Genomic DNA, 57671 nt, shown 5'->3' on the forward strand with positions numbered 1-57671 from the left:
CCAAATGAAATGACTTGGAAAGAGTTATTACATATCGCTGCACAATTTACAGGGGAACCATTTGGAATAGAAAGTTTGTCTTTAAGTCCGGAGGAGCTGCTATTAAATATGGCGTCCCTTCTATTCGATTCTGCTGGAACGGCTGTCGAATTGCCAGAGCAACAGTGGATGGAAGCACTAGAACAAGTGGTTATGGCTCATCAATTAGGTGCTGTCACTGCTGGAATGGGCGAATTATTTATAGAGGAAAAGGCTGCAATGTACAGAGGTATGTTAGTGAATGCGAATCGTTTTGCAACAGAAGCTTCGTTTAACTATGGTTTTGTTCCAGAACCAGTAGACCCAGCAAACAGAGATGTTAGTCAAAGTTTGTACTTTGATCTAGTGTTAGCGATACCGAAGGAATCTACGCAGCAGGAATTAGCTTGGGAAATAATAAAAACGTTAATGAGTGAAGACGTAGCAGAACAATATAATATACAAGCTCGAAATATTAATTCTGGAGCTCACATATCGACTTTGAAAAGTAAAATGTACGATTATGCCGATTTATCACTAGTCCCTTTTTGGGAAAAGCAAATTGTATTATCTGAAGCGAGATATCCTGCGTCTATTAGTGATTCATTTATTGGAGAATTATATACGATTTTGCAAGAGCAATTACAACTAGCGATAGAAGGACAGTTAACGACAGAGCAATGTTACATGGCAATAAAAGAAAAAGTAACGGTCGCTTTTGACAAGGAAAAACTGCGGGAATTTAACTAGTGAACAGAGTATTCGATAAGTGTTTTATTAATTGTTAGTTTGGTGATGTTAGAAACGACTTAACTGAGCTTTGTGTTCGAGTTCATATTTTATGTTTGTTCTTTTTTTGGTTGGCGGCTTTTACTTACTATCCATTAGACCGGTTTCGTACGAAGGATGCATTCCGATTGTCTGTCGAAGCCCTTTTATACGAATTCTCGTACAAAGTCTATATTTTGGCCGACTTCTTGTGTGCTTTATACGTTTTTTCACACAAAGCTACCTCCTCCACGGGTCTTCTCGTGTGCTTTTATACGTTTTATCGTATAAAACTTGCCATTCACCGACTTTCCATGCGCTTTTATATGTTTTATCGTATAAAGCTTGCCCTCCACCAGTCCAGTCTCTTCTCGAAGGCGTAAAATTGTCTGTGTAACAAAATTTATAATCTTGCCAAGCACAAAAAAAGTAGGGTATCCTCGAGGTTACTAATCTACCAGAGAAGGAACCCTACTAGTGCCTACTATACGTTTATCGTACAAATTCTACTCCCCGCCGATCTTCCATGGTCAAGTCCCTTTATACAATTCTTCGTACAAATACTATCTCCAGTAATGTTGTCTACATTATCTTTTGTGTATTTGTTCACCAAGCGTCGTACCTATGTAACCTTCTTGGGCGATGTGACTGCTGTTCAGTAGTCAGTTTTTACTGAGTTGTTGAGCTCGATCCTTTGTTGGAACAAATAAGCACGGTGACCACAAATATTGCACGCTATATTTAGATTGCAGGAGAAAAGTCCAGTAATTACAAGGGTTTGGCGTTAAGTGATGCTCGATATTAATTAAATACAACAATAAAAGCACTCTCAAGACAGCATTGCTTGTCGACGTAAATTGCTATAAACGATTATGATCAAATCATGAAAGCGATAACAGCGTCTCAAAGAAATCCACAAGAAGAACTGAGAACAACTCAGAACAACTGAGAACAACTCAGAACAACTCAGAACAACTCAGAACAACTTTGAGAAAATCTGCAGAACAGTTCTAGAGAATCTACAGAACAGCTCCAGAAAAGCAGTTTAGGTAACAAGTGTAAGAAACAACTAAAAGGAACAACTAGAAGGGAGGAGTTAGTTTGCTAAAGAGAGTGGCGCGTCATTGGGAATTATATTTACTACTCGTGCCTGTACTTGCGTTCTTTATTATTTTTCATTATTGGCCGATGTATGGGGTGCAGATTGCCTTTAAGAATTTTTCTCCATTGAAAGGCATTATGGGAAGCGACTGGGTGGGATTGTATCATTTTGAGCGATTTTTTGATTCTTTTTTCTTTTCTCGCTTATTTTGGAACACGATTGGCATTAGCGTGTATGAATTATTAGTTGGCTTTCCGATTCCAATTATATTGGCACTAATGATTAACGAAGTACGAAGTAGTCGTTTTAAAAAGGTTGTGCAAACAGTAACATATGCGCCGCATTTTTTATCAACAGTCGTTTTAGTTGGTATGTTAGTAACGTTTCTTTCACCTACTAGTGGTGTTATTAATCATATACTGGCGTTGTTCGGCATCGAACCAGTATCTTTTATGACGGAAGCCAGTTGGTTTAAGACGTTGTTTGTCAGTTCGAGTATATGGCAAAATGCCGGTTGGAGTTCGATCATCTACATTGCAGCATTAACGAATATTGATCCACAGATGCATGAGGCAGCAATGATTGATGGAGCTGGGCGGATGAAACGAATTTGGCACATTAACATACCGGGTATTATGCCAACGATGATTATATTATTCGTGCTTAACATCGGATCATTGATGAATGTCGGATTTGAAAAAATATTTTTAATGCAAAATGATTTGAATATGGAAGCGTCCGATGTATTTGCAACGTATGTTTATCGGAGTGGTGTACTTGGGGCACAATATAGCTTTGCATCAGCAGTCGGCTTGTTCAACTCGCTAGTTAACGTCGTATTATTATTTACGGTTAATCGAGCAGCGAAACGAATAAGCGGTAGCGGTTTGTTCTAGGGGGTGGAGAAAATGACAATTAAAAGTAAAGAAGATCGGCTATTTGAAATTGCTAATGCAACCGTATTAACTTGTGTACTCATTATTATTTTGTATCCACTCATCTTTGTACTTAGCGCTTCAATTAGTAATCCGTTACTTGTTATTCGTGGCGACATTCTACTGTTTCCGAAAGAAATAACGTTTCAAGCGTATAAACAAGTGTTTCAACATACGGAAGTTTGGCAAGGATTTACTAATACATTGGTATATACGATTGCGGGAACTATTCTTAATTTAGTATTAACGATTATGGGCGCATATCCACTTTCTCGAAGAACGTTGCCTGGTCGTAAATATATTATGGTTATTATTTTATTAACGATGTTCTTTAGCGGTGGGCTTATTCCAACGTATCTTGTCATTAAACAATTAGGCTTAATTAATTCCTATTGGGTAATGGTATTACCGGGAGCAATATCTGTTTATAATTTAATCGTAATGCGTACTTTTTTTGAAAATATTCCAGAGGAATTACATGAAGCAGCTACGATTGACGGTGCATCGACGATGAAGACGCTAACGCGAATTGTTTTGCCATTATCGATTCCGATAATAGCAGTAATGGTTCTGTTCTATGGCGTAACGCACTGGAATGCATTTTTTAACGGACTAATTTATTTAAGCGATCGAACAAAGTATCCATTGCAACTAATTATTCGGGAAATACTTATTCAAAGCCAAATGCAACAAATGCTTGATCAAGCAGATGATTCGGCAGCAGCGCAGCTGTTGTCAGCAGAAGGCATCAAATATGCTTTAATTGTTGTCACTAGTTTACCGGTACTTGTCTTGTACCCGATGTTACAGCGTTATTTTGTTAAAGGAGTTATGATTGGCGCGATTAAAGGTTAACGTAGTCTATCTAGATTACGCCTTATACAATTACATTTTAGGGGGATTAAAATGAAGAAGAAAATGACTAGAAAGACGGTACTGTCTATCGTAACTTATGTTGTGTTAATGACGTTACTCGTAGCTTGTGGCTCAAGCGGTAATAGTGGTGGTACTCCATCAACTACTCCGGGCACAACGGAACAAGCAGGTGAAACGAATAAGCCGGGTAATGGGGGCGAAGCAGCAGGAAATGAACCAATTACGTTAAAAATGTTAGCGTCACGAACACCAGTCCATGCTGATTATAAAGATATGATGGTTTGGAAAGATTATGAGCAAATGTCTGGTGTTACAGTAGAATGGGACTTAGTTCCAGATGCTAACTTTGTAGAAAAACGTAATATATTGTTAGCCGGTGGCGATTATCCCGATGCGATTTATCGAGCGTTATTAAGTAACTCTGATGTAATGGCTCGTGGTGGTGAAGGTGTATTTATTAAGCTAAATGATTTGATTGAGCAACATGCACCTAATCTCATGAAATTATTCGAGAAGTACCCGGAAGTACGTAGTGGAATTACACAAGCAGACGGTAATATTTATTCGTTACCATTCGTTAGTGATTTCGAATCAGCGAACTATGGCGGAAAAATGTTTATTAATAAAAAATGGCTAGACCAGATTGGGATGGCAGAACCAGAAACGACTGACGATTTTTATAAAATGTTAAAAGCATTTAAAGAAAAAGATGGTAACGGAAATGCACAAGCAGATGAGATTCCACTAACGTCAACGGATATAGAATCTATTATTAATGCGTTAAAAGGATTTTGGGGATTAGGTAATCGTGGCGGTGCTCATCCATTAGTAGATATGAATGAAGAAACGAATGAACTGCGCTTTATACCAGGCGATGATCGTTATAAAGAAGTGTTGGAATTTTTGAATAAGTTGTACAAAGAAGATTTAATTGATAAAGAAATTTTTACGATGAACAGTTCTAAACTAACGGCTAAAGGGGAAGACGATCTTGTAGGCTCATTTATATTCCCTAACCCAGTACCAATCGGTCAAAAAACAAAAGATAATTATATTGGGATGCATGCGTTAAAAGGTCCTTATGGTGATCAAATTATTACTTCTGTAAACCCAGTGTTACGTAATGCCGGTGCATTCGTAATCACGAACAAAAACCAACATCCAGAGCGGACGATGCAGTGGGTTGACTACTGGTATTCGGAAGAAGGAATGGAATTATTCTTTATGGGTAAAGAAGGCGAAACGTTTACGAAAACAGCAGATGGACAATATCAATATGTCGAAGATATTACGAACAATCCGAATGGTTTAACATTGGATGAAGCGGTAGGACAACATATGCCATGGCCAGGTTCAGGTCAACCGACCGTTCAAACAGAGAAGTTTTCTAAAGGTGGCGCAAGTTACCCATCCGCTATGGAGGCAACTGCAAAAGTAAGTGAACATTTCCCGAAAGAAGTATGGACGCCGTTTACACATACGCAAGCGGAATCTGATTTCTTAGCATCAGTAGGTAATGATATTACAACGTATGTTAATGAGATGAAAGTGAAATTTATTTCTGGATCGGTACCATTCTCGGAGTGGGAAAAGTATATGGATACATTGAACAAAATGGGATTAAATGATTATATGGACGTTTATAAAGAAGCTTACAATCGTTATACAGAATCTTAAAATTGTTATTGATGAAAGATGGGAGGAAGGACATTACGATGACAAAGACTAAAAAGCCTAATTTTATCGTCTTTATGACGGATGATCAAGGGTACGGAGATCTCTCTTGTATGGGGTCTCCTGATATGCAAACACCGCATATTGATGCGTTAGCTGCAAGCGGCGCTCGTTTTACGGATTGGTATGCTGCTAGTTCTGTTTGTTCCCCATCCCGTGCGGCATTGTTAACTGGACGTTACCCGGGAAATAGTGGCGTTCGTTCGATCTTAGGTGGTAAGCGCCACACAAGTGGATTATTACCAGAAGTACCAACGCTTGCTTCCGAGCTTAAGTCGTTAGGATATCATACAGCATTATATGGCAAATGGCATTTGGGGTTAAAGGAAGAATGCCGTCCACATAGTCATGGTTTTGAAGAATGGACAGGCTTTATGGCTGGTTGTATCGATTATTATTCCCATATTTATTATTGGGGTGGGCAAGATAATCCGACGCATGATATGTGGCATAATGGTGAGGAAATTAATCGTGATGGTGAATATTTTACAGAAGTGATTACCGAATCTACCGTCGATTATATTAAACGCCATGCAGAGTCCGATGAACCGTTTTTCATCTATGTCGCTTATAATGCACCGCATTATCCGATGCATGCACCGAAAAAATATACCGATCGTTTTGCTCATTTACCATGGGATAAACAAATAATGGCGGCGATGTTAGCGGCGGTAGATGATGGTGTAGGTGAAATTGTGGCGGAATTAACGAAACAAGGTATTTTGGACAATACAGCTATCTTCTATCAAAGTGACAATGGTCCATCGCGTGAATCACGCAATTGGCTTGATGGAACGGAAGATTTGTATTACGGTGGTTCTGCTGGAAAATTAAAAGGGCATAAGTTCAGCCTTTATGAAGGTGGTATCCGTGTTCCGGGCATTTGGAGTTGGCCTAACAAAATACCTGCCAATCAAGTAATTACAGAACCCTGTTGTGCGATTGATGTATTCCCAACGATTATAGAAGCGGCAGGTGGTTCGCTCGATAAGTACGAGTTAGACGGTTCGAATATTATTGATGTACTAGCTAATGGAGCAGCAGCTCCGGAACGATATTTATTTTGGGAAATGGGACCGCAAACGGCTGTTCGTCATGGGAAGTGGAAACTTGTGTTAGACGGGCAATTGGAAGAGTATACCCCACCAGTAGAAGATGATGTCCATTTGGCTGATTTATCGGTAGATATGGGTGAGACAAATAATATTCAAACAGCACATCCGGAAATTACTAAAGATTTATCAGCACGAGCACTGCAGTGGCGTGAGCAAATTGAAGCGCGCTGGACAAACGAATGGGAACCAAAAAGTAATATGCATTAAACTATAAAAAAATAAGGAACATCCCTAGCTACGTGTCGCGTAATTAGGGATGTTTATTTTACTAAAAAATGAGAAGATAGACATAGATAAGAAAAGAATTAGGATGGTAGTTTTGACAAAATAGGAGGAGATGGCATAGTGATCAATGAGAAAATGATGGGGAAAACATTAAGTAAATTAAGGCATTTAACGGAGGTTTATGCCGCCTATATTTTTGACGAAGTAGATGAAGTGGCGATGCAACACTTTGAAACGGACGAGCATATGTATGCGGTACCAGGCGAGGAAGTAGGTTGGCAAGCGACAACAACCGGAGAAGTGTGGGGGAAAGCTTGGTCTACCGCTTGGTTTAAAGGAAACTATCAAGTACCTGCTTCGCTAGCAAATCAAAAACTATATGTAGCTGCAACGACTGGTGGTCATGAAACGATGTTTTGGGTCGATGGTCAGCCACGTGGCTTATATAATGAAGGCGTTTTATCTGGAAATTTAGGGAATCATAAATTTGAGCGACTGACCGATGGTGCATCTGCTGGTGCGACGTTTGAGTTAGCATTCGAAGCCTATGCGGGTCATCCATTAGTCGGTACGCAGCCGTACCAAACTTACGATAATAATGGCACATATGATAGTAACTTCAAACGTACATTCCAAGCAGTGCGAATTGCAACTTGTCGGGAAGATGTGAAAGCTTTTGTATTTGATTTGCGGACGCTTAATCAAATGGTGCAATCGGAACATATCGATGAATTTCGTCGTGGGAAAATAGTTCATGTGTTGCTCGATGTATTTCAAGTGCTAGTGCAATTTCCGGAACATGTTAGCGAGCAACAATGGCGTGCTCCACTTTCTGTTGCTCGTGAGCTGATGCGTCCACTGTTGGCGCAAAAAAATAGTTCATCTGCTCCAAGTGCCGGCATTATTGGTCATTCCCATATGGATACGGCATGGCTCTGGACGATGAAGGAGACGATTCGGAAATGTGCCCGTACGTATGCGAATGCATTGGAGTTGATGGAGCAATATCCAGAATATATCTTTATGCAAAGTTCGGTCTTTCACTTGGAATTAATGCGTAGACATTATCCAGCACTATTTGCCCGAATTAAAGAGCGGATTGCAGAAGGACGTTGGGAACCAAACGGTGGCGTATGGATCGAACCAGATTGCAACTTAACGAGTGGCGAATCATTAGTCCGGCAGTTTATGAAAGGACAGCATTATACAAGGGAGCATTTTGACTATACAGCAGATGTGTTTTGGCTACCGGATACGTTCGGTTATAGTGCTGCTATTCCGCAAATTTTACATGGTGTAGGGATCAACTACTTTTTGACGACAAAGTTAACATGGAACGATACGAATACGTTTCCTTATGATACATTCTACTGGCAAGGGCTAGATGGATCGACAGTGTTAACCCATTTTAACGATATTCATTGTTGGCCAGATGCAGAGACGCTGCTGACGAAATTGTATGGTAAAGGGCAAGATTTCCGTTCGGTCAGAAATGAAATTCAACATAAGCATGTCAACGATCGGAGACTTATTTCTTATGGATTCGGAGATGGGGGCGGCGGTCCACAATATGAAATGCTGGAAGCAGCAAGACGTGTGGAAGATTTGGAAGGTGTTCCAAAAGCGAAGCATATGAAAGTCAGTTCATTTATGGAGCAATTAGAAGCAACTTCTCAGCGGATACCTGTGTATACAGGCGAACTGTATTTCGAAGGACATCGTGGTACTTTAACACAGCAGCATGCGATTAAGTGGAACAATCGGAAAGCAGAATTTGCGATGCGTAGTTTGGAATTTATGCAATCGTGGCGCTTGGCGCAACATCTGCCAATAACAGCTCAAAGTGATGATCTGTATGAAACGGTGCTTAACAATCAATTTCATGATATTTTGCCGGGAACGTCATTGCCAGAAGTACATGATGAAGCCGTTCGTCAGTTAGAAGCAGTTATTACTACGGCACAAGAGCGGATCGATGAGGGAATGGCAAGTGCTGTCGCTGGAAATAAGGACGAAAATAGCAAGGCGATAACGGTATGGAATACATTAAGTTTTGCGCGAACGAGTCCATTTGTCATCACAGCTATTGCTGATAATGTAGTCGTAGCTGAGCCAGCTATTTGTCAACGAGTCGTCAGTTTAACTGGAGAAAAGCAGCTCATTGTCAGTGGTGTGACATTAGCGCCGCTCCATGCACAAACTTTGTCGCTTGTTACTGATGAGGCATCGACGTTTGAGCAAGGGCAGCGATCTGCATTTCAATATGACGGAACAAGGCTGATTACACCACAAGCTCGGATTACATTTGATGAGTATGGTTATATCGCTTCGTTTGAGGATGTACAGACAGGTAGGCAACTGCGAGGGAACGGACATCCGTTGAATGGTTTTTTAATGGGAGAAGATGTACCGGCATCATGGGATAATTGGGATATTGATCACGATCAAGCGCTAAAAATGCAGCTGCAAACGAAGTTAACGAAGCGAGAAGTAGTAGCGGATGGTCCTTTGCAGTTTAGAATTCGTAGTACGTACGAAATTGGCAATCACTCTTCAATAGAGCAAGATATGATATTCCATGCACATACGCTGCAAATTGATTTTGAAACGATTGTAGATTGGCAAGATAAACATCAGTTGTTGAAAGTAGCTTTTGATGTGAATATTCACCGCAATAAAGCTCGTCATGAAGTACAGTTTGGTCATGTGGAACGTCCAACGCATCGCAATACGTCGTATGATCAGGCGATGTTTGAAGTGAGCAACTATAAATGGACAGATTTATCCGAACATCGCTATGGAGTAGCTATATTAAATGATAGTAGCTATGGCATTGCTGTAGAGCAATCGGATATAAGATTAACACTGCTCAAAGGTGGTTGTCATCCTGATCCACGTGGCGATGCTGGTAGACATCAACTGACATATTCCTTTTTACCACATCGTAGTGGTTTTAGTACGGAAGCTGTTATTCAGCCGGCTTATGAATTGAATGTACCGCTACTTATGATTAATGGGCAATTGGAGCAATCTTTTGACTCATTGGTGCAAGTGGACGTTAGCAACGTTCTGATCGAAACGATCAAACCAGCGGAAGCAGATCAAGCATACGTTATTCGCTTATACGAAGCGGAATGTTCGGCAACGAGTGTCAGACTTACCTTCGGTAATCAACCACAACGAGTAGAGATAACGAATATGCTAGAAGATACAATTGAACAGTTGCATCTAGATGGTAAAAAGGCAACGATTTGGATGAATGCTTTTGAAATTAAAACAATAAAAGTGTATGTATAATAGATAAATAGCTGCTTCATTTTAGTGAAAACTAAAGTGAGACAGCTATTTTTAACTAGGACATGTCTGAAAACTAAATAATTGTATGCTATGATTTGAGAAAATTCAAGCAAGCTCTTTCACACTATACTATTAATCAATTAATGGTTATTTCATATCATCACTAGGTCATGTTCAAGATCAATGAATGGAACGGTAAGCTTGTACGTAATTTCGTACAAAGTGACATTCCGATCAGCGAAAATGCGAATGTTTGTTTGTTTTTTCGTATAAAACCTTTATGCTTAACCTATTGTCGGGGGCAGTTTATACGATTTTTCGTATAAACTTGATCTCCTCCAGTACTTATTTGAATGTTTGTACGTTTTATCGTATAAAACTCTTACGCTCGTATAAACTCCTACTATACTTCCCGATTACTATTTCCACAGTAAATTGTAAAACCTCATGCGATACAAGCCACGTCTAAACGACCGAAGGTCAATTACTACAACATTTATACATGCAAAAAACCGACTCTAAGATCTAATTTTCACATTTATATATAGATTGCATTTAGAACGGGATAAGTGATGAGTTTACAGGCATGTTCTAATCAAATGTAACTTTAAGTACGATTCAATTGCAACATTATTCCAGTCGACAACGTTATATGTAAGTAAAAGTAAAGCATTATTTTTTAGTCAAATAAAATCAAATTTGAAATAATGAGTGAAGCGAACAGAGGATGAATGGGGTGGGTACTAATAAAGAGTATTCTTGCTAGAAAAGGAATTCGGTTTATCTTTGCAGGTATCGTAATTTCTATCACTCTTATATTGTTGTATTGGTATCAAACAAATGATAATAAGGATAAGGAAGTATTGAGCAGATTAAACGACCATATAAAAATAAACGATGTTAAGTTATATCTTCTGGAGAAGCAATTGATTGAGTTACTTGGTGAAGGTGAATATATCGAAGGGTTTGGCGGGCATGTAAGAAACTACATTGCAAAAAAAATTAAAATTGGAATTTCTGAGGATTCAGATAATGATTATTTTGGCAGAGTAAGCTCCATTACATTTTCGAATCCCTTATATTCAATTTATGGAATTAAAGTTGGCGATTCAAAACAAGAAGCGATAAATGTATTGAAAGAAAAAGGGTATGAACAATTAGAAGAAGATCATTTTGTGAATGGTGAATATGTGATTGCTATATACGGAGAAATACAAGTTCAAGAGTTGAAAATTTCTTTTAGTGATAAAGATGTAAGTGATAGGAATTATTGATTGAGCGCAATGATTTTTATTAAACGTCCGAGGGGGAAGCATTAGATGAAAGGAAAAGGAGTGTATTTGCGTGAAAAAAGTGTTTTTCCTACTTATGCTTGTTGTACTAGTAGGTTGTACAGTTTCAGAAGATGCTACGGAAGAATACTCTGAAGATTTTAATTTTGTATTTGCTTATGGCGTAATGAAAAAGAACGTATTGAATACATTTGATAATGAATATACAAAAGATCTTGTGCAGGATGGTACAATTAAAACAGAACTTATTTTGACAAAAGAAGAGAAACAAGAAATCTTTGCATACATGAAAGAGATAGGACTATTTCAATATCCAAAAGAAATTACAGCAATGAATGTAAAGCCAGATATTGGTTATATGTTTGAAATAAATAATAACGGAATAAAACGTCAAGTGAATTGGATTGGAATGTTCAATAATTCTAAGCGTGATAAACAATTTGAGCAGTTAACCAGCATGATTATAGAATTAATTGCATCTAAGGAATCATTTCAATCTTTACCTGAAAGCAATGGATATTATGAGTGAACGTTTGAAGAAATGACATTAGTGAAAAAGTATGGCGATGGAGAAATCAGGTTGGAGATTCAAATGACGTAATAGAAGTCCACTCCCTATTAGTTGTAAATAGAGGGAGTGGACTTCATACTTTTGTTTCGCATAATAGACGACGCTGTTGCTAGATAAGAAAAGCATGGTCAAAACAGTGTAATCGTGTTACTTTGAGTAGAGGATCAATTTGAAACTAAATGCAGCTAGAGGGTATAGTAGGGGGCGGATGTATGCAACATAGCAGAGAAAAATTATCGATTCGATTTTATAAATATTTTATTTCCTATTCTGTCATGTTGTTGTTCGTATTGTTACTACTAGGAAGTATATTATATGGACGGTTGCATGATATAGTAAGCACTAATGCTGAAACTGTAAGCGTTTCGATATTGGCGGAGTTTCGGAAAAATACAGAAAGCCGACTAACGGAAATGGAGCGAATAGCGCTCAAAATTCCATTGAATACACGTTTAAGCCCTTATGCGCTGGCGAATGATGGCTATGAAAGCTATCAAATGATGCATGAAATTCGCTCCTATGTCGCCGGGAATACATTTATCTACGATATGGCATTAGTGTATGGTTATCAGGAAGAAGTGCAAGTCATTGGGACAAGTGGAACGTACAAGCTGGAACAGTTTTTACAACGAGAATACGCCTTTGAACAGTTAGATTTAGATCAATTGGTTAATGTAGCTGCTGTCGCTAAACAGCCGATACTATTGCCTGTACAGCTAGGCGCGACATCCGAGCGTAATATTGAGAATTATTTCCTATATATTACTCCACTAGCTGGTTCTTATCAAGAAGCACCTCGTATGGCGTTATTTATTATTAGTGAGCAACAGTTTCTTGGTTCAATTAAACGAATTTTGCAAGGGTATGAAGGCTACTCCTATATATTAAATGAGCAAAATGAACGGTTAGCGTTTACTACGTTTGGAACGGTAACAAAATTAGATGACAATGCTATGTTAGAGCAATTGTTAGAAATACCTTCGACGCAACAAGAATGGAAATGGAACAAGCAACAGATGTCGCTTATTAGATTAACATCGGAGTTAAATGGGTGGACGTATATGTTAGTTATGCCAAAGCAACAGTTTCTTAAAGAAACGAATGAGCTGCGACAGATGTTTATTATTACGGTGTTAGTAATTTTTGGGCTAGGTTTGCTATTAGCTTATTTATTTGCACGGAATCATTATAGACCATGGCGCAAATTAGCTACATCGATTGCTGGATTTCATTCCAATAAGGAATTAGGGCATACAGATGAATATTCTTATGTATCCGAGGCGGTCGGTTATCTTTCAAGTGAAAACGAACGAATGACGACTAGGATGAAAACCCGCAGCCGGTTGTTAAAAGAAAAATACGTTTATTATTTGCTACATGGCGATGTGCGTAAAATGCAGGAACTTGTACAGTTGTTAGACACTCCGCAATTTTTAATGACTTATCCACACTATGCAATTATTGTTTTGTCGATCGATGATCAGCCCAACTATTTGCAGCTACCACGGGCACAGCAGCAATTGTTACAATTCGGTTTAAGTAATGTGTGGGAAGAATTGGCGGAAGAAGTAGGAAGTAGCTATAGTATGGAAGTGACTGCGAATCACGATGTAATAGCAGTAGTAAATTTCGATGATGTTGAACAAGGCTATACGCTATTAAAGCAGCAAGCGCACAAAATGATTGCTATATATGAACAGTATTTTCGAAAAACGATTACGATTGCGATTAGTGAACCGTTTACTGGAGTGCACGAAGCAGAGCATCATTGGCGGCAAGCGGAGGAATCAGTGCAATATCGCTATTATTGGGGCGATGGGCAAGTTATTATGTATGCTGCTGTCGTAGCTTTTTTGCAAAATGAACGTGAAATGGACGTTGCTTCGTTGTTTGAGAAATTGTTTGTCATGTTGAAGCAAGCGGATGAGATTGAAGCGGAAATGATCATACGTGCTATCAGTACGTTGATGAAGCAGTCTGGAGTTACTCCGATAGCTGCTACAAAAATTTGGCAACAATTACTTAGCCATATGATCCGTGAGATGAAAAGTATGAACGAATCATTAGGAATTTATTGCGAAGAGGAAGTTAATCGAATTGTTCTTGAGGAGCTGCGACAGCTTACGGATGTAGAGCAAGCCATTATTGAACTATGTTACCATCTGGCTGATTATATTGAATACCAACGAGAAAGCAAAAGTTTTGTACTACTTGAAAAATTAATGCAAATTGTAGATCAGCACTATACGGATAATACGGTAGCACTCGATTCTATTGCTGAACAAGTAGCGTTGTCGCCCTCCTATGTCACTCGTTACTTTAAAGATCAAACGGGCTATTCTTTAATTCAATATTTGGATAAACGGCGAATGGATGAAGCAAAGATATTGCTCAAAACAACCAATTTGAAAATTAGTGAAATTATTGAGCAAGTAGGTTATGTAGATGAAGCTAATTTTCGGCGGAAGTTCCGTAAGCAAGAAGGGATGTCACCGATGCAATATCGTGAACTTAGTCGGGGGGAATAATTATAGCATCACCATATACGAATAATTAAGCGGGTTTAACGAAAATACAAGGTTTGCATAGAAAGGATAAATGTTTATGAAAATTCGGATGTTTAGCGATAATGATTTGGCAGGTTGCGTTCAGCTTCTTATCTCTGTATTTAATGAGGAGCCTTGGAATGATAATTGGACAGTAGAGAAGGCTGAATTATACTTAATGGATTTTGTGAATAATCCTGGTTTTATGGGATATATTGCTGAGAACAGCACTGGTGTCATAGGATTTTTGTTCGGATACCGGAAACGTTGGTGGAGTGCAGATGAATTTCATGTTAATGAATTTTGTGTAAAAATTAGTGAGCAAAGAAGAGGAATTGGAAAGGAGTTAATGAAGATATTAGAAGACGATTTAGTTAAACAAAAAATTATGAATATAGTGCTTTTAACGAATAAAGGGGTTCCAGCAATGGAATTCTATGAAAGAAATGGATTTACTGCGGTTGAACGAATCGTGTTTTTAGCTAAAAGTCTAGAAGATCAGATAGATAGATAGAAAGTAAAGTAAAGTAAAGTAAAGGAAAGTAAAGAACATTGTCGAAGTAAAATTGATGTTAATTAAAAACAATTGTGTTTGGTGGTCATGTTTGCTATTCTAATAAAGCAAAAAAACATAGAACGAAGGGGTTCCTACATGACAAATCGAACGCTAGAATCCAATTGGGTGCGGAATATCGTACTTTTTTTGAGTAGCCAGACAACATCTTTGTTTGGTTCATCGCTTGTACAATATGCCATGATGTGGCACGTTACATTAACTACAAAATCTGGATTGATGATGACATTGTATATCATTTGTGGGTTTATCCCAACATTTATATTGTCTCCAATAGCTGGTGTTTGGGCAGATCGGTATGATCGTAAAAAATTGATCGTTATTGCCGATGGTATGATTGCATTTGCTACGTTAATTTTAGCGATTTTGTTTTTGCTAGGATATCAACAAATTTGGTTACTATTTGTGATGGCGGCTGTTCGTGCTTTTGGTGCAGGAATTCAAACCCCGGCAGTTGGAGCAATCTTGCCTCAAATAGTACCGAAAGATAAATTGACCAAAGTGAATGGAATAAACGGTAGCATTCAAGCTATTATGATGTTTGTAGCGCCGATGGCGAGTGCTGGACTATTATCGATTTCATCGATAGAAATTATATTTTTTATTGATGTGATTACAGCTGCTCTTGCGATTGTGATGTTGTTAACATTAGTGAAAGTATCCGTCCACGAGAAAGCATTGGAACAACAAACAACGTCTTACTTTAGTGATTTTAAAGAAGGATTATTGTATGTTAAAAATCATGCTTTTTTGAAAAGCTTCTTTATCTTTTTTGCTGTCTTCTTTCTCTTAATGGCACCGGTATCGTTTTTAACACCGCTACAAGTAGCACGGACATTTGGTGATGATGTTTGGCGGCTAACCGCCATTGAAATTGCCTTCTCTATCGGGATGATGTTAGGTGGAGTTGTTATAGCTATTTGGGGTGGCTTTCGCAATAAAATTAAAACGTTAGCGTTGACTGGTATTATTATGGGCGCATGTACTATTGCACTTGGTGTACCGACTAATTTTTGGATCTATCTCACTTATATGGCTGTATTCGGTGTGGCTATGCCAATTTTCAACACGCCAGCGACTGTGTTATTGCAAGAAAAAGTAGAAGAACATTATATGGGCAGAGTTTTCGGTGTGATGGGAATGATTTCTACTTCCATGATGCCACTCGGCATGTTAGTGTTTGGTCCGCTATCTGACATGGTAAGAATCGAATGGCTTTTGCTTGGCACAGGGCTAGCTATTATAATACTTGCTTTCTTTTTAAGTAAAAATAAAGTATTACTGACAGCTGGCGAACCAACAACTGAAGAAACTGCTAGTAGCGTCTAAGGAATGCAGATGAGAAATAAGGAATTCTGTGAAAATTGTAATAGGCGAGTATAGTAGGGTTTTATATGAAAAAACGTACAAACATTTGAACAAGTGAGTGGAGAGATCAAGTTTGTGTGAAAAAACGTATAAAGTGACTAAAAAATAGGTTCAACGTAAGGATTTTATACGATAAAACAAACAAACAACCGCAATTACGTTGACCTGAATGCAACTTTGCACGAAAAAACGTACAAACTTACTTGTTCCATACATTGATCTTGTATATTATCTAGTTTTGGCATAGAATATCCATTAATAGTATAGTGAGTAGGCGAAGCTCACCCCGCCTTCCTTTCCATGCATATAATAATATAGTTTTCAGACACGTTCTAGTAATGTAAACGATATAAAACCGTTATTGAATATCTCTTTTAACTGCAAGCAGCAGTGTGTGGTCGTCTTTTGAACGATTGCGGATTGCTAGCTGTTTGTAGTTGAGGGAGATTTTTTTATTTTTATGGATGTTCTATAGACAAATGAAAATATGGGAGCTGTAATCTATGGAATCTATGGCACAGCAAGAAACGCTACATCCACGTCATGACACGTCGTATCGATTTTTATTATCCAGTAAAAAATTATTTGTAGAGTTGTTACGTTCATTTATTAAACGAGATTGGATACAAGATCTGAACGAGGAACAGGTAGAAGAAATTCCCCATACGTTTATTTTACAAGATTTTAAGCGACAAGAAGCAGATCTAGTTTATCGTGTGAAGTTGAACGGGCAAGATGTTATTTTCTACTTATTATTAGAACTACAATCGAGTGTAGACTATCGGATGCCGTATCGTTTACTATTATACCAAGTTGAAATTTGGCGATACTTAATTCAAAACGATGCTACACTTTTTGCTAACCGTAAATCATTTCAATTGCCCACCATCTTACCAATTGTGTTGTATAATGGAAAGAGAAAGTGGCGTGCGAAGCGGCAGTTTCGTCAATTGTTAGCAGGCGAGGAATTATTTGAATCAGAACTACTTAACTTTGAATATTTATTTATAGATGTCGTACGATATACAGAAGAGGAATTGTTGCAACTGTCGAATATAATAGGTTCGATACTACTACTAGATCAAACGGATGAAGTACCGCAATTACTGACGAGAATAGATAAGTTAGCTCATATAGTAAAACAGTTACCTCCAGAAGATAAGCAAAAGTTTTTTGTTTGGATGGAGAATGTGTTGCAGAGACGATTAACACAGCACGAAAAAGATGTGCAAAGATTGCTGGAAACGTTGGATCAAACAATGGAGGAGGGGGAGGAAATGTTACGGTTTGAAAAAGCGCTATACAAACTGCGAAAACAAAGCATTCAAGAAGGTTTACAAGAAGGAAAATTAGAAGGAATGCAAGAAGGTTTGCAAACGGGGCAGCGTATGGAGAGGGAAGTAATAGCTAAGCGCATGCTTAATCTAGGTATGGATATCTCTGTCGTTGTATCAGCAACTGGTATTACTGAGCAAGAAATTGAACTATTAGACAAGTAAAAATCGAGATAGGATCATAAGTTAATAAGAAATTACCGTAACTATAATAAGTGGCTGTAATTTCTTTTTTGTGTAAACAAGCTATTTTAAAATAGTTGCTATGGCAATATGTAGCTATCACTCGTCATTCTATGTGTATCCCCTTCGCTCAGTACCATATTATTACATATGACTGAGCGAGGGGGATACGCATTAAAAGAACGTAAAGTATAGAATGGGCTGGAGAAAGTGTGAACGAACACTAGTTGCCGGCTTTTTTTGTTATTTATAGACAAAGTGAAGTTTTATATTGTCTAGATTTATTCTATCTGTTATAGTTGTAATATAACAAGAGAAAGTAAAACAGATATTAGAAGAGGGAGTGCTGTAGATGCAGAGACGGATGAGATGGCTCTACTTATCGGTAAGTATCATGTTGAGTGTTATGCTTTTATTAACAGGTTGTGGAAGTAGTGGGAAGCAAGATCCAGCGAATACGAAGGATACGGGAATGAATGTTGAAAGTGGAGTCGAAAATGGGGCAGGTAATGCAAACGGAAGCGGAGATGGGAGCGAAAGTAGCAAGGAAGATGTAGAGTCTGCTTCGAATTGGAGTAGTATGAACGGTTACTGGGAAGGTGCTATTGAAATACCTAATCAGCCATTGCTTATTCAAGTAACAGCGACAGACGAGAGCGGGGTTATTGCTATTCCTATTCAAGGAATAAACGATTATCCGTTAAGCAATGCTCGCATAAAAGATGATTCGGTATATTTTGAGATGGCGTTGCCAGGGCAAGTGATTACGTTTGATGGAAAACAAGAGCAGCATACGATTAGCGGAACATTTCAACAAAATGGGCAGTCATTTCCGTTTAAAATAACGAAGCAAGAAAAAGAAATTAGTATAAAGGAAGAAAAATTGGTACAAGTGAAAGTGCAGCAAGGGACGATGGTTGGTGAACTAGAAATACCACAAGGTGAAGGACCATATCCTTTGGCGATTATTATTGCTGGTTCTGGACCTACAGATCGGGATGGCAACTCTACAATGCTACCTGGAAAAAATAATAGTTTGAAAATGGTTGCGGAGCAGTTAGCAGAACAAGGTGTAGCCAGCATTCGTTATGATAAACGAGGTATTGGCATGAATAGCGGTTTGGGTGGTAAAGAAGAAGATGTTACATTTGAATTATTTGCGGAAGATACAGCTCAGTGGATCGAATTCGTTCGAGCGGATGACCGTTTTTCAGCAGTTGGTGTTGTTGGTCATAGTGAAGGATCACTCGTTGGTTTAGTAGCAATGCAGAAAGCCAAGGCAGACTTTTTCATTTCACTTGCAGGAGCAGGTAGAACGATTGATCATGTACTACTAGAGCAGCTTACTAGTCAATTACCAGATCAATTGCTGCAAGAGGCAGAGAAAATTGTAAGTAGTCTGAAACAAGGACAGCTGGTTTCTCAAATAAGTCCAGAGTTAGCATCATTATTTCGTCCATCTATTCAACCATATATGATCTCGTGGATGAACCAAGATCCAGCTCAATTGTTGCAAAAATTGAAAATTCCTACTTTAATTGTTAATGGAACGAATGATTTGCAAGTGGCGGTTTCGGAAGCAAAGGTATTACATCAAGCTGACCAAGCAGCTACATTACTTATTGTAGATGGCATGAATCATAATTTAAAAGAAACTACTTTGGATCGGGAAGAAAATATAGCAGCACTAACCAATCCAGATCTACCACTTGCTAATGAATTAATGAAGGGCATAATATCATTTTTGCAAAAGCATCAATTCATTGCAGTTAAGTAATAGTAGTATTTGTGAAAATAAGGTGGTGACCTATTATGTTGCTTCAGATCGATTTGCAGTCAGAAGTTCCTATTTATACGCAGCTTGTCCATAACATTATTGAAGGCATCGCTCGTAAAGAATTGCTGCCTGGCGAGGCACTACCATCGGTTCGGAGTATGGCTGCTGATCTAGGCATTAACTTGCATACGGTCAACAAAGCTTACAATATATTAAAACAGGACGGCTTTGTTCAAGTAAATCGCAAGCAGGGAGCAGTTATTCATCCAGCGTCATTCCCGCTTGCCGATGAGCAATATCAGTTACGATTACAGGAACAAATGCGTCCGCTTATTGCCGAGGCAATATGTCGTGGGATGAGCAGTGAACAGTTTAAAGTAATAAGCGAACAGATATATTCCCAATTTAGTATAGGGGAGGAAAAAGAAGATGGATAGTAGCTGGATGATGATTATAACGTTACTAATTATGCTGCCTGTCATAGTAATAACGACGATTATTCCGTATTTAACGAGACGGATCGAAAGCTTTGGTGTGACGATTCCAGAAGTAGCACAGCGTGATCCACATATTGTCGTCTTGAAAAAACAATATTTGATCTTCAATAGTATACTTGGTGTTGTTGTAATTATATCGTTATCGCTAATTACGTGGTTCGTTCAAAGTGAAACAGCGTGGGCAGTATGGCTCACCGTTCATTTATTCGGATATATGATACTGTCATTCGTTATTTATTTAAAACAGCATCGAGCAGTGAAACAGTATAAACTGGAGCAACAATGGTCTACGGAGCATGCACAGCGTATCGTAATAGATACAACCTTCCGCAAACGTAATATAACCATTTCTTATTATTGGTTTATTCCGCATATCGTTATAGTTGTTATTACTGCATTAGTTGGAGTGCTAAATTATGCACAGTTTCCGGACATCATTCCGATGAAATATAGTATGAATGGCGAAGTGATTAATAGCGCTATTAAGAGCTATAGTACGGTATTGTGGCCGGTGATGACACAGTGTGTTCTTTTAGTTTTGTTTATATTTGTTCATTATACATTTAGTCGAAGTAAACAGTTGGTAGAGTCGAGCGATCCAGAAAATTCGTTGCAGCGCAATATTATATTTAGACGTCGTTGGTCCATATTTATGATGATGAGTAGTTTTCTGTTAGTTGCTTTGTTCTTATTCATCGAATTTAGTTTATTTTATAGTTGGACTGGCAATGAGCAAACGATAGCTCCACTCGTAGTAATTGCATTTATATTAATAGGGGCTATCATTTTATCGATTACAACCGGTCAAGGTGGCAGTCGGATTAAACTGAATAACGGAGTGCCAGCAACGACACTGACGACAGCAGATCATGATCAACATTGGAAAATGGGTGTATTTTATTTTAATCGAGAAGATCCAGCTATTTTCGTTGAGAAGCGTTTTGGTGTTGGGATGACGATGAACTGTGCTAGACCGCTCGGTTGGCTAATTTTGCTAGGTATTATCGCTCTACCTCTACTTATTATGTTGTTTATTTAAGTTGGCTTATGCCAGAAGCAGTAGCTTACCATTGGTAAGTTGCTGCTTTTTTTGTTGCATAAATAGTAATTTTATTTAAACGTAAGAGAAAATAACACTACTATTTTATAAAAATTTATATAAAATAAACTAAAACGATAAAATAGTTGATATAATTGGTTTAGATATTAAAAAATTATAAATGTAAGGGGTAGAACAATGATAACAATTGTTGACAAGCAAAAACAGTTTTTATTTGAGGATGAGCGACCGTTTCAAGAATGTCATGCATCGACAGTAGTTGCTTTGCCAAACGGAGATTTGTTAGTTTCCTATTTTGCTGGAAGTAAAGAAGGAAGACCAGATGTCGCTATTTGGTGTTCTCGACGAGTAGATGGCGTATGGCAAGCACCCGAAAAAGTAGCAGACGAAGAAGCTGTTATTCATTGGAATCCCGTCTTGTTTCGCAAACAATCTGGTGAAATTGTGCTGCATTATAAAGTGGGTCACCCGATTGCTACATGGTCGACGAGAGTTATCGTTTCGCAGGATGATGGGCATACGTGGTCTTCTCCGAAGGAACTTGTTGTTGGAGATCGGGGCGGACGAGGACCGGTGAAAAATAAATTAGTAGCTTTGCATGACGGAACATGGGCTGCGCCAGCTTCTATTGAAAATGAACAATGGACTAGTTTTGCTGACTTATCTTACGATGAAGGGGAGACATGGGTGCAAAGTGACATGGTGCCCGTATGGCGAGGACCAATTAGTGAAACTCCTGCTGGAGCATCATATCTACCGGGCAAAGGAATCATTCAGCCAACGATATGGGAATCAAAGCCTGGTCATGTACATATGTTGATGCGCAGTACAGGTAGCTCGATCTATCGAACAGATTCTACTGATGGTGGTCGGACTTGGTCTATGGCGTATCGGACATATTTGCCGAATAACAATAGTGGGATTGATTTGGTTAAGTTAGAAAATGGTGCATTAGTGTTAGCGTATAATCCGGTCGGAATGAGTAAAGGACCAAGAATGCCGATGCTACTAAGTATTTCTTATGATAATGGGCATCATTGGGAAGAGTTAATTGTGTTAGATGGCGAATATAGTGTTTATAAAAAACCACATGGTACTGGTGAATATTCTTACCCGGCAATTATAGCGGAAAACGATTATATTTATGTCACCTACACTTGGAAGCGTCAACGTGTTGTTTGTTGGAGTCTGAAAATAGAATAATCGAGCGAAAGAGGCGATGACGAAAATGACGAATAGTGATGGGAAGCAACTCGAATCATTGTTTAGTAATCCGCCTGTGGAGTTTCGGTCTGTACCATTTTGGGCGTGGAATGATCGTTTGGAGACGGAGGAACTGGAGCAACAAATTACGGAAATGTTCGAGCAAGGAATAGGTGGTTTTTTTATGCACTCTCGTGTTGGTCTGGAAACACCTTATATGGGAGAAGAGTGGATGAATGCGATTCTAACTTCTGTATCTAAGGCAAAGCAGCTTGGCATGCAGCCTTGGCTATATGATGAAGATCGCTGGCCTTCCGGCTTTGCTGGTGGAGTTGTTCCGAGGCAAGGGGATGATTATCGTGCGAAGGGACTAACGTTAGAGATAGTCAATCATGCCCTGTCTGCTAGTTTACTAGCAGACGAACAGCTGTATAAAGTCTATCGTGTATTGTTGCAGCAAAATTCCATTGTAAACTGCTCGCTTGTTTCGGTAACAGATGCAATAGATTGCACATTAGTAGATGGCGAATGTTGGCTGCTCATGCGGATGGAAGTTGCTAATGCTAGCCCGTGGTTTAATGGTGAAGCTCCTCCGGATCAATTGAATCCGGCTACTATTGCCGCATTTATCGAAGCTACTCATGAAAAATATCGAGAAGTGCTGGGTGATTTGCAAACGGCTGGCATCGCTGGCATTTTTACAGATGAACCTAGCATCCATGATCGTCATTGTCGGTTTACTGCTGGACGGGGCTGGCTACCGTGGACGACAGCATTTCCCCAATATTTTGCACAACAGCGTAACTATCAGCTCGAAGAAATATTGCCTTATTTGTTTTTTGCTGGTGAGCATGCGACGTGGGCTAGACATGATTATTGGAGAACGATAACAGAGTTATTTAATCATGCTTTTACTAGGCAATTATATGATTGGTGTGAACAGCATCAGATTGCGTTTACTGGTCATTTTTTGTGGGAAAATTCTTTAGGGATTGCAACTAGAGTGAGCGGTGCGATTATGCCGCAATATCGTTATCAACATGTGCCTGGCATTGACCTTTTAGGTGAACAAACCGATGAATATATTACTGTAAAACAATGTACGAGCGTTGCTAATCAATTTGGGAGAAAGTACGTTTTGACAGAGACATATGGTTGTACTGGCTGGCAGTTTTCATTTGAAGGACAACGATGGTTGGGTGATTGGCAATATGTATTGGGAGTGAATGTTCGGTCACAGCATTTGGCATTGTATTCGTTGCGTGGTTGCCGAAAACGAGATTATCCACCAGCATTTAATTATCAGACGACATGGTGGGAGCATTATCACATGATAGAAAATTATTTTGCAAGATTGGGTGCAATGCTATCAATTGGTACACCAATACGTAATATTGTAGTCATTCATCCTGCCACGACAGCTTGGACGATGTTAGGTACAAACCCATATGAAAATGTTAGACGGGGACTTGATCCGGATATTCCTATTATAAATGCGTTTGGGGACTCATTTAATCATTTGTTAAAGCGGTTGCAAGCCGCACAGTTTGATTATGATCTCGGTGATGAGCTAATTATGATGGATGAAGCATCGGTTGAAAATGACCATCTTCGTATCGGTCAAGCGAACTACTCCTTAGTCATTCTTCCTCCGATTCGTTCTATGTTGGAAAGCACCTTTGAGTTGCTGCAAACTTTTTTGCAAGCAGGTGGAAAAATAGTAGCGATAGAGCCGTTGCCTACGATGATGGAAGGACGTATCTCCAAAGACAAGCTACAAAAATTGTTTACTCATTCGTCGTTTATTACGTTTTCGTCAGAAGAAAAAATGTTGCAGCAATTACCTTCGCTTTGTCCACAAACGGTTAACATTAAGGAACAAAACGGGGCGACAGTAGATACGATGCTACATATGCTGCGCAAACGAGATGACGGTTATACGTTGTTTGTTGTTAATAATGACCGTGTGAACGAATATCATACTATTGTTGAACTACCTACTATTAGAGGTGTGGTGGAAAAGTGGGATGTTTATACAGGGGAAGTGACACTAATAGATAGTTTGCAAACGGCAACTCATGTTTCTTTTTTTGCAACATTTGGTGCAGCAGATTCTCATGTATATGTTATCCGAAATCAAGAGCTACCCAATTCCAGTAAGGACAAGCAAAACGAGTATATTCGTGGAAGGCTAGAGAAAACAGAAGTGTTGCAGGAACTAACTGCTACATACCAATTTGCCAAACGGACAAAGCCAAATGTACTTGTTTTGAATCACTGTCAATATCGAATAGAGGATAGTAATTGGTCGGAAAAAGTGCAGGTGTGGGCGGCGCAACGAGATATACGAGCACAATTAAACATGCGTCAAACGGTAAGTAATGATGTGGAGCAACGCTACTTGTGGATAACGGAACAGCATCAAAATGATGATACACAAGTTAGTTTACGCTTTATATTTGAAGTAGAGCAATTAAGTACAGATAAACTGCAATTAGCTGTCGAGCATATGCAGCAGTTTTCTATACAATTAAATGGCGAGCAAGTGAATAACAAACCTACAGGTTGGTTTGTAGATCGTTCTATTCATACTGTTACATTACCAAATGTGAGACTCGGAACCAACGTTCTAGAAGTAAGCTGTGCGTATCAGCTTGCGACAGAGCTTGAGGATTGTTACTTATTAGGATCATTTGCATTGTCTGAAACGCGTTCGCTTCAAGTTGAACCAGCAAGTATACCGTTAGGAGATTGGACGACACAAGGCTACTTGCACTATAATGGCAGTGTTATTTATCAATTATCCTTCTGTTGGGATGAACAACTTAAAGTGGATGAAAAAGTATTGATGCAACTTGACTTATATGAAGCTACTATTGTGTTGGTCAAGCTAAATGGAAATGATGTTGGTTCGATTCCTTGGAAATCGATAAAGGATGTAGACCTTAGTTCTTATTTGATAGCTGGGGAAAATTTACTGGAAATTGAAGTTGTAGCAAGCCCCCGTAATATGTTTGGACCATTTCACCGTGTAGCTGGAGAGCCAAGCATGACCAATAGCGCTGTGTATCAAGTAGAAGGAGACGCTTATCAAGCAGATTATTTAGTGACATCCTATGGATTATACACCGAACCTAAAATTAAACATGTGACAATAAACGAACGATAAGTTGTTTATAAGTCAAAATTAACTTTCTTAATTGCCATTTTGTGATTAAGAAAGTTTTTTGTTGAGAAAACTTATAAGATGAAGTAAGAATTTATTTGTTAAAAAAGGTTAAAATGAATAATAATACAATAAATTTCAAATTAAACTCCAATTTAACACTCAAACATATGACACTTGTTACTACTAAAAAGATATAAGACCCTTTACAATGAGAATAGAAAGATGAATGTAACTGTTTTTCCGAATAGAAGGAGGAAGTTGATCATGTCCGACACCAATAAGCAAGCCCAGTTGCGAAAAACAGTGGCTCCTTATGAAAAATCTAATCTAAATGCTAGTGTGAGACAAATTTTAAATACAATTGTACCTTTGGTGTTATTATGGACGGCTGCATATTTAAGCCTATCCGTATCATATTGGTTAACGTTATTGTTTGCTGTTTTGACGTCAGGTTTTGTCATTCGTACGTTTATTATTTTTCATGATTGTTGTCATGGTTCTTTTTTTCGAAAGAAAAAAGCAAATGATATTTTAGGTATTATAACGGGTGTCATCACACACGTACCATATGAACAATGGAAAAACTCCCATTCGATGCATCATGCAACGAGTAGTAATTTGGATAAACGTGGCATAGGTGATATATGGATGATGACTGTTGAAGAATATGCAGCAGCTTCTTGGATGCAAAAGTTTTATTATCGAGCTTACCGTAATCCACTTGTTATGTTCGGTCTTGGTCCAATTGCTATATTTGCTATTCAATATCGCTTTAATCGGAAAGGTGCAAGAAAAAAAGAGCGTTTAAATACGCATTTGATGAATATATTGCTTGTAACTTTATATGCCGTATTAATGCTAACGTTGGGTTGGAAAGAAGTATTACTTGTACAACTTCCCGTGTTTTATGTTTCTGCCGCTCTCGGCATTTGGTTGTTTTATGTGCAACACACGTTTGAAGATTCTTACTTTGAACATGATGAAGAGTGGAATTATGTAATGGCTGCAGTGGAAGGTAGTTCTTACTATAAATTGCCTAGATTATTGCAGTGGTTAACGGGTAATATTGGTTTCCATCATGTCCATCATTTGAGCCCCAGAGTTCCAAACTATCATTTGGAAGCAGCTCATAACAATACACCACCGCTCCAAAAAGCAACAACGATAACAATGTGGCAAAGTTTTGCAGGGATTCGATTTAAATTGTGGGATGAAATGGAGCGTAAGTTTATTACATTCCGAGACTTCAAAAAACAGGTTAAACGTCAAGCGGAGCAAATAAAAAAAGTGAATGACCCATTAAAAGCGAGTTAATCCTTACGCTGCAGAATGATCATAGAACGGAAAAATAATAGAAGCACCTTTTACACGACAGATGAACTGTTGTATAAAGGGTGCTTTTTGGTTATTAAAGGAGGGGACGGTTCCAAAAACGTCTTTCCGAAATAGCGGTAATAATTGGCTCTGCATTGTTAGGTAGTTGTGCATATGTCACAATTCCCGGTTGCTCACTAATAGTAAGTTCATCAACAAGAGTTGTTCCAGCAGCTAGTGCTATGATCGGTTTATATTGGTCGTAACCTTCCTGAATAAAGTGCTTCGATTGTGTTGCAAAATTAGGGTTCATATTAGCTCCACCGATAACAACGATTGCATCGAAGACAGCTGCAGCACTGGTTAGAAAACTATCTTGAGCCGCTCGAGTTTGCTCGCCAGCTCCAGTGATTGGACCAAGATGTTCGCTTATTATAATAGGCTGTATTCCAGCTTGGTTCAAATTATCTGTTACAAAAGCTAAAGATTTTTCACAATACTGATCTGCTATAATGACGGCGGCTCTTAATGTAGTCGGTAATTTTGTCGTGTTCTCCATACTTAAAGCGGGTGATGTTTTCGTGTACAATTGTTCCGGCGGAGTATTGTTTTTTCGAACAGGAATAGTCATCCCTAAATTTGCCGCTACTGTGTTGATAAGATCGTGACTGACATGATCGAACATATCCAGTACTTGCGTCCGAACAGATGGAGATTTTACTTTCCCTAGTTCAAAAGAGAAGGCGTCTTTAATATGCTGTTTTTCAACGGGGCTCATACTATTCCAAAATAAAGTAGCTTGTGTAAAATGATCTTTAAAGCTGCTACCGCGTGCGCGGATTTTGTTGCCTTCTACTTTTTCTTGATAATGAACATAACCACCATGAGAATCTGTTACGGTATGCGGATCATTGTTTGCTAATGAGTTATTTTGATAAGCGACTTGTCCAACATCAATCGTTCGTCTTCCATACCCATCTCGTTGATTGTTGTGAAAAGGACAGATTGGTCTGTTAATTGGAATTTCATGAAAATTGGGGCCGCCAAGTCGGATTAATTGGGTGTCCGTATAGGAGAAAAGTCTACCTTGTAGCAACGGATCGTTTGTAAAATCAATGCCAGGCACGACATTTCCAACATGGAAAGCGACTTGTTCTGTTTCAGCAAAGACATTATCGACATTGCGGTTTAACGTCATTTTTCCAATGATTTGTACCGGAATATTTTCTTCAGGCCAAATTTTAGTTGCGTCTAATATATCAAAATCAAATTTGAATTCATCTTTTTCCGGTAAAATTTGCACGCCAAGTTCAAAAGCTGGAAAGTTGCCTTCCTCGATATTTTCCCACAAATCGCGGCGATTATAATCTGGATCAAGACCTGCTACCCGTTGTGCTTCTTTCCAAATTAATGAGTGAACACCAAGCAGCGGTTTCCAGTGAAATTTTACAAAATGAGCTTCGCCATTATCATTAACAAACCGAAAGGCATGTACACCGAACCCTTCCATCATCCGGAAGCTACGTGGTATGGCTCGATCGCTCATCACCCACATTACCATATGTGCTGACTCTTGATTGTTGGCAATGTAGTCCCAAAATGTATCATGAGCAGATGCAGCTTGTGGCATTTCATTGTGTGGCTCTGGTTTAAGAGCGTGAATAAAATCAGGGAATTTAATAGCGTCTTGCATGAAAAAAACCGGCATATTGTTGCCGACAAGATCAAAGTTACCTGTTTTCGTGTAAAATTTGGTAGCAAAACCACGGACATCACGTACTGTTTCTGCCGAACCACGTGAACCAGCAACGGTTGAAAAGCGCACGAACACATCCGTTTTTTCGCCAGGACGTTGCAAGAAATCAGCTTTTGTATACTGCGCCATTGATTCGTATAATTCGAATTGTCCATGTACTCCAAATCCGCGAGCGTGAACAACTCTTTCTGGTATTCGTTCATGGTCAAAGTGAGTCATTTTTTCACGAAAATGGAAATCTTCCATTAAAGTAGGTCCTCGTTCACCAGCTTTTAATGAAAACTCATCTTCTGAAATTTTAACACCTTGATTAGTTGTCATCGCTTGTCCACGCCCATCAGAACGATATGATTCTAATTGTGCATGTTTCGCATTTTGTTGCTCTGTATGTTTCTCGTCGGTCTGCTTTTTTTTACTCATCAGAACATCCTCCTAATAGTTAAAAATGGTAACAATATAGTATATAGTATGACTATGAATTTAACTAGTTATGCAAGAGAATGGAAAATTAGTGTGAAAAGATTAATAAATATTACGACGGGCTCTATTTTTTTCGATTTCATAAAAAAGTCTTCCTAAGCAAAAACTCATATAGAAAGGCGGAACAATCGAGCAAAGGCAGACTATGCTAGATTTTAACGAAGATTTATTCATCATTTAGCGATACAAATCTTCCTTAAACTTGGATGAGTCAGCGACATTAATGGAGCAAGTCATTACGTATACACCAGGTGCAAGAATGGCTGCAATAGTAGTCTCTGTGTTCCCGATGATGATTCTATACCCTTTTTTACAAAAACACTTTAATAAAGGAACTTTGTCCGTTATAACGTTGCTGAAGAGATTATTAGAAAACGTACTAGCCAGTTTAGCTATTGGTATACCTGGATTAGTAGTGTATGCTGAAAAAATAGATAAAAGTCAATTTTATAGAGGTAATTGTCAATATAGTCAATTCAAAAAACGTTGTAAATATCGATACAATGACATTAGACATTGTGACTAAAATAATATAATTGGGGAGGGTACAGATGAAAAAATACATTATACTTACGTTACTATTTAGTTTAGTATTGCAAACTTGTTTGGAAGTGGGGGGAGTAAGCCGAGTCGATGCGCAAAATATGAAGGATGCTAAAGTAGTAAGCGTTGGTGATCTAATTGAAGCCGAACAAGCAGTACTTTTGTCAGGTGCGAGTATCCAAAGTGACAAGTTAACTGAGTTTTCTGGAAGCGGTTACGTGGAAGATCTAAACAAAATAGGAGCTGGCGTACAATTACAGGTAGCTATACCAGCTACACGCACGTATGACGTCACCATAAGAGCAGCAAACTTGAGTGACCAAGATAGTAGCCTTGCTATTTATATCAATAATGTTCAACAAGGTACATTGGAAGTAAGTGCTGACGAAGCTGGCGTTTGGTTAGATAAGAAGTATACGTTATTATTTGATGGTGAGATCAACACTTTAGAAATTAAATTTGGTGATCAAAATACAGGCAGCATAGCACTAGATTATATTAAAGTGGATCATTACAATGCTAATCCAAACCCAGATCCAAATGATAAGGAGTTGCTTATCAATCCAAGTTTTGAATCAGGAACGTTTGCTGGTTGGAGAGGTGCTGGCAATCGAGAAGTTGTAAGCGATACTAAATACGAGGGTAATTATGGGGCTGTAATGAAAGACGGTGGTGCAAGTATTAATCAAGATATTACTGGCTTGCAGCCAAGTACGACGTATAAATTAACCGCTTGGGTAAATCCAATACATGAAATAGACAAAGACCAATTGTATTTAGCAGCAATTAAATTTGATGGTGATAATGCCAAAACGGAAATACGGTCTACACAGGTTGGTTTTCATGAGTTGAATATCACTTTTACTACCGGTGCACAGCAATCGACAGCCGAAATTTATGTATGGAAAGCTGATAACACTGGGTCGATCTACGTTGATCAGTTTAGTCTCCAGCAATGGGAAGAAGAGGAGCCTGGTAACGGCACTGACCCGGAGTTACCACCATATGAGGAGCCGCAAGCAGGAAGTAACTTAGCCTATGAAGAGAAAGTTTATACATCATCTGTAAAAGCAGGTGCTAACCATGTAGGGAGTGGAGCAGTTGATCAGCTAATCGCTAGCAAGTGGGAAAGTGCAGCAGCCGATCCGCAGTGGATCATTGTTGATCTACAAGGTAGTTATACGGTGGAACAAGTGAAGCTCTATTGGGGAGCGACACATGCAACCAACTATCAAGTACAGTTATCCAATGATATGATTTCTTGGAACGATGTCTATACGACAAAAACGGGGAAAGGTGGATTAGAACTGTTAGAACTGTCAGAGGGACAAAGCGCCCGTTTCGTCCGCGTCCATATGACTGCTAGAAGCAGTAGTCAAGGATATATGTTACACGAGTTCGAAATATATGGGCAGAAACAAGCGGACTTACCAGTTGGTGAAGTAGCACCGCCACTTCCACATCTTCCGATACCGACTGCTAAGCAGCTGGATTATCAGAAGATGGAGACGATTGCGTTCGTCCACTTTGGCATGAATACATTCACGAACTCAGAGTGGGGAACTGGAAAAGAAAATCCTACGCAGTTCAATCCAACCAACTTCGATGCGAATCAATGGGTGAAGACGTTAAAAGATGCGGGTTTGAAAATGGTCATTTTAACAGTAAAACATCATGACGGGTTTGTTCTATACCCAAGTAAATATACCGAACATAGTGTGAAAAACAGTCCATGGAAAGGTGGACAAGGCGATATTGTAAAAGAAGTAGCGGATGCTGTACATGAAGCAGGCTTAAAGTTTGGTGTTTATTTATCACCATGGGATATGAACGCACCAAGCTATGGGCAAGGCGATGCTTATAACGAATATTATATGAATCAACTAGAGGAGCTTCTTACTAACTATGGGGAAATTAGTGAAATATGGATGGATGGGGCGAAAGGTACAAACATCGAACAAGACTACGATTTTGACGCATGGGCAGAGCTGATTTATAGACTGCAACCAAACGCTTTAATTTGGGGACCGCCGCTTGGCGATGTGCGCTGGAATGGCAACGAAACAGGGTTTATGGAAATAACGAACTGGAGTAAAGTGGTGCCAAGTTTGCCACAAAATCCGCCGTGGAGTTACGTTCCACCGCATTATAACAATGTTGACTATTTGTTAGGTCATGCTAATGGCACGATATATCAACCTGCGGAATCAGATGTGAAGTCACGTTCAGGTTGGTTTTGGAGTACGAATTCTCAACTGAAATCAGCAGAACAGTTGGTAGATATTTATCATACTACGGTGGGTAGAGGTGCTACATTACTGCTGAATGTATCGCCAGATCGTACAGGTCAATTACCAGCGACTGATGTTGAGATGTTGCAACAATGGCGAGAAAAGCTAGATGATATGTACAGTAATAACCTAGCCAGTAACGCTACAGCAATAGCATCATCTTATCGAGGCGAAGCAATAACGTATGCAGCAAGCAACGTATTAGATAACGACTACGATACGTATTGGGCGATGGATGATGAGAAGTTAACCGGTTTTGTGGAAATAAATATGGAGAAAGAAAAGTTTATCGATACCGTGTTGTTACAAGAATATGTACCGCTTGGACAACGAATTAGTAAATTTAAGATTGAAGTGGCACAAGCTAGTGGGTGGAAAAAAGTAGCGGAAGGAACCACGATTGGTTATAAACGGATACTGTCATTTGCTCCAATCAAAACTAAAAAGGTTCGTATAACGCTTGAAGAATCACAAGCTACGCCAATTATTAACAATGTAGAGTTATATATAACTGCCCAACATATTCAAACGCTAAATTTGGTAGAAGGTAAAGAAGTAACGGCGATAAATACCCATAATAATCCGGAATATGGTCCAGAGAAAGCTATCGACGGCAATGATTCTACTCGTTGGGCAACGGCGGATGGTACGAAAGAGGGATGGCTAGCAGTTGATTTTGGTGAATCGACAACATTTGACAAAGCAATTTTAAAAGAATTAGGTAATCGGGTAGCCTCGTACGTCATTCAATACTGGGATGGTGATCAGTGGCAAGATGCTTATAAAGGTACAACAATTGGAGCAAAAACAGAAGCGATGTTTGATCCAGTTACTGGAACGAAAGCGAGATTTTATTTTACAGAGATAACAGGTCATGATGCGCCAAGTATATGGGAATTTCAATTGTTCAACACTTCAGATGAACTACCAACGATACAAGCCACTAATCCAGCGAATAAACAAACAGGTGTGAAGACTGATCAGCCGATAACGATAACTTTTTCCAAACCAATGAAGATTGCTGATGAAACTGCTATTGTTTTGCGTGCAAAACAAAGTGGAAAAGCAGTTGCTCGTACGGTGTTAACAGATGGTAACACAGTGACGATACAAGCAAGCGAACAGTTGCAGTTTACGACAGAGTACGAAGTGTATATACCTAGCTCAGCACTGACAGATATGAGTGGCAACGAATATAGCAAAGATATAGTTATTTCCTTTCATACTGAGCGAGAGTTAATAACTTCACCAGGAAACACTACTTATTATGTGGATGATGTGAATGGTTCCGATGCATTTAGTGGTACTAGTCAACAAGAAGCGTGGCAATCATTTGCTAGTGTCAACGCTGTGCAATTCAAACCGGGCGACAAAATATTGTTCAAAGCAGGTGGCAAATGGTCAGGTTCGCTTCAGCCACAAGGTTCGGGAGCAGAAGGTAACCGCATTGTAATTGGTAAGTATGGGAAAGGTGCAAAGCCACTTTTTGAAGGTAAAGGTGTAGAAAACGTCATTAAGTTTTACAATCAACAACACTGGGAAGTCAGTCATTTGGAAATAACGAATCAAGGAACAACACCAGCTACATCACCACGTCGTGGAGTGTTAGTATTGGCTGAAAATTATAATCTGGATGATCGAACAAAAACTAATATGGAAGAAATATCGATACTTAAAGATTTCTATATTCATAATTTATATATTCACGATGTAAGAGGGGAAGACAAAAAAGACGGTGATGGCAGTGCGGCGATTCAAGTCTCTGTCCGTATTCCCGACATGAAAAACTTGTTAGTACCTGCAGATAGTGTTAATATGCGCACCACATTTGACCAAATTGTAATCGAAAACAATGAAATTCGTACGGTAGATCGCTCAGGTATTATTTTTTGGTCGGATTGGTTGAGTAGAGATTTGCTACGTTATAAAGATAAGTTGTATGGAGATAAAGCTACCTCGCCTTGGACACCAATGACCAATGTCGTGATCAGGTCTAATAAATTATATGACATCGGAGGAGATGGAATAGCACCACATATGACGGATGGCGCTTTAATCGAGTACAATTTCATCGATGGTTATAATGTTCGTTCCGCCGGATATAGTGCAGGCATGTGGTTATGGAATGGAGATAATGCATTATTCCAATTCAACGAAGCGACTGGTGGAAAAACAACTCGAGATGGGATGCCGTGGGACTTCGATCAAGGAACAGATGGCACGATTTATCAGTATAATTATTCTTACAATAATGACGGTGGCACACTACTATTCTGTACGGAAAATGAAGGAGAAGGAGTGCGCAACGGTATTTTCCGGTATAACATCAGTCAAAACGACAAGTATCAAACTTTCACCATTTGTGGTGCTAGTGCGATGAAAAATGTCAATGTGTATAATAACGTCTTTTACGTGGGTCCTGGCATGAATACAAAAATGATGGTTGCACAAGGCGGTAATGTAGAAGTTAATTTGTATAACAACGTATTTATCAATCATGGCTCTGGTGGATATGCGAGCAAGCCAAGTTGGAACTACTCTCACAATGCATTTTATGGAAATAACGTGCCCAATAAAACAAAAATACCAGATAAATATATGGTGACTGGTGAACATGGAATGGCGGATCCAGGCAAGGCAAAAACGATTCTTAATAAACCAGGTCCTATTGTACCAGCAGAAATTAATTGGTTTGAAGAGCTTAGTGGGTACAAGTTATTAAAAGGATCGCCTCTAATCAATGGTGGACGTTTTATTCATATGGAGGAGCAGCCGGGAGCGAAAGATTTATTTAATCATCCACTCTATAATGGGTTACCAGACATTGGTGTACATGAGTATGAGTTAGAGAAATATCCACATGTTGCTCCATTTGATCCTAATAAACCAATCGATCCATCTACACCAATTGCAGAAATTATTAACGGAGATTTTGAGAATATAAGTCAACACTTAAATTTGCAGCCTTGGAGATGGCAATGGAATGCAGGTATTAAAAAAGATGCAGATAACGCCTATGCGGGTGAGTATGTTGGTTATACCAAAGCAGTTGCAGCGGGTGCATCAATTGAGCAAGACTTTGCTGTTGCTCCGAATACAACGTACCAAATCAGCGCTTATGTGAAAGCGGCGAAGGATAGTCCTAAGTTGAATTTTGTAGTCCAGTTGAAGAAAGGATCTACATTGCAATTTGAAAAATTAATTCCAGTCACGTCTACCACATACGAACTAGTCACTTATGAGTTTACCACTGGTGCAGATATTGATATGGCAATGGTTAGTTTGTACAAAGAACCAGGAACATCAGGGGAAAATTACATCGACAATGTAAGTGTAAAAGAAGTAGTTGTCGTAGAAGTTGATCGTAGTGAATTAGAACGGGTTGTTAAAAATGTAGAGTTATTGTTAGCGCAAACGAACGTAGGTAGCGGTGTAGGCGAAGTGTCCGCCGATGCATATGAGCAGCTGCAAGCAGTGCTTGCTGAAGCAAAGCAACTACTAGTGGCAGAGCAAGTTTCTCAAGAACAAGTGAATAAAGCAAGTAGTCAGTTAGCAGCAGCAATTTTAACTTTCAGGAATGCGATTGTTGCAGCTAGTCCTGTATATCCCGCTTACCAGCCTGATAAACCGGAGATTATAGAATTGATTATAGAAGGATTAACAAAAACGATGGATGTTGGCGAGCAAGTACAAGTTCAAACAATAGCCAAGTATGCAAGTGGTTCTCAGGAAATCGTAACAGCTAACGCAAAATATGAAATATCTGACGCAGTCGTTGCAGCAATCGATGCAACCGGTAAAATAACGGCAAAACAAGCGGGAAATGCAACGATTACTATTTGGTTTAATGGAAAAGTACAGACGGCAGTCATCGAAGTAAGGAATAAAGAAGAGGAATCAAAAACACCAGAAGAAATTATAGACGAAGAAACAATACCGCTAGCTCAAGTAACCTTCCAAGATATTGAAAATCATTGGGCACAAGATGCGATTGTGCGGCTAGCGACAGAAGGTATCATTCAAGGATATCCTGACAGAACATTTAAGCCAGAACAGCAGGTGACCAGAGCAGAAATCACTAGTTTAATCGTGCGCATACTGCAACAAAAACAAACAAAAACAATAGAAAATCATTATACAGACGTACCTGATTCTCATTGGGCGAGTGGCTATATTGAAACAGCAACAGCATTACAAATAGTAAATGGCAAGTCTGCACAAGTATTTGCTCCAGATGCCGTTGTAACTAGACAAGAGCTGGCTACTATAATCGCTCGAGCGTATGGATGGGAAGATAGTGAGCAGAAGCTGGATTATTCCGATCAAGCGACTGTCGCCAGCTTTGCGTTACCTAGCATAAAAGCACTGGTAGAGCGCAATATTATGCAAGGTTATAAGGATAATACTTTAAGACCACAACAAGCTCTTACAAGAGCAGAAGTAGCAACTATATTGGCTAGAGTAATGAAGTTAGATAAAGAGTAACTGTCATGTGTTGAACTGCACCCTCGATTGTTAATTATTATTTAACAATTGAAGGTGCAGTTTTACTCTTGTGACGTACCTTATAGCACTTAACTATAGCTGGATATAGCATTTATCGTCTACTTGGTATGGTTTGCTTTATGATATGCTAGAAGAACTAGCAATTTACGCATAGAATTTAACAAAAGGGGAGTATTATGATGTCTGAATTACAACCAATTACGAAGCGAACAGTAACACCTTTTCGCAATGATATAGTAGGAAGTTTTTTGCGTCCTGCAGCACTAAAAGAAGCTAGAGAAAAATATGTTAATGGTGAAATTACTGCGGAACAGTTACGAGCAATCGAAGATGTAGAAATTATTAAATTAGTTGCCAAACAAAAACAAGTTGGGCTTAAAGCTGTAACGGATGGAGAGTTTAGACGTTCGTGGTGGCACCTTGATTTTATGTGGGGATTTTCTGGTGTAGACAAAATCAAACTCGAAAGTGGCTACGTATTTAAAGGAGTAACGACGAGAGCGGAAACAGCACGCTTGTTTGATAAAATAACGTTTACGAAGGCACATCCTTTTTTGGAGCATTTTTCTTTTCTAAAAGAAGCTGCGGGTGTTGATACCATTGCGAGACAAGCAATTCCAGCTCCAGCGCAAATGTTATTTGAGCTTATTCGTGTTGGTGATAATTTGCAAAGCACACTTGCTATTTATTCATCCATCAATGAGTTGGTGGAGGATATTGGACAAGCTTATCGGGAAGCAATATTGGCATTTTATGAAGCGGGTTGCCGTAGCATTCAGTTAGACGATACGACGTGGGGAATACTGTTGGACCCGAACACACGGGCACGCATGGAAGAAAATGGAGCAAATATCAAGGAACTATTAGCTCGTTCCGTTAAAGTAAACGAACTAGCAACGAGAGATTTACCAGAAGATTTAGTAATTACGACACATGTTTGTCGCGGTAATTTTATGTCAACATACTTGGCATCTGGTGGTTATGAATCAATCGCTGATGCTTACTTTAGTCAACCGAACTACGATGCATTTTACTTGGAATTTGATACAGATCGGTCAGGAAGTTTGGAAGTATTAAAAGAACTGAAACAAGGTGATGTTGTTTTAGGACTAGTATCCTCGAAAACAGGTGAGCTAGAAGATAAAGCAGCAATTATCGCTCGAATTCATGAAGCGGCACAATACGTTGATCTTGATCGACTATGTTTAAGCCCGCAATGTGGTTTTGCTTCTACTGAAGAAGGAAATATCCTTACGGAAGAAGATCAATGGAAAAAACTTACTTTGATTCGTGAAATAGCAGAAGAAGTTTGGGGCTAATTAGCATCCTTATAGTCAAAATAAATATTTAGTGATGAAAAGTTCAAGAATAAGCGAAGCTAGAGATACAGCAAGGTATCTGTTAGCTTCGCTTTTTGGCATGGAAACGTGAAAGCATACAGAAATTAGCAGTGAAAATCGAAATCAAAAAAATGGCACTCATGAAATTTATAAGAATAGGAAATAGTTATAAGTAACTTCTCGGAAAGGAGTGTAAGCTACTTGAAAACATTGGATGGCATTGCGTTAGCGTTAGTTATTGTCGGTGGCATTAATTGGTTGTTCGTAGGTCTCTTTCAACTTGACTTGGTTGCAGCCTTGTTTGCTGGATCAGATACGATGATGGCGCGGATTGTATATACTTTAGTCGGTATTGCAGCGCTGTATAGTCTTAAATTTTTTGGTTGGTTGGGTGAATCGGAAAGAGCTAGATAAACTTAAAAAAGAGGAAGGACAGCCGATTAAAATATAACTTATTTCAATCGGTAGTCCTTGCTCGTTTATGTTGATTGCAAACGCATCAAATCTGTCACTAATCGTTGGAGACGGCGATAATAATTTGGATCAGCAATATCATTATTTTCATCGAACTGATCGTTATGAACGAATATATGATTAGTCGGAACAGAAGCTTTAAGAAAACTAAGTATCGGCTTGATTTGATGCTCGGCAACAAGAAAATGTTTCTCCGATCCGGCTAACGTAATTAATCCAACTGGTTTATATTTCAACGCATTTTCTGGTAAAAGGTCAAATAAATTTTTTAGCGCTCCAGTCAATGATGCCTGATAAATAGGTGATGCTATGACTAGTATATCTGCTTGAAGTATTTGCTTAACGACGGCAATCGTATCATCATTATAATAGGAAAGTGGTACTCCTCGTACAAATTCCATATCGTATTCCTTCAAATCCAATAAATTTGTTTGTAATTCTGGATGCATTTGCTTCGCTAATACTAATAGGTCGTGCACTACTTTGGAAGTTTTGGAACCCGCTGTTGCCCCTGATAATCCTACAAGTTTCATCTATACTCTCCTCCATCTTGGTTACAAAAGGAATCAAAATATAACAGTTGTATTTCGATATACATAATATATGTTTATATATAATAATAGGTGATAGACATTGAAAAAGGCAAGTGAAAAAATTAATAAAAAAATAGTTGCAAAATGAGCGATAAATAAATATGATAGAAAATGTAATTTCAACAGAAAAGGGAGCGGAGAGGTTAGACCGTAATAAAAGCGCCAGAGCTTGCTGGATAGGGAAGTAGGAAGTAGCATTAAAGTGAAACGTAACTTTAAGCTAGAAGCAAGCTGACGAGGTGGGGGTGTTCGAATGATTCGGCGGGGACCCTCCGGTATGGAGCAGCTGACCGTAAGTTCATACACAAAACGATCGGGCGACCGGTCGGACAAACGTATGACAAGCTGCATAACATTTCTTCCAGTCGTCCGAAGTGTCTTCTATAGTGCAGACATGGATAAATGGACAATGGTTACTTTTATTTGTGATGACTAGGAACGCATCTTCTGAGGATGGAGAAAATGACCATCACGGAGGCTGATTACATTATGTGCGGAATTGTAGGCTATATAGGACAGAACGAAACACAACAGATTTTAATAAATGGATTGCAAAAATTAGAGTATCGTGGCTATGATTCAGCGGGCATCGCGATTATTACAGAGCAAGGTTTAGAAGTTACCAAAGCAGAGGGCAGACTGGAAAGATTAGAAGCGGCAGGTAACGAACATCCGCTAGTCGGAACAGTTGGCATTGGTCACACTCGCTGGGCGACACACGGTAAGCCATCTTACATTAATTCGCATCCACATGTGGATAATAGCGAGAACTTTGCAGTGGTGCATAACGGTATCATCGAAAATTACATGCAGCTTAAAGAACAATTAATAAGTAAAGGTCATCAGTTTAATTCGGAAACGGACACCGAAGTAATCGTTCATCTTATTGCTGAACATTATAATGGAGACTTAGTGCAAGCTGTCCAGCAAACGATCAAACAACTGCAAGGTGCCTTTGCGCTTGGAGTATTAAGTAGTTATGAACCAGATAAACTAATAGCCGTTCGGCAAGCGAGCCCGCTCATTGTTGGAGTAGGAAGTAAAGCGCAATATATCGGTTCAGACATTCCAGCAATATTGGAACATACTCGTGATATCTATATTTTGGAAGATGGAGAAATGGCAATATTAACAGTAGATGCAGTGCAAATCATGTCATTTGCTGGCGAAGTTATTTCCAAGGAAATAGAACGGATGGAATGGGATATAACAACTGCCGAAAAAGCAGGCTACGATTATTTTATGTTGAAAGAAATTTTCGAACAACCAAGAGCTTATCGTGATACGATGCGAGGCAAAGTAAAAGTAATTGGTGATGCGAAAGATAGTGGAGTAAGCCAGCAGAGCGGAGTAGAAATAAGAGAAAAAATAGATGAAGAAGTAGCAGAAAGAATAGCCAAGCAAGCAGATGTGAATTATGGATTGCCTGCTATATTGCAAGTGCAAATTGAAGAGTGCAAGCTTTCGGTTGAAAAAATACAACAAATCGAAAAAGTACACATCGTTGCTTGTGGAACTGCTTATCATGCGGGTCTAATCGGAAAGTCTGTCATAGAATCATGTGCTCGAATTGCTACGGAAGTTGATGTCGCTTCGGAGTATCGCTATCGATCACCGATGATTACCCCTCGCACATTAGTTATTGTCGTCAGTCAATCGGGAGAAACAGCGGACACGTTGGCAGCATTACGAGAAGCGAAGCAACAAGGAGCTCATGTGCTGGCAATAACCAATGTAGTTGGGAGTTCCATAGCGAGAGAAGCGGATGATATAGTGGTGACAGGAGCGGGACCAGAAATTGCAGTTGCTTCGACGAAAGCTTATACTACGCAGCTCATTGCCTTCTTTTTGCTCGGTATATACTTTGCTCAGTTGCGCCAAACGCTACCACAAGATAAGATCACCAATCTAGTTATGGCTGTCGAACAATTACCAGCTCTAGCTGAACAATTGCTAACAACAGAAAAAACGGAACAACTAGCTGAAATCGCTCGACGCATCGCTCTACACCATGACCTGTTTTTTATTGGACGAGGAGTAGACTACGCAGTAGCGCAAGAAGGATCGCTCAAACTAAAAGAAATATCGTATATCCACTCGGAAGCATATGCTGCTGGCGAACTCAAACACGGTACGCTAGCTCTCATCGAGCAAGGCACACCAGTTATTGCATTGATGACCCAACCAGCTTTGTTCGATAAAACAATGAGCAATATTAAAGAAGTAAAGGCGCGAGGCGCACACGTACTGGTCATTGCTTATGACAACATGGCAGAAGAATTAGCCAAAACAGCGGATGAAGTATTCACTATCCCGATGACGGAAGCGATACTTTCGCCAGCACTATCCGTCATTCCATTACAGCTACTTGCCTATTACACTGCCCTCACGCTTGGGCACGACATTGACAAACCACGCAACCTAGCGAAGAGCGTGACGGTGGAGTAGGTGGGTTGATAGGGAACAGAGTTGTGTCTGATGATAAAAAAGTGTGGAACCAGTAAAAAAAGTCTGGAACCATTAAAGAAACTATGGAACCAGTAAATAATATTTGGAACCACAAATGAATAAATTTAATTAATAGATCTAAAGGGTGGCCTGAATTTTTTCGAGCTACCCTTTTTTTTGTTTTTAAGATTTATTTAAATCTCGAGTGAGTTTGTGTTCAGTGGCATTAAAGTTTATTTCTTGACAATATAGCGTCCAATAAAGTATCAGACTGAGAAAGTAAAGTGATACATTACCTCGGCCTCATTAAGCTAATGGGCAGTTCCAATGTGTGGTAATATAGTTTTGCAAGACCAATAATTTTACACGGGCAAACCCAGGTGATTCCATGAGCTTAACCCACGAATTTTTTCTACTTAGCGGCAATTTTGACTTGAATGACAGATATGAATGGTACCGAGCTAATCGTTATACTTGGATTGAGAAGTCTGTAGTATCAGATGAAATTATTCAATACATAATGGACTTTTTGAACTGGTTGCCTTCATATAATCCCGAAACAAAAGAAAGCCACAAAGGGTTAAACTACTATGGGGTAACCGTTATTAACAAACCGGGAGCAGAGAAGCTAATAAGGATATTAGTTAAATGGCTTAAACTAATCGAAGAAGCACCTGACACATTTAGTATAAGAGGAGAAAACGTTTGGAAAGAAGAAAAGAATGAGGATGGCTACTGGGCACAGACTAGAAATTGGTTGAAACGAGAAACAATGCAGAGTGAATTAGAAGCATTAATTAACTTAGCTGTTAAAGCTTCAGATAATAATCAACTGATTGTTCACTTCGGCATCTAAGTCTATACAGCAAGGAATTGAACTATCTGCTGTGGCGGCAGATGAAGTATACAGACGAGACCCCGCTGAGCAGATTAGAAGGTATACGATATTAGGTTATGCTTCTAAGAATGTTACAGAGCATTTAGAATATGCGCCAGAAAAATTTCCAAAGGCTATTGAACTTTTAAAAAGCAGAGTTGAATCAGACGAACATTACTTGCTCCGGCATCTTCCTGTAATCATTAGTCAAATGAAGAAATACAATAAAAAAATATCGTCATTGGAAAAGATAAAAATGTTTAGTCCAATGTACAGGAAAAGTTCAACAGAGTTAGATGAGAGACTAACAATACAGTTAAATGATTTACTTATTTAAAGAAAGGATGAGTAGCACGTGTGTGTTAACACGATCGCTACTGATCCTTTTTATTATGTTACTGTGGTCCACTTTTTGGGGAATTCTTGTGAAAAAAGCAGGATTTTCTTGTTGGATGTCGAATTTTTACAGTGAACATATAGTTCGTTGTACATAAGGTTATAGCGAGGTGTCTATGGATAAGGTTGTTGAATTAATCGAATTTGGCTATGAGTGCGAATATCTGGACTTCAAAGAGAGGCAATATCATAAAGACAAGAGTATGGATTTTCTAATGGATATAATGGCGATGGCCAATTCACGGCATAATGGAGACAAATTCATTATTATTGGAGTCAAGGATCGACCAGAAGGTAAGGAGTTAAAGGGAATAGATCCGAAAGAATTTGTAGACTCATCTAATTATGTGCAGTTGGTTCTGAACAATATCGAACCGGAAATAGAGTTTGATTATTTCAAATACGAATATAAAGGTCTAATGTTAGGCGTTTTTAGAATTTATAAAACAGACAATAAGCCATATATGATGAGGAAGCAGTTTGGTGGACTGAAAGAGGGACATTGCTTAATCCGTAAAGGAAGTACGAATACAGTAGCTAAACGCAGCGACTTTGACTATATGTACTTAAACAAAGGACAGTTCGAGATAAGATTCCTAGAACAGTCACTACACGCCGTACACGTTAAAGAAGGTTATGCTTCAATAGAAGTTGTACTAGCAAATACAACAGAATTGCCTATTACGATAGTTGCTGGCACCTTGTATGTCTGCGATGGTCTAAGAAAAGAATTGTCAAGGCATCGTGTGTATGGACTAGATGAATTTATAGGTGCAGATTTCAAATTAGCGTTACCACCAAAATCAGAAGTGGTTGGACAGTTAATGGTTGGTTTTCAATCATCAGATCCTTTTAGATTAAATATTGATGAATTCGGAATAAGTGCTGAGCAGTTTTATTTTGAGCTTTTGTTAGTGGATGCAAGAAAGAAACAATATTCTGCAACAATGAATAAAGCAAGTGTTTTTGTAGACGGTGATTTTCTTTGGAAGGTGAAAGAACAGAAGGGAATTCCACATAAGTTTCGGACGCATAGATGATTTAATAGCATGTGAGTATTAAAACTATCGATCTAGTATTCTGTTTAAAAGAGGTTGGTTGACAGGTATTCTATATGGAAGTTGGGGAGAACTCACTATGAAGATGAACAAACTCTATATCAAAAATTATCGAATGTTTAAAGATGAGCTGATAAAAGTGAATAGCGGCTGCAATATTTTTGTTGGCGATAATAATTCAGGCAAAAGTACATTGCTTGAAATAATTCAAGTTCTTCTGAGTGGAAAAATAAATAATTCGTCCTTTGAGCGTCAATTAAAGGCATCTTTTTTTAACTATGAATCTCGTTCTTTTTTCAAAGGAATTATTGCAGATCCTTCTCTGAAAATTGAAGAAGTACCTTCTATAATTGTTGAAGCTTATTTCGATAATGATGTCAATAACACAAGTTATAAAGGAACAAATAATGAGCTTGGTGAAGACTGTCCAGGCATTCGTATGAGTGTTGAGTTTAATCCCGATTATTCACCGGCATTTCAAAAAATGTTACAAGATGGAGAGATTTATGATATACCAGTTGAGTTTTATAAAGTAAGCTGGAGAGATTTTGGTGACAATCCAATTATATTTAGGACTTTTCCGGTAAAGGTATCACTGATAGATACTACGCATAAAGATTATGATTCAGCAGTAAATAAATTTATTAATTCAAGAATTACTAACAATTTGTCTGATAATGAAAAAGTACATCTAACTAGAGCATATAGAAAAATGAAACACGAATTTAATAACAATCCGAACGTTTTAGCCCTTAATGAAAGGTTGGCAGTAGAAGAAAAACTTGACGATAAAGCCATTAAGTTTGGTATGCAGGAAGATTTGCTCGAATCTTGGATGAACGAGGTTTCAATCGAAGTCGAGAACATTCCTTTTGAAGATATGGGGTTTGGTACTCAGAATCTAATTAAAATGGAACTGGTATTTAAACAAAATACCGAGAAATCTAATGTAGTATTGTTTGAGGAGCCTGAAAATAATTTAGCATTTGGGAATATGTCACGTCTTATTTCAAAAATAAATCAAGATGAGAATAAACAGGTTTTTATTTCAACGCACAGTAGTTTTGTAGCAAACAAATTAGGTCTTAAAAATATAATTCTCTTGTATAAGGGACACACAAATCAACTGGATGCTGAAAATCCTGATACAATGGATTTCTTTAAAAAACTGCCCGGTTATGGGACAGTTCGTTTTCTATTGGCAGAGAAAGTGATATTGGTTGAAGGGCCGACTGATGAATTAATTATTCAACGTGCTTACAAAGATGTTCACGGAAAGGTACCAATTGAAAATGGGATGGATGTCATTACGGTTGATTCACTGGCTTTTAAAAGGTACTGTGATTTAGCCGTTTTAGTACGAAAACCATTACGAATTATCACGGATAATGATGGGGATATTCAACGGAATATCAAAGATAAATACAAGGGCTATCTAAATGCAAATGGTGATTTGATAAAAATATATTATGAAACTAATGAAACACTTCATACACTTGAACCAAGTGTACTAGCTGTTAATTCAGTTGAAGAGGAAGTATTTAACAAGTTTAAACGGGTTATTTCTAAAGGAAATTCAATGGTTAAAAAAAATGGGGCAGAAATAGAATCTTTTATGATTAACAATAAAGCTGAATGGGGAATGAGGGTGTTTGATTCAGAGGAATGTATTGAATATCCTGCGTATATTAAAGATGCGATACGATAATACAATGGTTCTTGCTTGTGCTGGCTCAGGCAAAACATACGGTATGTGTAGTGATGCGAAATCTATAACTGAGAAATCTAATAAGAAAATATTGATGCTTTCTTACACAAATAAGGGTGTTTACTCAATAAAGAAAGAGTATACAAAGCAAAATAACGGTGTGCTCGATAAAAATGTTGTTATATGTACATGGTTTCAATTCATATTAAAAGAATTAATAAGGCCATATCAGAGAAGCTTTCTAGGTGAGATCAGTCAAATAAAGTCTTATGATTTTTCTAGAACATATGGTGTTGATTATGCAAGAAAAAATACCGTGTCTTATTTTTTGAATAAGAACAAAGATGTGAAGGCTAACAACGCTACCGAGTTTGCACTTTTCTTAAATCAATTATCAAAGGGCGCTGTCTTGAAAAGGCTTGAGGAAACTTATACTTGCATTTATATTGACGAGCTTCAGGATTTGGTAGGAAAAGATATAGAACTCCTCGAAGCTTTATTCCTATCATCCATCAAAATCCATTGTGTTGGTGACTACAAACAAGCAACTCTTAAGACTCACAATCCGAAATCGGATAGAAAAAAGGGTGGCATGCATGTTTTTAGTTACCTTGAGACTTGCAAAGATACACATCAAATAAACATTATTAAAAATAACACTTCCAAACGATTTGTTGCTGATATAGCAAATTTTGCGAACTTAGTATACCCAGAGGACCCGATTGTTGGAGTGCTAGAAGCAGAAAAACCGGCTATCGGGGTTTTTCAGATTCTTCAAGCTGATGTACATGCTTATATTGAACACTTAAAACCATCTATTTTAAAATACGATGTCAAGACGCCGACCTTGGGGTATCCTTCATTAAACTTTGGGGTCAGTAAAGGGATGACGTTGGATCGTGTTTTAATTTTCCCTAATAAGCCACTTTATTCATTCTTGCTAGATCCTATAAGTCGACTGAAGGCTCCGGACAAATATTTTGTTGGTGTCACTCGAGCCAAGTATAGCTTGGCATTCGTGGTTGAAGAGTTAAAACCGAATGCGTATTTTTTTGAAGAAAGCATCAATTTATTGGGTAATTCAGTTAAAGTTTTAAAGTTCAAAATATAGTATTACCAGAACTATTCTAGGTTCTTTAATGGGGGTAACTGATGAATATAGACTACGATATCCTAAAAAAGTCATTAGCTGATGGGGATGCTACGACGGCAGCAGATATAATTTATGAGGTATATCTTCAACATAGTCATAACGTGATGAAGCCGATACTTTTAAGTGACTGTCTACCTGAGCCACTTCAAAGAGACTTTGATAAAAAAAATAAAATGCTTGAGACATTTATTTCAGCATGTGGATATGTGCGACAAAAGCTAGATGAAAACAGTAGAGATAACATAGAATTCTCTATTCAGTATATGAGTACTATAAAAACCATTATTGAAATTTATAAACACAATAAGAGTAACACAACAGAACTTGAGGATACGGAGTTATTCCAAATTCCTATTCCAAAAATTATTCACATGTTTTGTGTTTTTTTGGAAAATCAGCAAAGACTTTCAGCGATTGAGCATGAAGCGAGTATAAAAGGCTCTAAGCATATTGATCTTTTTTCACAAAATGTCGCTGACATTGCTAGCACTAATGGAAAAATATCAATAGAATCTAATCTTGAAGCAGGCATCGAAATGTTTAATACTCTTTGTTCCTATTTATTTTATAAAGGAAAAAAAGTTCTAGACAAAGATTTAGAAGTCACTAATGATGTGTCCCCATATGATATTCCAAACATAGAAAAGATGAGCTTACTTGCTCTACATCGAGGAATGCTGAATCACTTGTGGGAGTTGGTGAAATATAGAGAATGGGAATACTCCATGCAGCGTAATACGGAAGATGAAGAGTATATGTATTATGAGCCACTGGACGAAGAGTATGTAAAACTTGAAGCAGCAGCATTGATCAGGTACAGCTATAAGGACCAACTGGATTTTGTAAAAAAAGAAACTCTCTATAATAGCCTGGTACATGACTTAATTCCTTTGGAAAGTGATCTTGCACAATCCATCGATCTCGATGATCCCCAATCTTTGTTTCGTTTGGAAACTTCAAAGTTAATGCAATTGGTTCAATTTTATCGGAAGATAAACAACGGCGCTGTTAAATCTTTAGAGTTTATTGATAGGGATTTTTGGTCTCAAAAAACTATGGGAATAAATAAGAATATAAGTTTTAATACTTACTTTATATTTATTTCCTATCTTCAAGCGCTTGGATCTATATATAGTGAAAAAACTCACGAGGAGTTTGACGATTATAACCGTGGGAGCTATAGACATCTTGCCCCAAGAATAGAAAAAGAAATAATTGTTTCGAACTTTAGGGAGATATTTGGTGTAGAGCATGAAGTCGCAGGTGAATTACTCAATATGCTGACTTTTCAGCCTAGGGCAAATAAAGCTGATTTTTCAGATTTATTTTCGCAACCATTAGTTTACATGGGGAAAAAAGAAATAATCTTTGTTCCTGCTCTAATTAAACAGTTGAACTTACCTCGAATGATTGAACAACAATTCGGTATTTGGAATATAGATGATGCCTATAAAGGAAAAACTTTTGAACGATATATTAATATGGCACTTTCATCTAATTCGAGTCTGAACGTAAATGTTGGTGGGTTGAAAATAGATGATGCTTTCGATGGAAGATCGGCAGAATTTGATTTCATTGCGACTTTTGGAGACGAGATCCTACTAATCGAGATGAAATGTCTCCGCAGGCCTTACTCACCTAAAGAAATCTTTCAAAGAGAACATGAAGTTAATTACGGAGTTGAGCAGGTAAATAGGCGAGCATTAGTTTTACAAAAGGATTGGAATAAAATTAGAGAAGTTGCTACGATCGATTTACCAGTTCATCCCCCTGACCCAACGAAGATTATTAAGGTCGTCTGTTTGAATATATTTAATTTTACGGCGAAAGAGAAGGACGGTGTAATTATTACAGATGCCTCCTCGATTACTAAATACTTTGTAAACCCTCTTGTGAAACAATATGAGATTAGTAAAACAAGAAAAAAAGTAGGTGAGTACTCCTTATGGGAAAAGGAATACCCAACTCCATTGGAATTCAAAGGATTCCTTCAGAAACCTCATACCATTGCGGATATATATGATAGTCTAGAACCAGTTTCCAGATCATTAATGTTAATTGATAGTACAAATCAACCACTTGGCTTTTTTGATTTTTCTCTCACCAGTAACCCGACAGATCTGACGAATAAACGGTTTAAATCTCTGAAACAAAAACTAGCCTCTAAAGGGAATACTGTAAGAATAAGGGCAAACAAAGATCGGAAAAATAAAATAAAGCAGCAAAGACAGTCTAGAAAAATAAATAGAAAAAAATAACCTACTCTAGGTTGGCTACTTCAAATGCCATTTTCCTTACGGCTTGGAGGATGACGGTTCTCTATTTAAGAAAGAAAGTGTACTAAGGTAGTCGGATATTATGAAGTGGTGGACCTTAAAATAGATTATGTCGATGAAGATTCCTTATAGAAGGCTTATAAGGACTCTTTACGAAGTTGAATATTTTTAATGCTACACTGGGGATAAATTATATCTCTACATTAGAAGTAGGAAGTTGATGACAGATAAATTGATACCCTATTATTTGCTATGTAACTACGCTAGAAATCGATAGGGATTTAAAACTTGCTTGTGGTTTTTATCTTTATTGTCGTGGTAATTTGTGGCGGTTCCAGACTTTTTATATTTTCTGTTTATCACGTGCCGCGGCAAACCCAATGAAATCAATAAAATTGGTCTTTATGCATTAACAAACAGTAAGCAGCCAGTCGTCGGGCTTTAACCGGCGACTGATTGTTTAGCTTTGTTTAGATGCAAATTGAGATTCTATAGGGGCTGTATTTTCCCATGTTGAAACGAAAACGTACGAGACTTCAAGAGGCTACACCAACATGTGCGTCAGAGCAAAGCTTCCGGATATTTCAGTATAACGAAAATTCATTGTGGGCATTAAATCTTTGTGGGGTTTTCCGCATTTTAATGGTCAGGTATTGTAGAAGTAGGGTATTGATGTCCAATGTTGAAATTATACTAAGTCACATAACTAAAGGTTATTTCCAAGTGGAGGTAAAAAAATGGACGAAAATTTACTTGAGAAAGTATATGATGCTGGTGCAAATACGATATGGGCTGAAATGAAAAAGTTGAGAGGACAGGCTTCAGAACAGAAAGAAATAATGAGAAGGAGATGGGTATGGGAACTAATTCAGAATGCTTCTGACTGTACGCCTAATGACAAGAAGATAAACATTAATATATCAAATACTAACGAAAGATATCTAGAGTTTTCTCACAATGGAGTTCCATTTACCTATGAAAACCTAGTTGATTTAATAACACAAATATCTTCAAAGGAAGGCGATGTTGAGGAGAAAACAGGGAAGTTCGGAACTGGTTTTATTTCAACGCATTTATTATCCGAAAAAGTTACGATAAGTGGTGTACTTAAAAAGAGCCTCGACATGTACATGGATTTAAATTTATTAATCGATAGGAGTGGAACTTCATACACAGAAATAAGAGATAATATAAAGGATACACTGAGCACAATTGTGAAGATGAAACAAAATAATAATGATGAACATAATATAATGATGAAAGATAGATGGAAGACTAGCTTTAATTACGACACGAGTAACTCCCTCGAAGCACGTGAAGCTATTACGGAAGGTTTAACAGATTTGAATAAGTCGGCACCCATTGTATTAGCTATAAATAATTCAATCTCATCGATTGAGTATAATGGAATTAAATTTACAGTGGATTCTGAAATAAAAGTCACCGAAGATTGGTTAATTAGAATAAATAAAACTTCCAAGGATAGAATAGACCGAATTAATATATTGATTAAGTCAGATGGTGAGTTATCAATACTCGTATTTGTTCAGGAGCAAAATGGGAGAGTCACAGAGGTATTACCTTTTCCAGATAAAATACCGAAATTATTTTGCAATTTCCCTCTAGTGGGGACGGAAGAATTCTGCTTCCCAGTTATTATAAACTGCTCAAAGTTCGATGTTGAGAGAGATAGAAATGGAATCCTTGAAGGTAATCCAGAAAATAAAGAATATCTCGAAAGAGCTGTAAAACTATATGGTGAGCTCTTAAATTTAGGCTGTAAAAATAAGTGGAAGAGCATGTATAATTTATGCTTTCTACCTAAATTAAAAGATTCCACTGTACAAAAGCATTTTAGGACTGAAATAGTAAATATATATGAGCAGTTACCAATTGTGGATGTTAATTTAAATGGGAATTATAACGGTAGAGGTGCATTGAAAAATAGCACACATGATTTAATTGGAATACCGAATAGGTATGATTCAGAAGAAGTAAGTAATGAATTCTGGGAACTAGTTAATTCATATGCAAAATTCTATATCCCTACAAAAGATACATACTTAGAATGGTACAAAGTTGGTAAAGTCAAAATTGATATACCCTATATTAATAAAGAAATGAAAAGTAAGAGTTTAGAAGAGTTTAAAGGGAAGTTTAATGGGAACATAGATTCTCTACATACATGGTTGAATAAATACTACTCCTTGTGGATTAAGATTAAAGGTGAGGAAGATTTTATTCAAGATGCATGGGTTCTAAGCCAAAATGATAAATTTATAGAAGCATCAAGGATTTCACTCGATGACAATATAGATAATGCTCTAAAAAAAATAGCAAGTGATTTAGGTGACAATTTAATTGAAAGTCTGCTGGTTAGAGAGGTAAATATTCCAGAGGACATCATTAAAAAGAAAATAGACAATAGAATTGTAGCAAAGAGAATTCAGGATAAAATTAATCAAATTCTCTCAGATGAAACACTAAACAATAAACAAAGAAGTATTGAACATCAGGGTATTTTTAATAGGTTAACAAATTGGTTCCTTGAAAATCCTAAACCGGGCGAAGATATATTTGATCAGCTTTATAACAAGAGAAATCTTCTTTCTACCCCAGAAGAAAATATAAGAAGATTTAAAATTGCTGAAAAAATAGAAAGTAATAATATCGAGTATGAGCAATTAGACGACATGATTAATAACCATCATAGAATCGCTGAGTTGATAGATAATTTGAGTGGCATGTCTGGTGAAGAAATAAGGTCTCAATTAGTACATATCTCATCAAATTCTAGTTATGCTCGTGAGAAGTTTAATTTGATGTTAGAAGAATCAATAAAAAATGTGTATATTTATTTACATGATAATGATATAAAGAAATATCATCTTGCTGAATCTTTAGAAGATTGGATAGAACAAAAGTACTCAAAAACAGTTTTTCGAGCAAAGAAAGATGGAAAAGAAATTAGAATAGTTATTCGGCCTGGTTATCAGAACAAAATAATTTTTTATTATGATGAAGAGATTGAGGCTCTAGATGATACTAATTACGAATTATGGACGTATGATGGTCAAGGAAATACACGAATGATTACCTTAGGAGATATACTTAGAACAACCGGGTTTACTTCAATTCCACTTGGATAGGATATAGTCAAAAATTCATATTTTAGGGAGGATGTATGATTGATTTTATTATGAAGAAAGTAGAACAATCGGATAGGAATGGCATTATATATATTCACCCTGTTGCTTCAGAGGAAACGATTAGTAAATATATATCGGCCTTTTCAAATTCAGAAGGAGGATGTATCGTTTTTGGGGTGAAAGATGATGGTAAGAGGCTAACGATTAGAAAATTTGCATTTACTATCAATGAAAATATGGTTAGAAGCTTCTTAGATGAGCATGTTGAGTTTTCAATTGTAACTTTTGAGTATAGTGGTACAACATTAGCCTACATTAAAGTAAATAAGAGCAATGTTGAAATAAGATCTAAGAGCGTTGCTTACATTTTCGATAAGAACATGGAGGTAATAGAATTATTGAAAACTAAGGTATTTTTATCGTATTGTCACAATGATAGTTGTATTGCTGATATAGTGGAACAAAAAACCTTAGAGAATACTAATGGAAGAGTCGTGATCTCAAGGGATATTAATAAATTGAAATTCAAGGATAGTCTTGATGAATATATGCAGACTATAAAAGACCATGACTACGTTATTTCTATTGTTTCCGATGGATATTTAAGGTCACTTAACTGCATGTATGAAGTTTCAGAACTTATGAGGGATAGTAATTATTATGATAAATTATTGTTCGTTATAATGTCTGATAAGGATATAGAGCATTATGATAATAAAGAAGTGATAGTTAAAGCCGATGTTTATTCAATTAACAGGTTCGACTATATAAGCTTCTGGGAAGATGAAAAAAGAGCGATCGATGCTAAAGTAGAAAAGATTAAGAATCCTGCACTCACGTTAGAATTGACTGAAGAATCACGAAGAAGAGAGTTTATAACGCTGAACGTAGGTCCTTTTATAGAAAAATTAAAAGATGGGTTAGGTGTATCTTTTCAAAATATGTACTCAACGGATTTCACTGAATTTGCTTCAATTCTCTTGAATCACAATAATAAGACTTAGTGATTTTTTAAAGTAATGTTCATCGGCTAGCAATTATCAATGGTTTTATTCGAGAAAAATTGGAAACTGCAGGTTCAATCATCTCAAAGTTTTTGTGAGCATCAAAAACAAAGGAAGGAGCTGTCCCCTAACTGGAACAGTTCCTTATAACATATGATGTAAACCGACGCCCTGAATATGGTTTCAACTTTAGATAACAGGTTTCCAATATTCTTTTCATGGTATTTTCTGGTGGTTCCAGACTTTTTATTTTTCGTGTTTATTACTTGCCGCGGCAAACCCAATAAAATCAACAAAATTGGTTCCAGAGATTTTTTACATCTAACATTTGTGTCCAGTGAAATAAAAGGAACCAACATGTAATTTAATTAATGGATCTAGAGGGTAGCCTGATGGAAGTTTGGTCTGCCCTCTTTTTTTATGTGTCAGTAAGAAAGTTACTTTTACATGGAAATTGGATTAGGCGAGAAATGGATGAGTGAAATTGGATATAGAATAAAATGTATCGAAAAGAAACCAATCAAAACCAATCAAAACCAATCTCAATTTTCGAAAAGTGTTGGGATTTCTCAAGATAACCTGAGTGAGATTGAAATGGGAAATATTAATCCTTCAGAGGAAACGTTAATGTAAATCAGAGCCCAGTATAATATGAATTTAAACTGGTTGTTAACCAGCGTAGATTCGGAAGATGGGATTACATTTGAATATCAAGACTTTATGAGACCAGAAGAAATTGAATTCGAAGAGCCAGAAATAAAGGAATTTTTATTTAAGCGGGAAATAACAGTAGAACAAATAAAAAGTAATGTACAACAAGAAGTTATTAAGTTGTTTGGATTTAATATAAAAGATTTAAATGACTTTAGGGAAGCTCTAATTGAGATATTTAAAGAGAATCAACAAGCATTTTAACTTTTGCCTAAAGAAAATAATGATGAACATACAATGACTGTTTAATTTATCTTTAGAAAACAAATAAATGAGTTGGTTTATCTTTTAACAAGCTAGAGGCTATTTTAGAAAAAATGAAATATGTCCCATCATTCAACGAAAATAAAACTCTCGATAAATTATATGATTCACATATGGATTATAAATTTACTTTTGAATATGAGAATATTATTGCCTTAGGGAAACTCGAATCTGGAAACAGTATTACGATATTTGAAAATTTGGTTACCACAGACCACTTTATAAGAAATATCTTTGAAAATAATGCAACAAGGCCATGTGAAAAAGCTCAAGAAAATATCGCAAACCTAATGGTTCTAAAAATTGCTATTCACTACTTGTCAAAGAGTGGATTTAAGATTCCTATATTTTATCCTATCTTTAGTTCAAACTTTTAGTGATTTAACGAAGTGCAGGAAATAGTATGAATAGGCTAAGAAGCTTGTGGCAGTTAGGGAGTTAAGGATGAAGGGGTTAGAGGCAAACTTATTTAGTAATGCACAGTTATATAACAAGTATGTACATTGGATTAGAAGGCCCAATCTGGGCTGGGGCGATGATGACCATGCCAAGTCAGGTATTGCGCCGCATATGGCATAGAAATCACGGAGTCTGAGTGGATGAATAGTGATTTGCCGCAAAAGCTTACAGCGGATCGAGGTGAATTGGATGCTGTAGACCTCTATAAAGAAGCGCTCCTCCAGCGTTACAACCTTACGTTCTAGGATAACAATTCAATTTTGCATTTACGATCGCTCCTTTTGTGGGTTGAATGACTTTCAATTTGAATAAAGTATATGACTAAATTTTCTCGGTGTCGAAAATTTTTTATATAACTCCAAAATTCTTGCAAAGCGTGCCAGGTTGAGGAGATGTGCAGGCAAATGAATAGGGCAAGAACGATAACGCTTACAAAGAGAGAAGCTCTTTAGATAATAGAAGAAAGATCCGAGGGTAGTTGTGGTATTCGGATCTTTTTGTTGGGATTAGATCAGCAGCGATAGTAGGAATGAAATCAGTTTGCGAGTCGTATCGTTTTTGTTTAGGGATTACATCCGTTTGTAAATCGATTCTCTCTTTTTTATTTGGTGGTATCCTCTTGTATTCGATGCTCGCCCTCACGGGCGGCTTTCTCTTTTATTGCTAGGAAAATTAAAAAGTTCTCTATCTAATAAAAGTTTTGAACGGTTCGGCTGATGATCTGAGCCTCCCGAAAACCGATTGGGACGATATTAAATATAGAGATTGTTATTATTTAGGTGATTGTGATATGGTGAAAGGCGAGTTAATTTAATAGGATTAATTATAAAGCGAAATGATGATAATCCAAATTTTAATTAAGAGATGGGATTATTTCAGATTGAGCACACGAGGTGAATGAAAATAGATTGTCACATATGTAAAAAGAATATTCCAGAGGAAAGTGTGTTTTGTAATTTTTGTGGTACAAAAGTGAAAAAACAAAGGGATGCGGGAAGGAACGAGAATTTTTCAACAATTAATGTAGAAGCTACTCCGCCCATTGAAAGTTTAACAACATTATCAGTAGAACTGAATAAAAGTAATGTTAAGGTGGCTACTCCATCTGTACAAAATCGTGGATTACATAGTAGTAGAACGATCATTATTACATCCTCAATAATTATTTTACTTATTGGTGTCTCAATTGGGGCTGTATTTGCAATTCCTTATCTGAGATATAATCATGCAGAGTCACAATTAAATAAGAATGAATTTGACAAAGCAATTAAAGGATTTGCAGCATTGAAGGACTTCAAAGATTCTACACAGATGCTCAATGAGGCCATATATCTTAAAGGAAGAAGTTATCTTGATAATAAAGATTATAAACAAGCAATAGATGTTTTTTCTGGAATAAACGAATTTATGGATTCGAGTGAACTAATAATGGAGGCCAAATATTTAACAGCAAAACAGGAAAGGGAGGATAATAATTTAGAATCCGCAAGATTAATTCTAGAGGAAATTAAAAATTACAAAGATTCTTCCCAACTATTAAAAAAATCATATTATCAAGAAGCATTAAGTGTTTACGAAAATGGTGATTTTAAAGAAGCTAAAGAATTATTCGAGTCACTTGGTGGTTATAATGATTCTAAAACATACTTAACCAATATATCATTTATGGAAACGTTACAGGGAACTTGGGGAGGTTATGTTTTTAACAACTATAACAAATGGATTATTAGTGGATGGGATATAAGTAGAGGAGAAGACAACGGTATTGGTTATATGACAAAAGGTTATATTAGTGAAGGCAAATTTGTTTCTGGTTTTACCTTTTCAATTGAGAATGGTCAACTAATACAAGAGGCAGCGAACGGTACTTTTAAATTTGATAGACTTAGTTATTCAACTACTGTTCAAACGACGAAAAAGAAAGATCCTCAACTTGGCATGACACCCGAAGAAGTAAAGGCGTCGACTTGGGGTAAACCTAATGATATTAATAGAACGACTACGAAATATGGTACAAGTGAACAGTGGGTTTATAGTCATAACAGATATATTTATATTGATGATGGATTAGTAACGGCAATACAGGATTAACCGCCATTGTCGTGGAATTCTCTGTCTGATGCATCCAAAAGTAAAATATACCCTATAAGATAGATACTTTGAAAAAAGTCTATCTTATAGGGTATTTTGTTTATTATGAAAAAAAGATATTGGGGTGGAAATGTTATGAAGAAACGATTACGTACACAGATGAATTTAAGCGCCATTTCATTGCAGAAAATGAACAGAGTAAACTGCCGCGAGAAATTTTTGAGGAAGCCGGTTTAGATGTAGAATTAATTGGTCTTGAGCGGATCCGTTCTTCTGGAAAACGTTGGCGCGCTTCATAACTTAAAGTTTGCCATTGAGCCGACCGATTTTCAGGTTTTCCTCAATTTCTCACTCATCTTTTCCTTCAAAACCAAAGCCCTTTTCACTGCCCTTCACTCCGCCTTCAATGGGAGTAAGGCGGAGCGGCGAACTCATTTGCATGGTGACATAGTTGGAATTTTAAAAGCAGTTTACGTATATTTGAAGAGTTGATTTGCTTTGGGTTTAAGATAAATAAAGGTAAGAGAAACAAAAAATACCAATGGATTGCGAAATGGTGGATTTGCAAGGATTAGATTGCTATTGGATACCCTGCAAAGAGCAGAAAAAGGTATTGCCTATTGTAGATTATCCTTATACCTCCCAAACGCATGAAGTATTTATAAGCATTTTATCGTTTCAAATAAAAAGGAATTTGTTTCTTTGATTGATTTGGCTAATCAATTAAAAGATAATGGAAAATATATAATCCATAATGGAATCTAAAATATAATACAAGTGGGTGATAAAATGACAAGGAATGATCTATTTCATCGTTTCTGTGCCTTACCATTTTCAAAAGATGCAATAGGATTAGGATGGAATGATAGCTATGTGACATATTTCTGTACTCCAGTTGGTGCAAAAATTATCGGTGGGTTAGGTGTTGATGGGATACAATTTTGTTTCATTCCAACAATCAGTTCTGATGTGGTATTTGCTGTTAGCCCTATGCCGTGCGGCGAACATTATGTTGAGCCTATTGCAAGTAACTTTCGGGAGTTTTTGTCATTTGTGCTTTTTTGCAAAGGTGCAAGCCCATTAGAGCAAATTTGTTGGATGGTCGAAGAACAATTTTTAGAGCTGTTGAATTCAGA

38 protein-coding genes and 1 pseudogene (2 of these 39 cut by a window edge) are annotated in these 57671 nt (G+C 37.6%); 37 read left to right on the forward strand and 2 right to left on the reverse strand.

Features of this window, described 5'->3' with window-relative positions:
• The 18 genes from ACFSTH_RS11050 to ACFSTH_RS11135 all read left to right on the forward strand — a co-directional run.
• Positions 1 to 768 carry the 3' portion of an ABC transporter substrate-binding protein gene (locus ACFSTH_RS11050; protein ID WP_377771239.1) on the forward strand. It extends 483 nt beyond the left edge of the window, so the window shows 768 of its 1251 coding nt (coding positions 484-1251); its start codon lies beyond the left edge, outside the window; it ends in the stop codon at positions 766 to 768.
• Positions 769 to 1887: 1119 nt separating this feature from the next.
• On the forward strand, positions 1888 to 2784 hold the full coding sequence (locus ACFSTH_RS11055) for an ABC transporter permease (protein WP_377771241.1): 897 nt from the start codon (positions 1888 to 1890) through the stop codon (positions 2782 to 2784).
• Positions 2785 to 2796: 12 nt separating this feature from the next.
• Positions 2797 to 3678 (forward strand): carbohydrate ABC transporter permease, encoded by an 882-nt coding sequence (locus ACFSTH_RS11060; protein ID WP_377771243.1) that lies wholly within the window; start codon positions 2797 to 2799, stop codon positions 3676 to 3678.
• Between the two features lie 51 nt (positions 3679 to 3729).
• A complete protein-coding gene (locus ACFSTH_RS11065; protein ID WP_377771245.1) occupies positions 3730 to 5376 on the forward strand; it encodes an extracellular solute-binding protein in 1647 nt (548 codons plus the stop codon).
• A gap of 38 nt (positions 5377 to 5414) precedes the next feature.
• Positions 5415 to 6755 (forward strand): sulfatase family protein, encoded by a 1341-nt coding sequence (locus tag ACFSTH_RS11070; protein WP_377771247.1) that lies wholly within the window; start codon positions 5415 to 5417, stop codon positions 6753 to 6755.
• Positions 6756 to 6893: 138 nt separating this feature from the next.
• Positions 6894 to 10070, forward strand: coding sequence for an alpha-mannosidase (locus ACFSTH_RS11075; protein ID WP_377771249.1), 3177 nt, complete (start codon positions 6894 to 6896; stop codon positions 10068 to 10070).
• Positions 10071 to 10801: 731 nt separating this feature from the next.
• Positions 10802 to 11344 (forward strand): hypothetical protein, encoded by a 543-nt coding sequence (locus ACFSTH_RS11080; protein ID WP_377771251.1) that lies wholly within the window; start codon positions 10802 to 10804, stop codon positions 11342 to 11344.
• Between the two features lie 70 nt (positions 11345 to 11414).
• Positions 11415 to 11891 (forward strand): hypothetical protein, encoded by a 477-nt coding sequence (locus tag ACFSTH_RS11085; protein WP_377771253.1) that lies wholly within the window; start codon positions 11415 to 11417, stop codon positions 11889 to 11891.
• Positions 11892 to 12145: 254 nt separating this feature from the next.
• Positions 12146 to 14461 carry a helix-turn-helix domain-containing protein gene (locus ACFSTH_RS11090; RefSeq protein ID WP_377771255.1) on the forward strand — a complete coding sequence of 772 codons (2316 nt, stop codon included), beginning with the start codon at positions 12146 to 12148 and terminating at the stop codon, positions 14459 to 14461.
• A gap of 76 nt (positions 14462 to 14537) precedes the next feature.
• The gene (locus tag ACFSTH_RS11095; RefSeq protein WP_377771257.1) at positions 14538 to 14993 is read left to right on the forward strand and encodes a GNAT family N-acetyltransferase; all 456 of its coding nucleotides are present in this window, start codon (positions 14538 to 14540) and stop codon (positions 14991 to 14993) included.
• Positions 14994 to 15131: 138 nt separating this feature from the next.
• Positions 15132 to 16382: an MFS transporter gene (locus tag ACFSTH_RS11100; RefSeq protein ID WP_377771259.1), complete on the forward strand. Its 1251-nt coding sequence runs from the start codon at positions 15132 to 15134 to the stop codon at positions 16380 to 16382.
• A 542-nt stretch (positions 16383 to 16924) separates the two neighbouring features.
• Positions 16925 to 17920 carry an Rpn family recombination-promoting nuclease/putative transposase gene (locus ACFSTH_RS11105; RefSeq protein WP_377771261.1) on the forward strand — a complete coding sequence of 332 codons (996 nt, stop codon included), beginning with the start codon at positions 16925 to 16927 and terminating at the stop codon, positions 17918 to 17920.
• A gap of 370 nt (positions 17921 to 18290) precedes the next feature.
• Positions 18291 to 19715, forward strand: coding sequence for an alpha/beta hydrolase family protein (locus ACFSTH_RS11110; RefSeq protein ID WP_377771263.1), 1425 nt, complete (start codon positions 18291 to 18293; stop codon positions 19713 to 19715).
• 35 nt (positions 19716 to 19750) lie between these two features.
• Positions 19751 to 20152: a GntR family transcriptional regulator gene (locus ACFSTH_RS11115; protein ID WP_377771265.1), complete on the forward strand. Its 402-nt coding sequence runs from the start codon at positions 19751 to 19753 to the stop codon at positions 20150 to 20152.
• Positions 20145 to 21251: a DUF1648 domain-containing protein gene (locus ACFSTH_RS11120; protein ID WP_377771267.1), complete on the forward strand. Its 1107-nt coding sequence runs from the start codon at positions 20145 to 20147 to the stop codon at positions 21249 to 21251. The genes ACFSTH_RS11115 and ACFSTH_RS11120 overlap by 8 nt, the downstream gene beginning before the upstream one ends.
• 198 nt (positions 21252 to 21449) lie before the next feature.
• Positions 21450 to 22475 (forward strand): sialidase family protein, encoded by a 1026-nt coding sequence (locus tag ACFSTH_RS11125; protein WP_377771269.1) that lies wholly within the window; start codon positions 21450 to 21452, stop codon positions 22473 to 22475.
• A 16-nt stretch (positions 22476 to 22491) separates the two neighbouring features.
• Positions 22492 to 25644, forward strand: coding sequence for a glycosyl hydrolase (locus ACFSTH_RS11130; RefSeq protein WP_377771272.1), 3153 nt, complete (start codon positions 22492 to 22494; stop codon positions 25642 to 25644).
• Between the two features lie 264 nt (positions 25645 to 25908).
• Complete coding sequence (locus ACFSTH_RS11135) at positions 25909 to 26958, forward strand: fatty acid desaturase (protein ID WP_377771275.1); 1050 nt, start codon at positions 25909 to 25911, stop codon at positions 26956 to 26958.
• A gap of 94 nt (positions 26959 to 27052) precedes the next feature.
• On the opposite strand, the gene ACFSTH_RS11140 is transcribed toward ACFSTH_RS11135, so the two are convergent.
• Positions 27053 to 29134: a catalase gene (locus ACFSTH_RS11140; protein ID WP_377771277.1), complete on the reverse strand. Its 2082-nt coding sequence runs from the start codon at positions 29132 to 29134 to the stop codon at positions 27053 to 27055.
• A gap of 283 nt (positions 29135 to 29417) precedes the next feature.
• Between ACFSTH_RS11140 and ACFSTH_RS11145 the strand changes: the two genes are divergently transcribed.
• The 4 genes from ACFSTH_RS11145 (at position 29418) to ACFSTH_RS11160 (ending at position 38288) form a co-directional block, all read left to right on the forward strand.
• Complete coding sequence (locus ACFSTH_RS11145) at positions 29418 to 29720, forward strand: hypothetical protein (RefSeq protein ID WP_377771279.1); 303 nt, start codon at positions 29418 to 29420, stop codon at positions 29718 to 29720.
• 25 nt (positions 29721 to 29745) lie between these two features.
• A complete protein-coding gene (locus ACFSTH_RS11150; protein WP_377771281.1) occupies positions 29746 to 36513 on the forward strand; it encodes a discoidin domain-containing protein in 6768 nt (2255 codons plus the stop codon).
• A 197-nt stretch (positions 36514 to 36710) separates the two neighbouring features.
• Positions 36711 to 37853, forward strand: a complete 1143-nt coding sequence (locus ACFSTH_RS11155) for a 5-methyltetrahydropteroyltriglutamate--homocysteine S-methyltransferase (RefSeq protein WP_377771283.1) — start codon at positions 36711 to 36713, stop codon at positions 37851 to 37853.
• A 222-nt stretch (positions 37854 to 38075) separates the two neighbouring features.
• Entirely contained in the window at positions 38076 to 38288 is a 213-nt protein-coding gene (locus tag ACFSTH_RS11160) for a DUF378 domain-containing protein (protein ID WP_377771285.1), read from the forward strand.
• A 65-nt stretch (positions 38289 to 38353) separates the two neighbouring features.
• Here ACFSTH_RS11160 and ACFSTH_RS11165 read toward each other — a convergent pair whose 3' ends face one another.
• Complete coding sequence (locus ACFSTH_RS11165; RefSeq protein WP_377771287.1) at positions 38354 to 38881, reverse strand: NADPH-dependent FMN reductase; 528 nt, start codon at positions 38879 to 38881, stop codon at positions 38354 to 38356.
• A 549-nt stretch (positions 38882 to 39430) separates the two neighbouring features.
• Between ACFSTH_RS11165 and glmS the strand changes: the two genes are divergently transcribed.
• The 15 genes and pseudogenes from glmS to ACFSTH_RS11240 all read left to right on the forward strand — a co-directional run.
• Positions 39431 to 41389, forward strand: coding sequence for a glutamine--fructose-6-phosphate transaminase (isomerizing) (glmS, locus tag ACFSTH_RS11170; RefSeq protein WP_377771378.1), 1959 nt, complete (start codon positions 39431 to 39433; stop codon positions 41387 to 41389).
• Positions 41390 to 41777: 388 nt separating this feature from the next.
• Positions 41778 to 42245: a coagulation factor 5/8 type-like protein gene (locus ACFSTH_RS11175; RefSeq protein ID WP_377771289.1), complete on the forward strand. Its 468-nt coding sequence runs from the start codon at positions 41778 to 41780 to the stop codon at positions 42243 to 42245.
• Positions 42246 to 42276: 31 nt separating this feature from the next.
• Entirely contained in the window at positions 42277 to 42603 is a 327-nt protein-coding gene (locus tag ACFSTH_RS11180; RefSeq protein ID WP_377771291.1) for a hypothetical protein, read from the forward strand.
• Between the two features lie 175 nt (positions 42604 to 42778).
• Complete coding sequence (locus tag ACFSTH_RS11185) at positions 42779 to 43702, forward strand: AlbA family DNA-binding domain-containing protein (RefSeq protein ID WP_377771293.1); 924 nt, start codon at positions 42779 to 42781, stop codon at positions 43700 to 43702.
• Between the two features lie 97 nt (positions 43703 to 43799).
• Complete coding sequence (locus ACFSTH_RS11190; RefSeq protein ID WP_377771295.1) at positions 43800 to 45428, forward strand: ATP-dependent nuclease; 1629 nt, start codon at positions 43800 to 43802, stop codon at positions 45426 to 45428.
• Positions 45391 to 46539, forward strand: a complete 1149-nt coding sequence (locus tag ACFSTH_RS11195) for a UvrD-helicase domain-containing protein (protein WP_377771297.1) — start codon at positions 45391 to 45393, stop codon at positions 46537 to 46539. Before ACFSTH_RS11190 ends, ACFSTH_RS11195 begins: the two co-directional genes overlap by 38 nt.
• Before the next feature lie 41 nt (positions 46540 to 46580).
• A complete protein-coding gene (locus tag ACFSTH_RS11200) occupies positions 46581 to 48839 on the forward strand; it encodes a hypothetical protein (RefSeq protein WP_377771299.1) in 2259 nt (752 codons plus the stop codon).
• Between the two features lie 755 nt (positions 48840 to 49594).
• Positions 49595 to 52006, forward strand: a complete 2412-nt coding sequence (locus ACFSTH_RS11205; protein WP_377771301.1) for a sacsin N-terminal ATP-binding-like domain-containing protein — start codon at positions 49595 to 49597, stop codon at positions 52004 to 52006.
• Between the two features lie 35 nt (positions 52007 to 52041).
• Complete coding sequence (locus ACFSTH_RS11210) at positions 52042 to 53010, forward strand: RNA-binding domain-containing protein (RefSeq protein WP_377771303.1); 969 nt, start codon at positions 52042 to 52044, stop codon at positions 53008 to 53010.
• A gap of 447 nt (positions 53011 to 53457) precedes the next feature.
• Positions 53458 to 53643, forward strand: a complete 186-nt coding sequence (locus ACFSTH_RS11215) for a helix-turn-helix domain-containing protein (protein ID WP_377771305.1) — start codon at positions 53458 to 53460, stop codon at positions 53641 to 53643.
• Between the two features lie 18 nt (positions 53644 to 53661).
• A complete protein-coding gene (locus tag ACFSTH_RS11220) occupies positions 53662 to 53925 on the forward strand; it encodes a hypothetical protein (RefSeq protein ID WP_377771307.1) in 264 nt (87 codons plus the stop codon).
• Between the two features lie 504 nt (positions 53926 to 54429).
• On the forward strand, positions 54430 to 54564 hold the full coding sequence (locus tag ACFSTH_RS11225) for a hypothetical protein (protein WP_377771309.1): 135 nt from the start codon (positions 54430 to 54432) through the stop codon (positions 54562 to 54564).
• Positions 54565 to 55341: 777 nt separating this feature from the next.
• Positions 55342 to 56535 (forward strand): tetratricopeptide repeat protein, encoded by a 1194-nt coding sequence (locus ACFSTH_RS11230; protein ID WP_377771311.1) that lies wholly within the window; start codon positions 55342 to 55344, stop codon positions 56533 to 56535.
• A 146-nt stretch (positions 56536 to 56681) separates the two neighbouring features.
• Positions 56682 to 56831 (forward strand): annotated as a pseudogene (locus ACFSTH_RS11235) (IS3 family transposase); the annotation flags it as partial.
• Positions 56832 to 57324: 493 nt separating this feature from the next.
• On the forward strand, positions 57325 to 57671 hold the 5' portion of the coding sequence (locus tag ACFSTH_RS11240; RefSeq protein ID WP_377771313.1) for a hypothetical protein. Its footprint extends 175 nt past the window's final position; the window shows 347 of its 522 coding nt (coding positions 1-347); it begins with the start codon at positions 57325 to 57327; its stop codon lies off the right edge, out of view.

Origin of the sequence: Paenibacillus yanchengensis (genome assembly GCF_042684845.1) — a bacterium.
Lineage (GTDB): Bacteria > Bacillota > Bacilli > Paenibacillales > Paenibacillaceae > Pristimantibacillus > Pristimantibacillus yanchengensis.

Coding starts and splice junctions, on each gene's coding strand:
- ACFSTH_RS11060 (WP_377771243.1), top strand. CDS start 2,797: ATGACAATTAAAAGTAAAGAAGATCGGCTATTTGAAATTGCTAATGCA.
- ACFSTH_RS11065 (WP_377771245.1), top strand. CDS start 3,730: ATGAAGAAGAAAATGACTAGAAAGACGGTACTGTCTATCGTAACTTAT.
- ACFSTH_RS11070 (WP_377771247.1), top strand. CDS start 5,415: ATGACAAAGACTAAAAAGCCTAATTTTATCGTCTTTATGACGGATGAT.
- ACFSTH_RS11080 (WP_377771251.1), top strand. CDS start 10,802: ATGGGGTGGGTACTAATAAAGAGTATTCTTGCTAGAAAAGGAATTCGG.
- ACFSTH_RS11090 (WP_377771255.1), top strand. CDS start 12,146: ATGCAACATAGCAGAGAAAAATTATCGATTCGATTTTATAAATATTTT.
- ACFSTH_RS11095 (WP_377771257.1), top strand. CDS start 14,538: ATGAAAATTCGGATGTTTAGCGATAATGATTTGGCAGGTTGCGTTCAG.
- ACFSTH_RS11100 (WP_377771259.1), top strand. CDS start 15,132: ATGACAAATCGAACGCTAGAATCCAATTGGGTGCGGAATATCGTACTT.
- ACFSTH_RS11105 (WP_377771261.1), top strand. CDS start 16,925: ATGGAATCTATGGCACAGCAAGAAACGCTACATCCACGTCATGACACG.
- ACFSTH_RS11110 (WP_377771263.1), top strand. CDS start 18,291: ATGCAGAGACGGATGAGATGGCTCTACTTATCGGTAAGTATCATGTTG.
- ACFSTH_RS11115 (WP_377771265.1), top strand. CDS start 19,751: ATGTTGCTTCAGATCGATTTGCAGTCAGAAGTTCCTATTTATACGCAG.
- ACFSTH_RS11120 (WP_377771267.1), top strand. CDS start 20,145: ATGGATAGTAGCTGGATGATGATTATAACGTTACTAATTATGCTGCCT.
- ACFSTH_RS11125 (WP_377771269.1), top strand. CDS start 21,450: ATGATAACAATTGTTGACAAGCAAAAACAGTTTTTATTTGAGGATGAG.
- ACFSTH_RS11130 (WP_377771272.1), top strand. CDS start 22,492: ATGACGAAAATGACGAATAGTGATGGGAAGCAACTCGAATCATTGTTT.
- ACFSTH_RS11135 (WP_377771275.1), top strand. CDS start 25,909: ATGTCCGACACCAATAAGCAAGCCCAGTTGCGAAAAACAGTGGCTCCT.
- ACFSTH_RS11140 (WP_377771277.1), bottom strand. CDS start 29,134: ATGAGTAAAAAAAAGCAGACCGACGAGAAACATACAGAGCAACAAAAT.
- ACFSTH_RS11145 (WP_377771279.1), top strand. CDS start 29,418: ATGGAGCAAGTCATTACGTATACACCAGGTGCAAGAATGGCTGCAATA.
- ACFSTH_RS11150 (WP_377771281.1), top strand. CDS start 29,746: ATGAAAAAATACATTATACTTACGTTACTATTTAGTTTAGTATTGCAA.
- ACFSTH_RS11155 (WP_377771283.1), top strand. CDS start 36,711: ATGATGTCTGAATTACAACCAATTACGAAGCGAACAGTAACACCTTTT.
- ACFSTH_RS11165 (WP_377771287.1), bottom strand. CDS start 38,881: ATGAAACTTGTAGGATTATCAGGGGCAACAGCGGGTTCCAAAACTTCC.
- glmS (WP_377771378.1), top strand. CDS start 39,431: ATGTGCGGAATTGTAGGCTATATAGGACAGAACGAAACACAACAGATT.
- ACFSTH_RS11175 (WP_377771289.1), top strand. CDS start 41,778: ATGAGCTTAACCCACGAATTTTTTCTACTTAGCGGCAATTTTGACTTG.
- ACFSTH_RS11185 (WP_377771293.1), top strand. CDS start 42,779: ATGGATAAGGTTGTTGAATTAATCGAATTTGGCTATGAGTGCGAATAT.
- ACFSTH_RS11190 (WP_377771295.1), top strand. CDS start 43,800: ATGAAGATGAACAAACTCTATATCAAAAATTATCGAATGTTTAAAGAT.
- ACFSTH_RS11200 (WP_377771299.1), top strand. CDS start 46,581: ATGAATATAGACTACGATATCCTAAAAAAGTCATTAGCTGATGGGGAT.
- ACFSTH_RS11205 (WP_377771301.1), top strand. CDS start 49,595: ATGGACGAAAATTTACTTGAGAAAGTATATGATGCTGGTGCAAATACG.
- ACFSTH_RS11210 (WP_377771303.1), top strand. CDS start 52,042: ATGATTGATTTTATTATGAAGAAAGTAGAACAATCGGATAGGAATGGC.
- ACFSTH_RS11215 (WP_377771305.1), top strand. CDS start 53,458: ATGGAAATTGGATTAGGCGAGAAATGGATGAGTGAAATTGGATATAGA.
- ACFSTH_RS11220 (WP_377771307.1), top strand. CDS start 53,662: ATGAATTTAAACTGGTTGTTAACCAGCGTAGATTCGGAAGATGGGATT.
- ACFSTH_RS11225 (WP_377771309.1), top strand. CDS start 54,430: ATGAAGGGGTTAGAGGCAAACTTATTTAGTAATGCACAGTTATATAAC.
- ACFSTH_RS11230 (WP_377771311.1), top strand. CDS start 55,342: ATGAAAATAGATTGTCACATATGTAAAAAGAATATTCCAGAGGAAAGT.